The organism is Shewanella sp. SP2S2-6, assembly GCF_031931965.1.
In the GTDB taxonomy this organism is placed as follows: Bacteria; Pseudomonadota; Gammaproteobacteria; order Enterobacterales; family Shewanellaceae; genus Shewanella; species Shewanella baltica.
Map to the genome: position 1 here is coordinate 1 of NZ_JAUOEQ010000030.1, position 57,671 is coordinate 57,671.

44 protein-coding genes, 3 pseudogenes and 1 riboswitch are annotated in these 57,671 nt (G+C 43.1%); of the genes and pseudogenes, 18 read left to right on the forward strand and 29 right to left on the reverse strand.

What is annotated here, in order from left to right:
- The 3 genes from Q4Q57_RS17020 to Q4Q57_RS17030 all read right to left on the reverse strand — a co-directional run.
- The coding region (locus Q4Q57_RS17020) for a hypothetical protein (protein WP_311891481.1) at positions 1 to 395 on the reverse strand (395 nt) is incomplete at its 3' end.
- Between the two features lie 639 nt (positions 396 to 1,034).
- Entirely contained in the window at positions 1,035 to 4,112 is a 3,078-nt protein-coding gene (locus tag Q4Q57_RS17025; protein ID WP_311891482.1) for a transglycosylase domain-containing protein, read from the reverse strand.
- Positions 4,113 to 4,246: 134 nt separating this feature from the next.
- Positions 4,247 to 4,825, reverse strand: coding sequence for a thymidine kinase (locus Q4Q57_RS17030; RefSeq protein WP_012089650.1), 579 nt, complete (start codon positions 4,823 to 4,825; stop codon positions 4,247 to 4,249).
- 541 nt (positions 4,826 to 5,366) lie between these two features.
- Here Q4Q57_RS17030 and Q4Q57_RS17035 point away from each other — a divergent pair.
- Positions 5,367 to 7,472 (forward strand): multiheme c-type cytochrome, encoded by a 2,106-nt coding sequence (locus Q4Q57_RS17035; protein WP_311891483.1) that lies wholly within the window; start codon positions 5,367 to 5,369, stop codon positions 7,470 to 7,472.
- A 203-nt stretch (positions 7,473 to 7,675) separates the two neighbouring features.
- Entirely contained in the window at positions 7,676 to 9,826 is a 2,151-nt protein-coding gene (locus Q4Q57_RS17040) for a M3 family metallopeptidase (protein WP_311891484.1), read from the forward strand.
- A gap of 286 nt (positions 9,827 to 10,112) precedes the next feature.
- Here Q4Q57_RS17040 and Q4Q57_RS17045 read toward each other — a convergent pair whose 3' ends face one another.
- The 4 genes from Q4Q57_RS17045 to Q4Q57_RS17060 all read right to left on the reverse strand — a co-directional run bounded on the left by Q4Q57_RS17045 (position 10,113) and on the right by Q4Q57_RS17060 (position 15,027).
- Positions 10,113 to 11,252, reverse strand: coding sequence for a GGDEF domain-containing protein (locus Q4Q57_RS17045; RefSeq protein ID WP_311891485.1), 1,140 nt, complete (start codon positions 11,250 to 11,252; stop codon positions 10,113 to 10,115).
- Positions 11,253 to 11,416: 164 nt separating this feature from the next.
- Positions 11,417 to 12,979: a Na+/H+ antiporter NhaC family protein gene (locus Q4Q57_RS17050; protein ID WP_106651010.1), complete on the reverse strand. Its 1,563-nt coding sequence runs from the start codon at positions 12,977 to 12,979 to the stop codon at positions 11,417 to 11,419.
- Positions 12,980 to 13,058: 79 nt separating this feature from the next.
- A riboswitch (Lysine riboswitch) is annotated at positions 13,059 to 13,255 on the reverse strand.
- Between the two features lie 95 nt (positions 13,256 to 13,350).
- Positions 13,351 to 14,277: an electron transfer flavoprotein subunit alpha/FixB family protein gene (locus Q4Q57_RS17055; protein WP_063884896.1), complete on the reverse strand. Its 927-nt coding sequence runs from the start codon at positions 14,275 to 14,277 to the stop codon at positions 13,351 to 13,353.
- Entirely contained in the window at positions 14,278 to 15,027 is a 750-nt protein-coding gene (locus tag Q4Q57_RS17060; protein WP_006082338.1) for an electron transfer flavoprotein subunit beta/FixA family protein, read from the reverse strand.
- A 311-nt stretch (positions 15,028 to 15,338) separates the two neighbouring features.
- Here Q4Q57_RS17060 and Q4Q57_RS17065 point away from each other — a divergent pair, with 311 nt between their 5' ends.
- The 7 genes from Q4Q57_RS17065 (at position 15,339) to Q4Q57_RS17095 (ending at position 24,312) form a co-directional block, all read left to right on the forward strand.
- Positions 15,339 to 15,731 carry an H-NS family nucleoid-associated regulatory protein gene (locus Q4Q57_RS17065; RefSeq protein WP_106651013.1) on the forward strand — a complete coding sequence of 131 codons (393 nt, stop codon included), beginning with the start codon at positions 15,339 to 15,341 and terminating at the stop codon, positions 15,729 to 15,731.
- Between the two features lie 214 nt (positions 15,732 to 15,945).
- Positions 15,946 to 19,035 carry an amidohydrolase family protein gene (locus Q4Q57_RS17070; RefSeq protein ID WP_311891486.1) on the forward strand — a complete coding sequence of 1,030 codons (3,090 nt, stop codon included), beginning with the start codon at positions 15,946 to 15,948 and terminating at the stop codon, positions 19,033 to 19,035.
- Positions 19,035 to 20,378, forward strand: a complete 1,344-nt coding sequence (locus Q4Q57_RS17075) for an amidohydrolase family protein (RefSeq protein ID WP_311891487.1) — start codon at positions 19,035 to 19,037, stop codon at positions 20,376 to 20,378. Before Q4Q57_RS17070 ends, Q4Q57_RS17075 begins: the two co-directional genes overlap by 1 nt.
- Positions 20,379 to 20,456: 78 nt before the next feature.
- Positions 20,457 to 20,837, forward strand: a complete 381-nt coding sequence (gene rcsF / locus Q4Q57_RS17080) for an Rcs stress response system protein RcsF (RefSeq protein WP_311891488.1) — start codon at positions 20,457 to 20,459, stop codon at positions 20,835 to 20,837.
- Between the two features lie 183 nt (positions 20,838 to 21,020).
- Positions 21,021 to 21,755, forward strand: coding sequence for a tRNA (N6-threonylcarbamoyladenosine(37)-N6)-methyltransferase TrmO (gene tsaA / locus Q4Q57_RS17085; protein WP_311891489.1), 735 nt, complete (start codon positions 21,021 to 21,023; stop codon positions 21,753 to 21,755).
- On the forward strand, positions 21,756 to 22,397 hold the full coding sequence (locus Q4Q57_RS17090; RefSeq protein ID WP_311891490.1) for an acyltransferase: 642 nt from the start codon (positions 21,756 to 21,758) through the stop codon (positions 22,395 to 22,397).
- A 199-nt stretch (positions 22,398 to 22,596) separates the two neighbouring features.
- Entirely contained in the window at positions 22,597 to 24,312 is a 1,716-nt protein-coding gene (locus Q4Q57_RS17095) for a proline--tRNA ligase (RefSeq protein WP_311891491.1), read from the forward strand.
- 172 nt (positions 24,313 to 24,484) lie between these two features.
- Here Q4Q57_RS17095 and Q4Q57_RS17100 read toward each other — a convergent pair whose 3' ends face one another.
- On the reverse strand, positions 24,485 to 25,375 hold the full coding sequence (locus Q4Q57_RS17100; protein ID WP_311891492.1) for a helix-turn-helix transcriptional regulator: 891 nt from the start codon (positions 25,373 to 25,375) through the stop codon (positions 24,485 to 24,487).
- A 187-nt stretch (positions 25,376 to 25,562) separates the two neighbouring features.
- On the opposite strand from Q4Q57_RS17100, the gene panB reads away from it, so the two are divergent.
- From panB to Q4Q57_RS17130, 6 genes are all read left to right on the forward strand, one after another.
- On the forward strand, positions 25,563 to 26,405 hold the full coding sequence (gene panB / locus Q4Q57_RS17105; protein ID WP_311891493.1) for a 3-methyl-2-oxobutanoate hydroxymethyltransferase: 843 nt from the start codon (positions 25,563 to 25,565) through the stop codon (positions 26,403 to 26,405).
- A 136-nt stretch (positions 26,406 to 26,541) separates the two neighbouring features.
- Positions 26,542 to 27,693 carry a patatin-like phospholipase family protein gene (locus Q4Q57_RS17110; RefSeq protein ID WP_311891494.1) on the forward strand — a complete coding sequence of 384 codons (1,152 nt, stop codon included), beginning with the start codon at positions 26,542 to 26,544 and terminating at the stop codon, positions 27,691 to 27,693.
- A gap of 244 nt (positions 27,694 to 27,937) precedes the next feature.
- Positions 27,938 to 28,177: a hypothetical protein gene (locus Q4Q57_RS17115; protein ID WP_311891495.1), complete on the forward strand. Its 240-nt coding sequence runs from the start codon at positions 27,938 to 27,940 to the stop codon at positions 28,175 to 28,177.
- Between the two features lie 147 nt (positions 28,178 to 28,324).
- A complete protein-coding gene (locus tag Q4Q57_RS17120; RefSeq protein ID WP_311891496.1) occupies positions 28,325 to 29,032 on the forward strand; it encodes a YjbF family lipoprotein in 708 nt (235 codons plus the stop codon).
- A 10-nt stretch (positions 29,033 to 29,042) separates the two neighbouring features.
- The gene (locus Q4Q57_RS17125) at positions 29,043 to 29,828 is read left to right on the forward strand and encodes a capsule biosynthesis GfcC family protein (RefSeq protein WP_311891497.1); all 786 of its coding nucleotides are present in this window, start codon (positions 29,043 to 29,045) and stop codon (positions 29,826 to 29,828) included.
- Positions 29,828 to 32,191 carry a YjbH domain-containing protein gene (locus tag Q4Q57_RS17130; RefSeq protein WP_311891498.1) on the forward strand — a complete coding sequence of 788 codons (2,364 nt, stop codon included), beginning with the start codon at positions 29,828 to 29,830 and terminating at the stop codon, positions 32,189 to 32,191. Before Q4Q57_RS17125 ends, Q4Q57_RS17130 begins: the two co-directional genes overlap by 1 nt.
- Positions 32,192 to 32,310: 119 nt before the next feature.
- Here the strand turns inward: Q4Q57_RS17130 and Q4Q57_RS17135 are convergent.
- The 5 genes and pseudogenes from Q4Q57_RS17135 to Q4Q57_RS17155 form a co-directional block, all read right to left on the reverse strand.
- Positions 32,311 to 32,743 (reverse strand): annotated as a pseudogene (locus tag Q4Q57_RS17135) (tRNA-dihydrouridine synthase); the annotation flags it as partial.
- Between the two features lie 32 nt (positions 32,744 to 32,775).
- Entirely contained in the window at positions 32,776 to 33,315 is a 540-nt protein-coding gene (gene rfbC, locus Q4Q57_RS17140) for a dTDP-4-dehydrorhamnose 3,5-epimerase (RefSeq protein ID WP_311891499.1), read from the reverse strand.
- A gap of 16 nt (positions 33,316 to 33,331) precedes the next feature.
- Positions 33,332 to 33,529: pseudogene (locus tag Q4Q57_RS17145) on the reverse strand (sugar phosphate nucleotidyltransferase); the annotation flags it as partial.
- A gap of 238 nt (positions 33,530 to 33,767) precedes the next feature.
- The gene (locus tag Q4Q57_RS17150) at positions 33,768 to 35,129 is read right to left on the reverse strand and encodes a GAF domain-containing sensor histidine kinase (RefSeq protein WP_311891500.1); all 1,362 of its coding nucleotides are present in this window, start codon (positions 35,127 to 35,129) and stop codon (positions 33,768 to 33,770) included.
- Positions 35,126 to 36,667 (reverse strand): DUF3369 domain-containing protein, encoded by a 1,542-nt coding sequence (locus tag Q4Q57_RS17155; protein WP_311891501.1) that lies wholly within the window; start codon positions 36,665 to 36,667, stop codon positions 35,126 to 35,128. The genes Q4Q57_RS17150 and Q4Q57_RS17155 overlap by 4 nt, the downstream gene beginning before the upstream one ends.
- Positions 36,668 to 36,926: 259 nt before the next feature.
- On the opposite strand from Q4Q57_RS17155, the gene Q4Q57_RS17160 reads away from it, so the two are divergent.
- Both Q4Q57_RS17160 and Q4Q57_RS17165 read left to right on the forward strand, forming a co-directional pair.
- Positions 36,927 to 37,376, forward strand: a complete 450-nt coding sequence (locus Q4Q57_RS17160; RefSeq protein ID WP_311891502.1) for a copper resistance protein NlpE — start codon at positions 36,927 to 36,929, stop codon at positions 37,374 to 37,376.
- 164 nt (positions 37,377 to 37,540) lie between these two features.
- On the forward strand, positions 37,541 to 38,260 hold the full coding sequence (locus tag Q4Q57_RS17165; protein ID WP_311891516.1) for a HutD family protein: 720 nt from the start codon (positions 37,541 to 37,543) through the stop codon (positions 38,258 to 38,260).
- A gap of 492 nt (positions 38,261 to 38,752) precedes the next feature.
- Here Q4Q57_RS17165 and glmM read toward each other — a convergent pair whose 3' ends face one another.
- The 14 genes and pseudogenes from glmM to rfaH all read right to left on the reverse strand — a co-directional run bounded on the left by glmM (position 38,753) and on the right by rfaH (position 53,491).
- Positions 38,753 to 40,111: a phosphoglucosamine mutase gene (gene glmM / locus Q4Q57_RS17170; RefSeq protein ID WP_311891503.1), complete on the reverse strand. Its 1,359-nt coding sequence runs from the start codon at positions 40,109 to 40,111 to the stop codon at positions 38,753 to 38,755.
- Between the two features lie 72 nt (positions 40,112 to 40,183).
- Positions 40,184 to 40,924: a glycosyltransferase family 2 protein gene (locus Q4Q57_RS17175; RefSeq protein ID WP_311891504.1), complete on the reverse strand. Its 741-nt coding sequence runs from the start codon at positions 40,922 to 40,924 to the stop codon at positions 40,184 to 40,186.
- A 40-nt stretch (positions 40,925 to 40,964) separates the two neighbouring features.
- Positions 40,965 to 42,038 carry an EpsG family protein gene (locus Q4Q57_RS17180; protein ID WP_311891505.1) on the reverse strand — a complete coding sequence of 358 codons (1,074 nt, stop codon included), beginning with the start codon at positions 42,036 to 42,038 and terminating at the stop codon, positions 40,965 to 40,967.
- 25 nt (positions 42,039 to 42,063) lie between these two features.
- On the reverse strand, positions 42,064 to 42,741 hold the full coding sequence (locus tag Q4Q57_RS17185; protein WP_311891506.1) for a glycosyltransferase family 25 protein: 678 nt from the start codon (positions 42,739 to 42,741) through the stop codon (positions 42,064 to 42,066).
- A 20-nt stretch (positions 42,742 to 42,761) separates the two neighbouring features.
- Entirely contained in the window at positions 42,762 to 43,580 is an 819-nt protein-coding gene (locus Q4Q57_RS17190; protein ID WP_311891507.1) for a glycosyltransferase family A protein, read from the reverse strand.
- 46 nt (positions 43,581 to 43,626) lie between these two features.
- Entirely contained in the window at positions 43,627 to 44,568 is a 942-nt protein-coding gene (locus Q4Q57_RS17195; RefSeq protein ID WP_311891508.1) for a polysaccharide pyruvyl transferase family protein, read from the reverse strand.
- Positions 44,569 to 44,600: 32 nt separating this feature from the next.
- Positions 44,601 to 45,866 carry a hypothetical protein gene (locus tag Q4Q57_RS17200; RefSeq protein ID WP_311891509.1) on the reverse strand — a complete coding sequence of 422 codons (1,266 nt, stop codon included), beginning with the start codon at positions 45,864 to 45,866 and terminating at the stop codon, positions 44,601 to 44,603.
- A 62-nt stretch (positions 45,867 to 45,928) separates the two neighbouring features.
- Positions 45,929 to 46,918, reverse strand: a complete 990-nt coding sequence (locus Q4Q57_RS17205) for an exopolysaccharide biosynthesis polyprenyl glycosylphosphotransferase (RefSeq protein WP_311891510.1) — start codon at positions 46,916 to 46,918, stop codon at positions 45,929 to 45,931.
- 115 nt (positions 46,919 to 47,033) lie between these two features.
- Positions 47,034 to 48,005, reverse strand: coding sequence for a Wzz/FepE/Etk N-terminal domain-containing protein (locus tag Q4Q57_RS17210; RefSeq protein ID WP_311891511.1), 972 nt, complete (start codon positions 48,003 to 48,005; stop codon positions 47,034 to 47,036).
- A 216-nt stretch (positions 48,006 to 48,221) separates the two neighbouring features.
- A pseudogene (locus tag Q4Q57_RS22120) lies at positions 48,222 to 48,678 on the reverse strand (four helix bundle protein).
- A gap of 80 nt (positions 48,679 to 48,758) precedes the next feature.
- On the reverse strand, positions 48,759 to 49,196 hold the full coding sequence (gene hepT / locus Q4Q57_RS17225) for a type VII toxin-antitoxin system HepT family RNase toxin (protein WP_220777718.1): 438 nt from the start codon (positions 49,194 to 49,196) through the stop codon (positions 48,759 to 48,761).
- 3 nt (positions 49,197 to 49,199) lie between these two features.
- Positions 49,200 to 49,613 carry a type VII toxin-antitoxin system MntA family adenylyltransferase antitoxin gene (gene mntA / locus Q4Q57_RS17230; protein WP_311891513.1) on the reverse strand — a complete coding sequence of 138 codons (414 nt, stop codon included), beginning with the start codon at positions 49,611 to 49,613 and terminating at the stop codon, positions 49,200 to 49,202.
- 114 nt (positions 49,614 to 49,727) lie between these two features.
- Positions 49,728 to 52,214, reverse strand: a complete 2,487-nt coding sequence (locus tag Q4Q57_RS17235) for an SLBB domain-containing protein (RefSeq protein ID WP_311891514.1) — start codon at positions 52,212 to 52,214, stop codon at positions 49,728 to 49,730.
- A gap of 770 nt (positions 52,215 to 52,984) precedes the next feature.
- Positions 52,985 to 53,491 (reverse strand): transcription/translation regulatory transformer protein RfaH, encoded by a 507-nt coding sequence (rfaH, locus tag Q4Q57_RS17240; RefSeq protein ID WP_115334226.1) that lies wholly within the window; start codon positions 53,489 to 53,491, stop codon positions 52,985 to 52,987.
- Positions 53,492 to 53,967: 476 nt separating this feature from the next.
- Here rfaH and Q4Q57_RS17245 point away from each other — a divergent pair, with 476 nt between their 5' ends.
- The gene (locus Q4Q57_RS17245; RefSeq protein ID WP_311891515.1) at positions 53,968 to 55,470 is read left to right on the forward strand and encodes a peptide MFS transporter; all 1,503 of its coding nucleotides are present in this window, start codon (positions 53,968 to 53,970) and stop codon (positions 55,468 to 55,470) included.
- 95 nt (positions 55,471 to 55,565) lie between these two features.
- Here Q4Q57_RS17245 and Q4Q57_RS17250 read toward each other — a convergent pair whose 3' ends face one another.
- Both Q4Q57_RS17250 and Q4Q57_RS17255 read right to left on the reverse strand, forming a co-directional pair.
- Positions 55,566 to 56,669: a response regulator gene (locus tag Q4Q57_RS17250; RefSeq protein ID WP_106651056.1), complete on the reverse strand. Its 1,104-nt coding sequence runs from the start codon at positions 56,667 to 56,669 to the stop codon at positions 55,566 to 55,568.
- A gap of 120 nt (positions 56,670 to 56,789) precedes the next feature.
- The gene (locus Q4Q57_RS17255) at positions 56,790 to 57,575 is read right to left on the reverse strand and encodes a VacJ family lipoprotein (protein WP_106651057.1); all 786 of its coding nucleotides are present in this window, start codon (positions 57,573 to 57,575) and stop codon (positions 56,790 to 56,792) included.
- Between the last annotated feature and the right edge of the window lie 96 nt (positions 57,576 to 57,671).

Sequence of the window (57,671 nt, forward strand, 5' to 3'; positions counted from 1 at the left end):
TTGGGGGACATTCGCATTATATTTGTCTCATTGTGTGCCCCACAAACTGTTAAATTTTTATCTATAAAAAAGTTACATGTACCGGCAAAGTCGGGCACCCGATAGTGCCATAGGTCACCTCTGATTTTTTGATAGAAAAAACCTAAATCGGAATTAAAGGACTGAAGTTTACCGTACTTGGCGTCATACCAGTCATTCAGCCATACGCAAAGTTGATTGCCTAAGTCATTATCAGGGAGAAGTGATTTTGGTGATAATGGTATTGAAGCATTTCCAAAGTATTTGCTAACCTCGCCGACGGCTTGCATATAACGGAGTGTAATGGGTAAACCTTGCTCAATAAGACGTTGATCTATCTCTTCGAAAACTTCATTAATGATCACTTTTTTACGCAACTAAGACCTCCAAGATATAACGCTTTCTATAGGGCTTGTAGCCATTCCTCATCCTCCTATGATGCAACCTTTCGATCAGCAGTTCAATTAACAAATCAATAAGTTAATAAAACAACGGGATATTAGATTTCCAAATGGCGCATAATGTTAGAAAAGCTTACTTCCAAACTCTTTCAGATAACTTTACATAGGGCAAATCTAGTGAATGAAGAGTGGATGGGGTCTTTGTTCCAAATTGGAATGGGGCAATAGCTTTTTAGCTAAACGAGCAGCAAGAGGGTTAGTAAAATTGGCATTGTTGCACCAGTGACCTTCTAAAACATGGATGTTTTAGTAGAGCCCTCAGGGACGAGTTTATGGCGAGTCACTGGGGAAACAATGACAATTAATGCTGCGTCTTTGGGGCATTTTCGAGTCAAAAAATGCCGTTAATCGGCCCAAATCACTGCTATTTAGGCGGACAATTTAATTATTCATAATAAATCTTTATCGTTTGGTATGAGACGTTATAACTCTCCTACAAGAATCGGTAGATAATTAAAGAGATAAAACGACAAAGAGTGTTCATCAGGAACACTCTTTGTCGTTAGTGGGCAGTTGCTAGATTGCAATTGCTAGCACGGCTCTAAACTCCTGTCTTTATTCGTTTACCACGCACATACCCTGCTCGGTTTTCACATAGGGAGACAGAATAGGCATCATGCCTTTCATCACTTGTAATGGCAGCGCCGAAGTAAAACTAAAATCATCGGATTTACTGCCGGGCACGAAGGCCGTTAAAGTGCCGAAGTATTTATCCCCAAGATAAAACACGAAGGTCGCGGTGCGGTTCATCGCCGTAGTCGCCACTTTTTTACCTTGCTGCATCTGAGTCACGATACGGTTATCACCGGTGCCGGTTTTCCCGCCTATGGCTAACATCTCGCCTTTTTCATCGGTAAAAATGCCCTTCAAACGACGGGCAGTACCGTTTTGCACTACGTTCGCCAGCGCCGCTTTTAAGGCTTGTGCCACTTCATGGCGCATCACTCGCTCACCTTGGGTGTTCTGATTCTCCAGCGTCACTTCATAGGGCGTATCGGCGGCGAAATGCAGCTGATTGATACGCACGGTAGGCAAACGATAGCCATCATTCTGAATAATGCCCATGAGTTCGGCCAAGGCCGCAGGTCTATCTCCCGAGCTGCCGAGCGCCGAACCTAAGGATGGCACCATAGCATCAAAGGGGTAACCTAAACGGGCCCAACGCTGATGTATGTCGAGGAAGGCTTCCACTTCAAGCATCACTTGCACTCGAACGTCACGGGCGTTTTTATGTCGCGTCCTAAATAACCAACGATAAACCTCTTGGCGTTGTGCTTCACTCGCCTGTTTCACATCGTTCAAATTGGCATCGGGATTGTGATTAAGATAATCCAGCACCCACAATTCCAACGGATGCACCCGTGCGATATAGCCTTGATCTGGCAAGTTATATTTATCAGGACCGTACTTGTTATATAAGCTCTTAATACGACCATCGGTATAGCTCACCAGCGGCAATCTTTGCTGCAGAAAAGCCTTAAATGCCGACAGAGGTTCATCGGGCAAGAGGTAGCGATACGCCGACGTTAATTGTTGCTCCGACTGGGATAAACCGTCGAAGAACATCCCAAAACGCTCATTCGCAGCCACTTTTTTATACTTGCGATAAAACTTAGTGACGAAGGTATTACCCTCTCTATCGGCAAATACTCGCAAGTATTCGTCGCGGCGCGGATCTTTATCATTACGCAGCAATTGGGCCATATTGCCCTCGTTTTGCATACTGCTACTGTAATTGACTATGTCGCGCATGAGGCGCACAAACGGCAAATTAATCGAATCCTGCAAAGCTTGATAAAGTGTCGGTGTCTTAACATCTTCCGATTTTTTAAAGTTATTAAACACATGCAAACCACCACCGGTAAAAAACTGCTCACTGGTTGAGGCAGAATATTCCCGCTGTAACGCCGCATCTAACATGCGATCTAAACGTCTGTCAGGATTTACAATCAAGTAATCAATCGCCCAACGGGTTAAGTGATCCCTAGGCTCGATAATGATAGATTCAAGTTCAATACCATGTTTTTTCGAATATTTTTCGTGGATCTCGGCGATGATTTCTAAATAGGTCGCCATCACCCGCAATTTAGCGGTTGAACCCAGTTCCAACTTACTGCCTTCGTTAATATCAAAGGGTTGGTCGGTACTGTCGGTCTGCACACGAACTCGGTTAGCAGTGTCGGTACGCTCGTAAAGCGTAAAGCTATACAGCACGTTTTGCAGTTGGCTTGGCTCAAGTAAACGCTCGCCCAATAAACCCACTTGCTCTGCGGTCGACGCTTGCGCCAGGCTGCGCAAGTAGTGACTCACTTGCTGCTGTAAATCACTGTGTAAGCTACTGTTGACCGTTAAGTCGAGCCTGTCTAAATCGTACAGCCCCACATTTAACATGCCCGCGGTACGAATACGCACTGTATTCACGCCCTTATCTGCGCCCGATTGCGTATTTCGTTGCGGCTTAGTGACCCTAAACTGCAATTTCTGTGCGAGTGCGGCATCGCGCAGACCACGATCAATCAAATAATATTGGCCGAGTAAGCGGATATGACTATCGACTAAGTTTTCAAGATCTTCATGACCTTGCAATAAATAGTATGAAGGGCGACGCTGGGCAATCATCAAGGCGACCACTTGGCGGAATACTTGTCCGCGCTTGGCGGCATTACCCTTGATTTGTGGCGATGCTAACAGCTTGTTTGCAGTATCGAAATCGGTGCCAAACCAGGCCCACAGCCCGTCACCAATACCATGCACTTCACCATGATTGGGCGCCGAGGATAATGGCACAGTGTTTAAATAATCTTGGACGATACGCTTACGAGCGGGTTCAGTATTCTCACCTTGCTGGTACACGCGCACACTGGCCGAGCCAATTTGCAGTAACTTATCCTTGATGCTTAAGGTTAAGCCTTGGGAAGAATGGCGGAATTTTTCAATCTGAGTCGCCAGCGTACTGCCACCGGCGGTGGACACATTCATGCCGACCATCTCTGCAATTTGGCTCATCCCCGCCACCACAAAGCGTGGCCAGTCGATCACCGGATTGAGTTTATCTTCCGTGGTCCATAACTCGCGGTTTTCAATAAACAATAAGGTATTAACGATTTCATTGGGGATCTTATCGTCGTCCTGATAAACCCGTTTGGGATAGGCGAACTCGTACAAATCGGTATTGCGACAATCGAGCAGCGTTAAGCCAGATTGCGCCTTTTCGTGATAAGGCGGGAAAAATCCCAGCTGCGCGTATTCCAGCAAGGCAGGCGAAAACGCCACTTGCTGCGTCACCTGAAAATTCCGTTGCAGTAACCTGTCAATATACTGAGGTAACTTGCTATAGCCATGGCGCTCATCGAAAGGGCCATAACTTGGATAAATCACCGCTGTGCTCGGTAAGTTTTCTAATTCATAGGTGAGCGTCTTAGCATATTGATTGATGTATTTGGCTTGATAAAACGAGGTTTTAACTTCAAGACCAATCAATAGTGCGATACAGCAAATTAAGATAAAAAATAAGAACCAGACCCTGCCCTTAGATCTGGCTTTACGCGGAGTCTTAACCTTCACCTTAGGTTCGGGTTGTGGTGGACGAGGACGATAATTTTCGAACTTCATCTGTGACGGGGAATTAGGCAAAACAGCTCCAAAAAAACACTAAAATAAATATCTTTCATGCAACTCAGCAAATCCGTTGCCACTCAGTAAAACAAGACATCAACTCATTAAGCCACACAAAAAACTCACCGCCAACAACACCCAGCTAGCAAAGACTAATCCCAGATGAACTCACGAAAATGTTTACGGCAAACGGACTCGTAGCTTTCATTTCCACCAATCGCCACTTGCTCACCCTCGCGCATCACTTTACCCTCGCCGTCGAGGCGCACCACCATGTTGGCTTTACGGCCACAATGGCAAATGGTTTTCAGCTCAACCAACTTATCGGCCCAAGCTAATAAATAATGACTGCCGCTAAAGAGTTCGCCCTGGAAATCCGTTCTTAAACCATAACAGAGTACAGGAATATCAATATTATCGACCACATGCGTCAGCTGCTTAACCTGTTCTTTACTCAAAAACTGGCACTCATCTACCAGCACACAGCTTAATGGTGTGGCTTGATGCACATCGCTAATCATCTGAGTCAGATCATCTTGGCTGCTAAAAACCTGTGCATCCGTTTCAATGCCGATGCGCGAGGCCACTTTACCTTTGCCATATCTGTCATCTATGGAGGCTGTCATCACTAAGGTATTCATACCGCGTTCGCGGTAGTTATAGGATGACTGTAATAAGGAAGTGGATTTACCAGCGTTCATCGCCGAATAATAAAAATACAATTGAGCCAAGACTTATACCCTTTAAAAAACGTTAGCGCTTACGCGTCTGCCATCGGAGCCAAATTGGCCGCTAGTCTAACATTGCGCTTCACATCAGAACACTAGCAGCGACTAAGCTTTTATCATGAATTACTGCAACTGCGCTGACTTATCCAGCGTTTTACTCTCCCATCGTCGAGTTAACCAACTCCAGCTCACTTTATTTAATCCTTAGCACGATAAAAGCCATCACCAGTAGCCAAATGATTAAATTTTGTTAACACAAACTTAATTTAACCTTAAATACTGTTTTATAAGGAAATAGTAAATAAAGCTAAATTTCAAAAGTGAGATCTACCTCCAAAGTATTAAGTGTTAATGGGCTTGCGCTCAAAAACAAACATCCTGTTAACAGTAATATTTCATTCGAGACAAATCGTGCTCATTTTAAAAAAAGAAAGTATTCGATAGCTTGCAAATTAAAGCTAACGGTCAAAGCACTAACCTACCCTGCAAACTTTAGTGCTCCACTCCGTCCTTTATGCGCATATTGGATCAAATGGAGATAATGATGAGAATTTTCACCTCTAGAAAACTGGCATACTTAGTGGCTCTAGCACTAACTGGTGCTCTTGTTGGTTGTGGCGATGATGGCAAAGATGGTGTCGATGGGGCTCCAGGCACGCCCGGTATTCCGGGAACACCTGGCACGCCAGGCACCCCTGGAGAACCTGGAACACCACCGCCAGTCACCAGCTCAACGCTGACGAAAGTCAAAGTGATCAGCTACAGCTTTGGCGAAGGCAGTATCAGTTACGAATTTGAAATTACCGATGAGAATAATAATTTAATCAACGGCCTGCAAAACGCAGAGGCAAAAGTCGCGGCGTTAACCGATAAGGGATTCATTAATAACCGTACCGAAAATGATCTTAATGGCGTTGCAGACAATGTGCATATTGGTGGCGCGGCAACTCAAGCGACTGAAGGTGCCACACTGACCTCTTTAGGCGACGGTCACTACACTTTTGTGGCCCCAATGTTAGGCGTCAATCCTAGTACTGAAGGCATTGTGTGGTTACGCGTTGGCGGCAATAGCGCAACAGGTATCGCACGTTCGGCCCCCTTAGTGGTCAATAAACCCGAAGGCACTCATTCCACCACAACCGATAGTTGCTATTCCTGTCACGTCGATTACGCCACAAGTCCTCGTCGCCATGCAAGCTATGTTGCAACCGGTATGGACGGTGAAGTCACCTTCGTAGAAGGCTGCTTAGTGTGTCACGGCTCAGTAAGTCGCGCAGTGGTCAATGCGGAAGGTTTCTCTGTGGGTGGCTATACGACAAACACCTTATCTAAAATTGGCCATATCAATCACCAAGATTTTACTAAAGACTTTTCAGTACAAAACTGTTCATCCTGTCACGTTGAAGCCCCAACTAACATTAACCTAGCAGGACCCGGTTGTATCGATTGCCATGATAGTGGTGGTGTACCAGGCGTTACTATCCCAAGTAATGGTGCCGATGTCCGTACTATGCATGAAGGCAAGTCTGGCATTACTGAACGCCAAGCTATACGCGCTAAATACAAGGTCACATTAGCAGCCCCAGTGAAAGTCGATGATATTTCAACGAAAACAGATCACTATGCACCAACAGGTGCAGCAGCGGCAGTCACAGCCCTAGGCTGGTGTACAACCCTCACAGTAAAAGATGTCGATGGCAATATCTTTAGTATCAAAGATAACTTCAACTACTCAGATCCGCTGGTATTTGATGCCAAGAAACCGCTGGTATATGCCGGAGCCTATCTACATGCCTATGAAAATGGCAGTTTAGTGGGCCGCCCAGGTAATCGTACTAACTATTACTATGGTTACAACACCGACGGCACTAAGAACATCTGTCACTTACTGACGGATATCAGCGCAGTGAATGCTAACTATATTTACTCTGCCCGCGTGACATTCAGTACCGCAGGTTGGATGGAATATGATGGCAATCAACGTTATCAAAGTAATGGTAGCCTAAGAGCGACAGGTTATGACGGCTCCATGGGCGTATCCTTTACCGCCTACTCAGACGTCGTTAACCCTGTCACGGCTCAAAAAGTCTCTGGCTTCGAACGTCGTGAGATAGTGAGCGCTAACAGCTGTACCACTTGCCATAACGATGCCACTGCATTCCACAAAAATGGGGCCTTCGATGACGGCGGTAATGGCTGTATTGCCTGTCACGATAACGGTATGGCACGCACATCAGCCGCTTTAGGCGCAGGTTTTGGCCCTATGGTTCACAGCTGGCACTGGGGTAATGGCGCTAAAGTTGGTGAAATGAAAGCGGATGGAACTCAAGCGAATGCGGCTAACGGTGCAGGGGCGATCAATCCTGTCACCAGTTGTGTTGCCTGCCATGATAAAGCGATTGATTTAGATAACATTCCTAATCAATACATTTTGGAACCCGGCAGCAAGATGACCAGCCCTGTATCTGCGAACTGCTATGCCTGCCATACGATTGATTCTGCGAAAGCGCATATGGTGAGCAACGGTGGTGAGATCAGCGTTCCGAGCGTGGCAGATTGGTTTAAACAACCAACGACTGAATCCTGTGCAGTATGTCATAACTCAGGTAGAAGCTCTGGTATTGATAAATACCACAAGTTTACTCGCTAATTAATCATCTCATCATCGCGTGCTTAAATAGTCAGTAAAAAGCGGTACCGATTTTCCCTGCAAGGAAATCGCCAAAGGAGTCTCATCAAAACGGGACTCCTTTTTATTTAGCCACAGCCCGATAACAAGCCATTTTCAGTCCCATTTAAGTTACTAACGTTACAGTCCTAAAAAAACAACAATTCAAAGGAAGTCACTCAATTATGCGTAAACGTTTTATTGCCATCGCCATCGGCGCCACACTCACCGCCGGATTTATGGCAGGTTGTAGCAACACAGAAAGCAAAGCCCCTAACGCCATGTCGGTACAAGCCCAAAACCCCTTGTTTCAAGTCAGTCGCCTACAATATCAAGCGCCCGACTTTAGTATCATCAAGAATGAGCACTTTACACCTGCACTAGAGCAAGGCATGGCCGAGCACTATCAAGAAATCCTCGCGATTGCGAATAATCCCGCAGCGGCCAGTTTCGATAATACTATTGTCTCGATGGAAAAAAGTGGCGCCCTGCTCAGCCGCGCATCGAGTGTGTTTTATAATTTAGCGGGTTCTAACAGCAATCCAGAACTGCGTAAAATCCAAGGTGAAATGGCGCCCCAAATGGCGGCCCACTCGGACAATATCAACTTAAATCCAGCGCTATTTGCCCGCATCGAAGCCATTTATAACGATCGCGCTAACCTAGGGTTAACCCCAGAAGCTGTGCGTTTGGTTGAGGTCTATCATCAACGCTTTATCATGGCGGGCGCTAAACTCACCGACGAGCAGAAAGTGAAGATCCGTGCTCTTAACGAAGAACAGTCAACACTGACCAACGAGTTCTCCCAACGTTTACTGCGCTTAACCAAAGAAATCGCCGTGGTCGTGGAGTCTAAGGATGAGCTTGCAGGATTAACTGACAGCGAAATCACTTCGGCCGCAAACGATGCTAAAGCGGCGGGTCACGATGGCAAGTATCTGATCAACATCACCAACACCACTCGCCAGCCCGTATTAGCGTCACTGGAAAACCGTGAACTGCGCCAACGCATTTGGGAAGCCTCTGCTAACCGTGGCTTAAGTGGTGAAAACGAGACGGCATCTTTAGTGTCTCGCTTAGCGCAACTGCGCGCTGAGCGCGCCGCGCTATTAGGCTATGAAAACTGGGCCAGTTATCGTCTAGCGCCGCAAATGGCCAAAACACCAGAAGCGGTTTACAGCATGTTTGGCTCTATGGTGCCAGCCGTGGTTGCCAATACCGAGAAAGAAGCGGCCGATATCCAAGCTATGATCGACAAGACTGGCGGCAAGTTTGAACTGGCGCCATGGGACTGGGAATTCTACGCCGAGAAAGTCCGCCAAGAAAAGTACGCCCTCGATGGTAATAGTATTCGCCCTTACTTTGAATTTAACCGCGTCCTCGAAGATGGCGTGTTCTACACACTCAAAGAACTTTATGGCGTCACCCTAAAACCTCGCCCAGATTTACCGGTTTACCATCCCGATGTGAAAGCCTACGAAATGTTTGATGCCGATGGCTCAAGCATGGCCATTTTCTACGCCGACTATTTTGCCCGTGAAGGTAAACGTGGTGGCGCTTGGATGAGTTCGTTTGTCGGTCAATCCTTCCTCGAAGGCACTAAACCTGTGGTCGTCAACGTGATGAACATAAAGAAAGCGCCCGAAGGTGAACCCACATTCGTCAGCTATAACGAAGTCACCACTATGTTCCATGAAATGGGTCACGGCACCCACGGCATGTTCTCTAAAGTGACTTATCCAAGTCTGGCGGGCACCTCGGTTTCACGCGACTTTGTCGAATTCCCATCGACGTTTGAAGAAGATTGGGCCGCCCATCCAAAAGTGTTAGCGAACTACGCGAAACACTACGAAACGGGCAAACCCATTCCCGATGAACTGCTGCAAAAACTGCTGAAATCTGGCAGCTTCAACCAAGGCTTTGACACTCTGGAATACATGGCCGCCGCATTAGTAGACATGGAATGGCATTCATTAAGCCCAGATACGCCGTTGCAAGATGTACCAACCTTTGAAGCCAATGCCTTGAAAAAGCACGGCTTAAACATTAGTGCCGTACCTCCGCGTTATAAGTCGACCTATTTTGCCCACGCCTTCCCCGGCGGTTACTCAGCAAGTTATTACGCGTATATGTGGAGTGAGATTTTAGCGGCGGATGCCTTTGCCTATGTGCAAACCCAAGGTGGTCTAAACCGTGAAATCGGCATGAAATACCGCAAAACTATTCGTGAAGTGGGCAACAGTATTGCACCAATGGAAGCCTACAAAAATTTCCGTGGACAAGAACCAACCACGCAAGGATTACTTAAACGCCGTGGGCTAGATAGCAATATTTAAATTGATGCTAACAAGCTAATTTCACTCAATTGAATGCCTTTAGGCGATAAATCTTCAGCCAACAATTTGTTGGCTGAAGATTTAGTTCTTCTTATCACCGCTATATTTAAGACCAATCACCTTAAGTATCTAACCAATTCAGAGCATCAGTGACATTTGAATCCAAGACGCACTGACTTAAATAGCCATATCCTTTTAAGTCAATGCAACACGTAAAGAGTGTGCCTGCAAGGCAAATAAAGAGCGGATTAAAAGCGATTTATACCTTTAATAATCAGATAGATAATCAACATTTTTGATATAGCACAACCCGATTACGTCCCGCTGCTTTGGCAGCATACATAGCCTCATCTGCAAATTGAAATAACCGCTGTGCATCCGTTCTCTGCTGTGGATAAATGACGGCCACCCCAACGCTAACAGTGATCGTAAACTCACGCTCTGTAAAACGAAAAACACTCGCAGACAAGTTTTGGCGAACCGTTTCAGCTAACGCCAACGCTTTTTCCTCAGTTGCATTAGGCAATAGAATCACAAACTCTTCACCGCCATAGCGTGCAACCTTTATATTATCCTCGATTAATCTATTTAAAATGAGACCAATTTGGCTTAAACAATGATCACCAGTCAAATGTCCATAAGAGTCATTGATCATTTTAAAATGGTCAATATCGACAAGAAGTAAGCCATAGCTTTGACGAGACTCTACTGCCTGCTGGATCTCTTGTTCAAAAATCTGATTGAAACTACGCTGATTCATTAAACCCGTTAAGTCATCGGTACGAGCCAATTCGGCGAGCTTAGCCGAGTAGTTTTTTAACAAATATGCCTGATGAAACAAAGACCAATATTCCCTATGGTGCATCATAGCGATCCTATAAACAGGTACTGTAGAGGCCCATAGCAAACAGGCAATATACACATTATCACTCCCCTGTTTGGCAAAATAAGCAATCGAAATGGGCAAAATATAGCTAATGAGGTAAATGCGTAATTGCACTTTATCGATACAGAGACTCAGGCTAATAAAGGCATATAAAATGCCAAAAATAACCATAATGAAATGACCCATAGACTCAAACTCTGGATGGTAGACAATAAAAGCAGTCACTCCACTCCAAGTGGCACTATTGGCTAACAATCCCACATAAAGCCCTAAACGATTGGTATGCGGATCTTTCTTAGATTTCACATAAAAATCATATACAAAACTCAAACGAATTACGCCAGATGACGCCAAGAATGCAAAGCATACCCACATCAATTCCCAAGGAATAATATTGCCTAATAGCACATTGTAAGGAATAACAATACAGCTCCAGCAGGCAACATAAATGAGGGCACCAGTAAACATGCGCCAAGTGATATCCCGATTGAACTCAATAAGTGCATCCTGCTGGTAGTCATCATGATTTTTAGGTCGCACACTTATCCTTTACTAATCATAACCCGTTTCATTATAGATGAAAAAAGGCACAAACCTTAGCTTGTGCCTTAATGCTTATGCATTCGCAATGTTACAAAACTCTAGATTCAAAATACTGGTATTGCGCCTACATGTTTAAAATAAAAATAGTCGTAACTTACGTGTTAAACACTTTTAGACTTAATTTTCAGCACAATAACACTGAGCACAAATACTAGCGCACACGCGACTAAACCCGCAGAGACTGATTCAGTAAATCCAAGTACAACATAACCCGTTAAGCTAATAAACGCCGCAATCAGTGCATAGGGTAACTGAGTGACCACATGGTCGATATGGTGACAACTCGCGCCCGTAGACGACAAAATCGTAGTATCGGAAATCGGTGAACAGTGATCGCCAAATACCGCGCCAGCCAGCACAGAGGCAAGCATAGGCAACATCATGCCAGTGTGACTTCCCATCGCCATATCCGCAGCAATCGGTAACATAATACCGAACGTGCCCCAACTAGTACCAGTTGAGAACGCAGTAATACCCGCTAACACAAACATAAGCGCTGGCAAAAAGGCGAACGGAATATTACCCGTCGCGAGACTCGCCATAAACTTGCCGGTTTCGAGTTGACCAATCACGCCAGCGATGGTCCAAGCAAATAACAAAATATAAATAGCTGGCAGCATAGAACGGGCGCCCTGCACTATGCCTTTGACTATCAGGGATTTCTCAACGCCTTGGACTAAATTCAATATCAGCGAAATCGCTAAACCGATTAATGCACCAAAGAAAAGGGATGAACTGACATCGGTTTTCTCAAACGCTGAAATAATATTAAATTCAATCCCTTCAGCGGCAAGTACTTGAGCGCCACTGTTAATCATAAAATACAGGGTCGCAAATACCAACACAGTAATCGGCAGGAATAATCCTAAGATCTTACCGGTTTCGGCCTCAGGTAAATCCGCATTCGCCCCTGGCGGTAATCCTTTTGACTCATCGTATAAATTACCACGTTGGGCATTGAGTTCATGCTCGCGCATTGGCCCAACATCTAATCCCATAAAAACTACGAAAAGTAATAATAACAAAGAGAAGATTGCGTAGAAATTCATTGGGATCATTTGAATAAAAATACTCAAATGACCCGTATCAGCAAAACCATGGGCCGTTAATATTCCACCAATAAGCGCAATAATATAGGCGCCCCAACTTGATACAGGAGAAATAACGCACACAGGAGCGGCAGTCGAATCTAATAAATAAGCTAACTTAGCGCGGGAAATATAATAACGGTCGGTAACAGGTCTAGCGACCGAACCTACGACTAAGCTATTGAAATAGTCGTCAATAAAAACCACACACCCTAAAAACATGGTTAATAGTTTAGCGTCACGTTTATTACGTATATGTAAACGCGCCCAATCGGCAAAAGCCCGCGCGCTGCCACTGACAGTAATTAACGCTGTGATCATTCCCAGTACAATTAAGAAACCGAGAATATATAAGTTCCACGAATTAAGGCCTTCGCCCGTCCAAAAAAGTCCTTTAACGCCATTAAATACAAATTCACCCGTCGCTACAGGTGAAAATTGATTGAGCAATAAAGCACCAATTAAAATCCCTAACCCCAAAGAAAGCAGTACACGGCGAGTTAAGATCGCCAACACAATAGCCACCGCAGGCGGCAGCAAGGAAAGTGCCGAATCGGCATAATTCATAACAGTCATTGATTATTATCTTCGTTAAATACGAATGGAGGGCGACTGAACTGGTGGGGAAAGGCAATAGATACCCAAGGTCACCTGTCCTATCAGTAGCGCTCCATAGTAACTATTTCCAACATCCGTATCGGAAAATACTATGGCAGTGTTACACCTATTAAGTGCAACCCCAGCAGTTGATCGTGATAAATCGAACCACTTCGGCACCAAATCCTTTCGCAATCGATCAACGGAATCACCCTACTGATCACTACTAATATTTGGCGCGCCTCTACTTCTAAGAACGCCCGTACGCGGGCGTGAGGCACATAAAAACATAAGCGGCTTAGCAGATGCCACCGCAAAGCCACTTAATGTGACCTAGATCACAGATTAAATCAACCGAGACTTGTGATCAGCTCAGGAACCGCCTCAAATAAATCGGCAACTAAGCCATAATCGGCAACTTGGAAAATAGGCGCTTCCGCGTCTTTGTTAATAGCAACGATGACTTTCGCGTCTTTCATGCCCGCTAAATGTTGAATCGCGCCAGAAATCCCCACGGCAATATACAAGTTAGGCGCAACGATTTTACCAGTTTGGCCCACTTGTAAATCGTTAGGCACAAAGCCTGCGTCAACTGCCGCGCGTGATGCGCCAACCGCAGCACCGAGCTTGTCAGCAAGCTGCTCTAACATGCCGAAGTTTTCACCACTGCCCATACCACGGCCGCCAGAAACGATAATGCCAGCATTACCTAATTCTGGACGGGCTGATACCGTCAAGGATTGAGAAACAAACTGAGTTCTCGCTTCAAACACTTTATCGAGTGTCGTCACAGCCGCGCTGTTACCTTCTGGCGCAGCATCAAAGGCACTGGCGCGTACTGTCATCACTTTGATGGCATCATGGCTTTGCACTGTCGCTAAGGCGTTACCCGCATACACAGGGCGCACAAAGGTGTCCGCACTGACGACGGTAATGACTTCAGAGATTTGCGCAACATCTAATAATGCTGCCACACGCGGAAGCGTGTCCTTACCTAAGCTCGAAGCAGAAGCCAGAATGTGGCCATAGTTTGGCGCTAAGTCCACCAGCAATTTGGCAAAATTTTCCGCTAAATGCGCTTCATACACGCTGGCATCGGCAACGAGCACTTGGCTAACGCCTTGTAGCGCTTGTGCAGCTTGGACAACCGCACCACATTGGTGACCCGCAACCAATACGTGCACTTCATCGCCAATGGCGCGGGCGGCAGTGACGATTTTTGCCGTATCGAGTTTCAGTGCGGCATTATCATGTTCAGCTAATACTAAAATGGCCATTTAGATCACCTTCGCTTCATTTTTTAACTTTTCAACTAGCTCAGCTACCGACGCTACCATGATGCCTGCTTTACGTTCTGCTGGCGGAGTGACCTTCACAACCGTTTGGTGACTTTTTAACGTCACGCCCAAATCAGCCACGGTAAAAACTTCTAATGGCTTACGCTTGGCTTTCATAATGTTAGGCAGTGAAGCATAACGAGGTTCGTTCAAACGTAGATCGGCAGTCACAACTGCAGGTAACGGCATAAGTAAGGTTTGCATACCACCGTCAACTTCACGAGCAACTTGCACAGATTGACCTTCTAATTTGATTTCAGAAGCAAAGGTCGCCTGTGGCATATCCATCAGCGCCGCGAACATTTGACCGGTTTGATTGTTATCGCCATCGATAGATTGCTTACCAAAAATCACCAGTTCAGCTTGTTCTTTGTCTTGTACCGCTTTGAGCAATTTGGCAATAGATACTGGCACCAGTTCTTCTTCAGTATCGATATGAATCGCACGGTCTGCGCCTAATGCGAGCGCGGTACGTAATTGTTCTTGCACGGCTTTATTACCAATACTGACAACAACCACTTCAGTAGCGCTACCCGCTTCTTTTAAACGAACCGCTTCTTCTACTGCGATTTCACAAAAAGGGTTCAACGCCATTTTTAGGTTTGCAGTGTCAACACTTGTATTGTCAGCTTTGACCCTGACCTTCACATTGGCATCAACAACGCGCTTAACGGGCACCAATACTTTCATAGGGTTTCCTTCCTACACTTTCATGTACATGGACAAAACATTGGTTAATACCAATGCAGGATAGAGCAACTTTACGTCCTGTTAACGTTAACGTCAACCAAAGTCAAACGCCTGTTTGCATTTTTTAATCCTCAGCAACGGCTACTTTTTTGAACACTTATTTGAGGAAATAAGAAAAGTTCAAAATATAAATAATATTTAATTTACTTAAAACGCATAATTTTATTTGATTCGAGCTATATTAGTTTCTATCATTTAGCTGTTGTTCACCATTATCCTGTATTAAAAATTAGAGTGGGACGAAAATAGATATGAGCGAATTTTTAGAGATATTAACTCACGGCCGTCGTTTTAAAGCAGCAGTTAAAGAACTTAGCGTTGAAGAGTTACGTGATTTAGCCGACAAATTAGATAAAATTTTAGTAGAACGCGAGTCTATGGCTGAGGAAGAAGAACAAGCCATGGCAGCTCGTAATGCTAAGATTGAAGAAATCCGTCAACAAATGGAAGCCGTTGGTTTATCCATTGATGACTTAGGTGGCGTAGCTGTTAAAGCAACCGCGAAAAAACGCGCTCCTCGTCCAGCTAAATACCAAATCGAAGTTAACGGTGAAATGGTTCAGTGGACTGGCCAAGGCCGTATGCCAACCGTATTTAAGAACGAGATCAACAAAGGTCGTTCTATGGAAGATTTCTTAATCTAATCCAATTCGGTGTGGCGGTTCGAGTAACCAACACCTATTTGCATAAAAGCTCGCATTCATTGCGGGCTTTTTTATATCCATTATTGGTTGCAATCTAAAACAACAAGCGTTAATCCACGCCTCATTCCCGCTCAAATTGCGTTACAATTCAACCTTAGTATTTACATCTGCTTTCAGTTACTCTTTATTCACCCTCACCCGATTGAATAAAATAATGCAGATAAACAATAAGATAATTATAAGCTGCAGCATGATCGCTAGCTTAGTCTCACAGACCACATATGCCCAAATCAATACAGGGACAACCTCCAATAAACTCACGGCTTTTACCCATGCTGAATTAATCATTGCGCCGGGTAAGCGTTTAAGCGATGCCACTTTATTGGTTGAAAATAATCGAATTAAAGCCATTATTGAGCACGGTGACATTCCCGCTGGCGCATTTAAAATCGATTTGAGTGGTTATACTATTTACCCCGGATTTATCGATCCTTTCACCGATTATGGGATTGAGTTCGAATATCCAAAACTTGGGCTCACTCGTCCTGTCTACGATATTAAACGTATCGGCGGTAATGCAGACAATGGTGCAATTCATTCTGAAAAAGAATGGTTTAATTACGTTTATCCCAATAAAGAACGCGCTAAAGAGTGGATCAATAATGGCTTTACGAGTGTGCAAAGTAGCAAACTCGACGGAATTTTCCGAGGGACGGCTGTCAGTCTGTCATTAGCAGACAAAACCGCCAACGAAGTGATTTATCGTGCCCGCAGTCAACCTTTTATGGCATTTGATAAAGGCTCATCTGAACAAGATTATCCGTCATCATTAATGGGCAGTATTGCGCTTATTAGACAAACCTTTGCCGACGCCAATTGGTATAACCAAAATAAAAACAAATCGGCCAATGGCGCAATAAACAATCAAGTCGAATTTAATATCGCCTTTGAGCGCTTAGATAATTTAGCCGATAAGCAAATTATCTTTGAAACCAAAAATCTCAACGATCAATTGCGTGCCGCCCATTTACTCAAAGAACATAAATTGCCAGCCAACCTGCTCGGTAATGGTCAAGAATACTCGCGCATCAATGAGTTAAAGGCGCTGAACTACCCGTTAATCTTACCTTTAAACTATCCACAGGCGCCCGATGTCGGGACAGATGATGCCGATCGCGAAGTATCCCTGGCGGATTTAAGACAGTGGGAACGTGCGCCAACCAATCCAGCAGAAGTTGCCAAAGCAGGTATTCCTTTCGCACTAACACAATTTGGTATTAAGACCGATGCTTTTTGGCCGCGACTGCGCCAAGCCATTGTCCAAGGTTTGAGTGAAGATCAAGCCTTAGCTGCACTGACCACCCAAGCCGCCGAGATGACAGGCACCGCAGATTTTACCGGCAAACTCGCACCCGGTTACATGGCAGACTTTGTTATCACTAAAGGCAATATCTTTAAAGATGGCCAGATCTACAGTGTTTGGTTGCAAGGTCAGCAGCAAAGTCTTCGCTCACTGCCCCAAGCAAGATTACTGGGGGATTACCAATTAAGCCTCAATAACCTCACGCTGGATTTATCGCTGCAAGATGCGAGCAAAGGTGATAAACCCAAAATCCAAGGCAGCTTAAGCAGTGGCGAGCAAAGTATCGCACTCAGCCAACTTAAATTAGATGACGACGGTCGATTAAGCTTTACTGCCGATTTGAGCGCCGCGGGCATCAATGGTCTTAGCCGCTTTACGCTGTGGATGGCCGATGACGGCATTCAAGGTCGTATGGTCGATGCCAAGAGTCGCACCACAAATGTTGCCGGTATTGCGATAGCGCAAACTGCAGCGGTTGATAATGCCACTCAAGATGACCATCAAGCACCCAAGGATAAAGCCAACACTAGCCTAGTGAGTCACCTCACCTTCCCTAACGTTGCTTATGGACTGAGCGAAGCACCTAAGGTCGAGAAGCTGCACATCAAAAATGCCACCCTGTGGACCTCGGATAAGCAAGGCATTCTCGAACATGCAGATCTCTTGATGGCCAATGGCCGCATCGAAAAAATTGGCCAGCAACTCAGTACGCCTTCTGGTTATCAAGTCCTCGATGCAACAGGTAAACATCTTACTGCGGGCATTATTGATGAACACTCACATATCGCCATTAATGGTGGCACCAACGAAGGCACGGATGCTGTGACCTCTGAGGTACGCATTGGCGATATTATTAATCCCGACGATATTTCAATCTATCGGGCCTTAGCGGGCGGCGTCACCAGCGCGCAATTACTCCACGGCAGCGCCAATCCAATTGGCGGCCAATCGCAACTGATCAAAATGAAATGGGGTGAGCCAGCCGAACAACTCAAATTTGCTAACGCGCCCGCCAGTATCAAGTTTGCTTTAGGTGAAAACGTCAAACAGAGTAATTGGGGCGAGAAATTTGTGCAGCGCTTCCCGCAAACGCGTATGGGAGTCAAAGCCTTATTTGAAGAGACCTTCGATGCCGCCATCGCCTATGAAAATGCGTTAAAAGCCTATGATAATCTGCGCTCCAGTGATAAGAAAAAAACCGTTGCACCGCGCCCAAGTTACCGTCTGCAAGCAGTGGCCGAAGTATTAAATCAGCAGCGTGATGTGCACATTCACTCCTATGTGCAGTCAGAAATCCTGATGTTTATCCGCTTAGCTGAGGCTTATCACTTTAAAGTGCAAACCTTTACCCATGTGCTCGAAGGTTACAAAGTGGCGAGTGAACTGGCCGCCCATGGCGCTGGCGCTTCGACCTTTGCCGATTGGTGGGCCTATAAGTTTGAGGTGTACGACGCGATTCCACAAAATGCGTGTTTGATGCAAAACAAAGGCGTGACCACCAGCATAAACTCAGACGACTATGAAATGCAGCGCAGACTCAACCAAGAAGCGGCTAAGTCTATGATGTATTGCAATATGTCGAAGGAAGATGCTTGGAAAATGGTCACTATTAATCCAGCCAAGCAATTAAGAGTCGATGAATTTGTGGGTTCACTCACACCTGGGAAAATGGCCGATATCGTGCTGTGGAACGCAGAGCCACTGTCGATTTACGCCAAAGTGACACAGGCATGGGTTGAAGGAAAACGCTACTTTGACCGCGACCAAGACCAAATTGCCCAGCAAGCAGTCGTCAACGAGCGCGCCGCACTTATCCAAAAAATTCTCAGCAGTGATGATCAAGCCAAAGCGGGTGAAAAAGTCACGCCACTTAACGAGCCACAGTGGCACTGCGACACCCACTATCAAGCATGGGGCCACACTCATGAGGGAGCCAAATAATGCAACATTCATCTAAACCGGTTTTGTTTGCCGCGCTACTGGGCGCGATTTGCACCACGCTGGCCCCAGCGATGGCAAACGATATCGTGCCTACTCCTAAACAAAGCCGCAGCGTACTGATAAAAAACGCCACAGTGCACACAGTCAGTCAAGGCGTGCTCAGCAATACTGATGTCTTGATTGAAAATGGCAAGATCACGGCCGTTGGGCCTCAACTCACCAGCCAAGCCAACAGTGCAACCGCAGAAACCAGTGACACTCAAGTCGTCGATGCTAGCGGTAAACACTTGTATCCGGGCTTAATTGCCCTCGATACCAGCTTAGGCTTAGTTGAAATTGAAATGAGCCGCCCCACGGTCGATAACGCCGAGGTGGGTTATATCAATCCGCAGATCAGCACAGCCACAGCTTACAATGCGGATTCGGAGCTCATCCCGACCATACGGTTCAACGGCATTACCCACGCGCAAATCGTCCCGAGCGGCGATGGTATTGCTGGGCAATCGGTACTAGTGGATCTCGATGCGTGGACGATTGAGGATGCACTGACACCCAGTGCAGGACAGTTCCATGTCTACTGGCCGCAAATTAAACGCATGCCAGAAGATGAAAAAAAGAAAGCCAAAGCCATCGAGAAAAATCAGCAAGCAATCGACCAGCTCAATATCGCCTTTGAGGATGGCTATCGCTATTTCTTAAGTGATAAGGCCAGCGGTAAAGACAACAAGAATGAAGATCCACAGTCTGCAACCAACAACCTGCGCTGGCAGGCCATGTTGCCGCTATACCAAGGTAAAGCGACACTGTTTGCCCATGCCGACAGTGTTGGTCAAATTGAGCAAGTGATTGCCCTGACAAAAAAATACCAATTCAAATTGGTGATTGTCGGCGGATACGATGCATGGCGTTTGGCCTCAAGCCTGAGGGAAGTTAAGGCGGGGGTTATTTATCCTCATACCTTGAGTCTGCCTAAGCGTAAAGATGAACCAGTGGATTTGCCCTTTAAAATCCCCTCCTTGCTCGCTAATGCCGGAATTCCCTTCGCCCTAGGGTTTTCATCGGATTGGAACAGCCGTAACTTACCCTATGCAGCAGGTTATAGCGCCGCCTATGGTTTAACGCCTGAGCAAGCGCTTAAGTCCATCACCTTAGATGCCGCAAAACTGTTAGGTGTCGAGGATTTAGGGGTGATTGCAGTGGGATACCAAGGCAGTGTTGTATTGTCCGAGGGAGACATTCTCGACCCTATGACCAATAAGATTCAGGCTATCTGGATTGAAGGACGGCAGATAGATCTGAATAATCGCCATCAGCAGCTTTATCAAAAGTACCTTAAGCGGTAGAATTTACTCAGATAATAATATCGCATCGGCGCAGCCTACTAGGGCTGCGCAGTTTTCTCCTCAATCTCAGGTCAAACCATGAAAATTATCCTCTCAAGTGCATTAGTGCTACTGCTCAGTGCCTGTGCAAGCGACTACAGTTTTAACAGTAATTTGGACGGTGAGGCGATCAATGACTATTTCAAGGCATCCGATGTCACCCTCTATGAAGGCGATACCTTGCCAAAAGGTCATTACGAATTAAAAGGTTTGGTCCAAGGGGAATCCTGTCAGCCCGATGTCAACAGCGTACCTGCGTCATTAGCCGATGCCAGAACCGAAGCCCGCCGTAACGCCGCAGATAAAGGTGCTAACGGCATTATCATCAAACAATGTGTGATGTTAGATGAAGCCGCCCAAGGTTGTATCAGCCGCGCCCTGTGCGTCGGCCAAGCAGTTAAAACGGCTACCGCAGAGTAAATCCCACGCGAGCAACACACTGCTCGCGATTCGATGATCTGAGATTGCCCGTATCAACCGCTTAATGGCTAATGTTTCATGACCAACGCTTCATGGCTAACGCTGCATAATTAGCGCTCAAAGATGGGCCTTAATGATGAGCTTAGGCGGTTGTTATACTTACCCTTTTAGGTAATTTTTTGCATGACATTTACCAACCAAATTGTCGCAGTAGCGACATGCCGCACCCCCTATAAACAAAAGTTTGGCATTCCAAGACAACCCGGACTCGTTGAGGCTCGCGGCTATGTCGAACTCGAACCCCATGTCAATCATATCGATGCGGTGCGTGGCATAGAGCAATATTCCCATCTCTGGTTGCTATTTTGCTTCCATGAAAATCTTGCCCAAGGTTGGAAAACCACAGTACGGCCACCGCGATTAGGCGGCAATGAAAAACTCGGCGTATTCGCCACTCGCTCCACTTTTCGCCCCAATGGCATTGGTCAGTCTGTGGTGAAACTGCACGGCGTAGTGCAGCGCAAGGGCAAAGTTTGCCTCGAAATTTCCGGTATGGATCTGGTCGATGGCACGCCGATTATTGATATTAAGCCTTACATTCCTTTCTCGGATTCGATTACCGATGCAGTCGGCGGCATTGCTCAAGACGCCCCAAAACTGATTTCAGTGGTGTATTCCGATAATGCCAAGGCACAGATTGAACGTTACGCCCAGCAGGAAACCTACACAGATTTAGCCGTACTTATCCGCGGAGTCTTGGGTCAAGATCCGCGCCCCGCCTATAAAAAAGCCAAAGATGATCCTAAGTTATATCAAGTCGCGCTCTATGATTTAGATGTGTTCTGGCACATGGCGGTCGATGATAATGACCAAGAATACATCTTGGTACTGGAACTTAAACCAGGGAAATGTGGCTAAATGTCTGCGCCAACGCCTAGATCAGAGCCGGCATCTTTGCCTGATTATCAAAGCCAGCATAAAAAGCGTCTCTCTTGGATGCCGTGGCTGTATTTTTCTTTAAAAGAGAAACATTTAGTCTGGGCAAAACCTTGGCAGGATGATATTCAAGCAAGACTTTGTTCCCTCGAAACAGTAAACATCGGCGAGCATTGTTTTATCGCCCCCGAAGCGCAATTATTTGCCGAACCCAATCGCGATATCCGCATGGGTAATCGCTGCATGATCGCCGCCGACTGTTTTTTACACGGGCCCATCACACTAGGGGATGAAGTCGCGATTAATCATGGTTGCTCCTTCGATGGTGGCAGGGTCGGTATTCAGATTGGCAGCCAGACTCGCATCGCTAATAATGTCACTATTTATGCCTTCAACCATGGCATGGCGCCAGATACGCCCATATATCAACAAGCTGCCAACTCCAAAGGCATTGTTATTGGTAAAGATGTGTGGATTGGCGCTCAGGCAGGCATAGTCGATGGTGTGACCATTGGCGATCACGCTGTGGTGGGTATGGGCAGCATAGTGACGAAAGATGTGCCCGACTGGGCGATAGTGGCAGGCAACCCCGCCAAAATAATTGGCGATAGGCGGGATAAGTAAGCAGTAAGGTTAATCTTGATACTAGCAGTGACGAAGTCACGCTCTAACAGCACAGCGCTCTTCCTTGCGTTATCCGTTATCAAACATCAAAAAATGCTATTTATCTCCCAGCTAGTTGAATTTAACCTAAATACGTAGGTGACATCATCAAAGCAGGTGATAAAATGGCGACCATTCAACTCAAATTTGGACATCGGTAATGCGCGTCAGCAAGTACCTGCTATCAACACAGAAAGAAACTCCTGCCAACGCAGAAGTCATTAGTCATCAATTAATGTTACGTGCGGGTATGATCCGTCGTAATGCGTCGGGCCTTTATAGCTATCTCCCCACGGGCTTACGTGTACTGCGTAAAGTCGAAGCCATTGTTCGTGAAGAAATGAACAAAGCCGGTGCAATTGAAATTCTAATGCCTATGGTGCAACCGGCAGACTTGTGGGTAGAAACAGGTCGTTGGGAAAAGTTTGGTCCTGAGCTGCTGCGCTTTAAAGATCGTCATAACCGCGACTTCGTACTGGGTCCAACCCACGAAGAAGTGATCACCGATCTTATTCGTAAAGAAGTCAGCTCATACAAGCAGTTACCGCTGAACCTTTACCAAATCCAAACCAAATTCCGTGACGAAGTTCGCCCACGTTTTGGCATGATGCGCTCACGCGAATTCTTGATGAAAGACGCCTACTCTTTCCACCTTGACGTCGATACCATGAATGAAACCTATGAGGCCATGTACAACGCCTATAGCAACATTCTAACGCGCATGGGCTTAGCCTTCCGTCCAGTATTAGCTGACACAGGTTCTATCGGTGGCAGCATGTCACACGAGTTCCACGTTCTGGCGCAAAGCGGTGAAGATTTAATTGCTTACTCAACGGGCAGCGATTACGCGGCTAACATTGAGAAAGCTGAATCACCAGTACCCACTGAGCCTCGCGGCGCAGCCACTGAAGAATTGCGTTTAGTCGATACCCCAAATGCGAAGACCATTGCTGAATTGGTTGAGCAGTTTGATCTGGATATCACTAAAACCGTCAAAACCTTGATCGTCGTAGGCGCATCAGAAGCGACGCCGTTAGTGGCACTGATTGTTCGCGGTGACCATGAACTCAATGAAGTCAAAGCCGACAAGTTAGACTTAGTGGCATCACCAGTAGAAATGGCGCCAGAAGCGCTGATCCGTGACGCCATTGGCGCTGGTCCTGGGTCACTTGGCCCTATCGGTCTTAACATCCCTATCGTTATCGATCACAGCGTTAGCGTGATGAGCGATTTTGCTGCTGGTGCGAATGTGGATGACAAACATTATTTTGGTATCAACTGGGAACGCGATCTGCCATTAGCGCAAGTTGCCGATATCCGTAACGTAGTCGAAGGCGAGCCAACACCTGATGGTTCAGGCACTTATGCTATGGCACGCGGTATCGAAGTGGGCCATATTTTCCAACTGGGCACTAACTATTCTAAATCGATGAACGCGACTGTACTTGACGAAAATGGCAAGTCACAGGTGCTACTGATGGGTTGTTACGGCGTCGGCGTAAGCCGTATTGTGGCCGCAGCCATCGAGCAAAACTTCGATGACCGTGGCATCATTTGGCCAGAAGCGATTGCACCATTTAGCGTGGGCATTATGCCAATGAACATGCACAAGTCGCACCGCGTCACCGATATCGCCGAGCAGTTATACAAAGACTTAAGCGAAGCGGGTATTGACGTATTACTGGACGACCGTAAAGAGCGCCCAGGCGTTATGTTCGCCGATATGGAACTGATTGGTATTCCACACACAGTGGTGATTGGCGATCGCAATATCGACGCTGGGGTATTTGAATACAAAAACCGCCGCACCGGTGAAAAGCAAGATATCCCATTTGATCAACTGCTCGACTTCCTTAAAAACGCAGTGAAAGGCTAAGCCTCAACGCGAAATGTAGAAAAGTAGAAAAGTAGAAAAGTAGAAAAGTAGAAAAGTTTAACGATCAAAACGAAACGCACTTAAGCCCCGCTTAAGTGCGTTTTTTCTTGGCTTTTTATTGGACTTTTAATGACCTTCGTCGATCACTCGCGACAATACTTTTTATCTGTGGCTATTTATCTTTGTATTTTTGGCACTGTACTTTTGGCAAGGTACTTTGCACTAACAAATATTGACTCGGAGCAACACCCATTAACTGTCTGAACATATACCCAAAGGCTGAACCCGAGGCATAACCTAAGGATAACGCTGTGGTGAGCACAGATTCACCTCGGCTGAGCATTTGAATCGCTACCTGCAACCTAAGCCTTTGCAGCCATTGGCTATAAGTCAGCCCTGTTTGCTGTTTAAATAATCTCGCTAACGTGCGAGCCGAGGCGCCGACCTCCCGCTGCCAATCCACTAAAGTGCGCTGTTCGCTCGGATCCGCCAGCAAAGCCTCGGTAATGCGCAGTAATTTTTTATCCCTTGGATAAGGTAAATCCAAGGCGACCTTTGGCGCGAGCACCATAAAGTCACGGATCACCATCAAGAGGCGCATAACGCTATCCTTAAAATCAGGATCAATCAGCCCAGCCTCACTCTTCACTAAGGCATTAGCCTCTTGCAGTAGCAACTGCAAAACAGGCTTCACACTCAGACAAGTGCAGTCGGGTGGAAACCCGCCTATCTGGGTGTCATCCAAATACAGACTGCTCAATTGCACCTGACTTAGCGCGATAACCTCATGTTCGACAAAGGGAGGCACCCACACCGCTTGTTCAGGCGGCACTATGTAACGCCCCGCAGGCGTAATCACACTCAACACACCTTGGCTGGCATAAATGACCTGTCCCCAAGAATGACTATGGCGCTGCACATGTTCAAACGGCTTGAGCGCTCGCTTAAGCAACATGATGGACGCGCTTAGCCCTGCGGCGGCTAAACGTGATGGCGCCACTTGAGTGATGTGCTGCTGAGATAAAGGAGTGTCAGTTACTTGATTCAAGGTGTTATCGCCCAAGGTGATTTTTATATCGAAGCTTCTTTTCGTACTATCAAGCCTCTTCCGTATAGAAGCGCCTCTTCATATAAAAGCACTTCTATGTGTAGAAGTGTCTTTTTATCTAGACATTAAGTCAATCTATCGAGCTAACGCCAAAGCGGCAAGCGCTAACATGCCCTCTCAGATTTAACAAATTGGAGATGACATGAGCATCCACATGAATAAAAACCGGGTTACGCCCGTCACCTTACAAAAAATGAAAGGTAAAACGCCAATAGTCGCCCTCACCGCCTATGAAAAACCGATGGCGGAACTTATCGATCCTCATGTGGATATGATTATCGTCGGCGACTCCGTCGGCATGGTGGTTTATGGGCAAGACTCCACACTTGGGGTTACCTTAGAAATGATGATTAACCATGGTCTGGCTGTCACTCGCGGCGCAGCACATGCCTGCGTGATTATCGATATGCCCTTTGGGAGTTATCAAGAATCGCCTCAGCAAACCTTTAGACATGCCAGCCAAGTATTAATACGTACTGGCGCGCAGGCGGTAAAACTCGAAGGGGGCGCAGAGATGCTAGCCACTACTCGCTTTTTAACCCAGCGAGGGATCCCTGTGATGCCACACATAGGGTTAATGCCGCAGCACGTCAATCAATTAGGTGGATTTAAAACCCAAGCAAGGGATGCAACAGCAATCGAAGCCCTCGTTCGTTTAGCGAAAGACTTCGAGCAAGCTGGTGCTTTTAGCATACTGATAGAAGGCACGTCCGAACTCGCGGCGCGCACAGTAACGGCAGAAGTCTCAATCCCCGTAATCGGCATTGGCGCCTCACCCGCCTGCGATGGCCAAGTGCTCGTGACTGAGGATATTTTAGGCTTATTTTCTGACTACACGCCTAAATTTGCCAAACGCTATATCGACTTAGGCCCCTTAATCACTCACGCCTGCGCCGAATACGCCAGAGAAGTGAGAACCGCTGAGTTTCCAACAACGGAGCACTGCTTTGGCCTCAGCCAAACAACCAAGATTACAGCGGATTAATTGTTTAAAGCGAAATATTGCAGCAATCGAATAGACTATAAATCGAAATTTGCAACTAATTGAGTCTATCGACTTGCTTTTTATAGGGGGGCGTTGCTTTAATAAAACTATTAAAACAATAAATTGAGTCTGAAGATTGCCTACATCAACTGCATTAGTATTAGGTGGCGGCGGCGCAAGAGCCGCCTATCAAGTCGGCGTGCTAAAAGCACTGGTTCAGCTTTATCCGCGTAATCATGGCATTCCCTTTAAAATCATTTGTGGCACCTCGGCAGGCGCCATCAATGGCACCTCCATAGCCACCCATGCTTCCTGTTTTCATCTTGGCGTCAAAAAGCTCGAATGGGTGTGGCGCCATTTTGAGACTCGCAAAGTGTATCGCGCATCCATCACTGGCGTGCTTGGCCACCTTGGTAAAATGGCACTCAAAGGCATGCAGGACGATAAGGTTAATACCGATGCAGGCAGTCTGCTCGATAACGATCCACTCCGAAAACTGCTCAATGAATTAATCGATTTTAAACGTATCGACCGTAATATTCGCAGCGGCGCACTCACCGCACTCAGCGTCGATGCCTCTTGCTATAACAACTCACGTTCGGTGAGTTTTTTCCAAGCTTCACGGGATATCGAAAACTGGACCCGCGCTAGACGCAGCGGCGAACGTATGATGCTCAACACTGAGCACCTACTCGCCAGTTCGGCTATCCCTATGGTGTTCCCCTCGATTAAACTCAACCAAGCCTATTATGGCGATGGCTCGGTCCACCAGCTGGCACCGCTCTCAAGTCCTATCCATTTAGGCGCTGAAAAACTCTTAGTCATTAACTTAGAGAGTCCACACAAACACTTCCCAATGGAACTGGAGTATCACCCTAAAACCGCATCCATAGCGGGCCATCTGCTCGATACTATCTTCTCAGATACCTTAAACAGTGACCTTGAGCGGCTCGAAAGGATCAATAACACCTTAAGCCTGATCCCCGAGTCAAGCCGTAACAAGCTCGCCTTACATCCGATTAAAACCTTAGTCATCAAGCCCAGCGAAGACCTCAGTAAAATTGCCGCCCGCTTCTACGATGACATGCCATGGGCAGTAAAAACCTTACTCGGTTTTATTGGTATTGATAGACAATCCGACTCGAGTATCGTGTCCTACCTATTATTCGAAAAAACCTACACCAGCGCGTTGATCGACCTAGGCTACAAAGATGCCATGGAGCAAATCGACGAACTTAAAGCCTTTTTTGGTTTAAAATCAGAAAATAGCGCAGAACCTTATCGCTAACAGCTATGATGCAGCACTCATTGACTAAAGCAGATTTATAAAGGTGAGTTTGTTTAGCTGTTCAAGTCTAAGATGAATGATACAACTCATTAAAATAAAGGGGCTTAGTTTATAGCTAAGCAAAATTTCAATCGAAAGCCTGAATCCTCTTTAGGATTTAAGATTGATCATTTAGCTAGTATCCCCTATCATGTTTTACTAGATTAGCTAAAATCACTTAAATTTTTTCTAAAAGGGAATCACGATGAAAAAAACTTCACTAGCACTAATCGCTGCTATCGCTGCATTCAGTTCTGTCGCTGCTAATGCAGTCGATGGTCAACCAGCTGGCAACAATGCTGCTGCAAACAGCACAGGTACAATCGTTGCTGGTACTGTAGCTGGTGCAGCTGTAATTGCTGGCGCTGTTGTAATATCTAACAGCTCTGATGGTAACCCTATCACTGGTACAGGTACTACCACTACCACTGGTACTGGCAATTAATCAGTTATTAATGACTCTTAAACAACCGCCTATTGGCGGTTGTTTTTTTTGCTCGTTTAGAGAAAGTGAGAATCACTTCATTTATTGAAATATGTCTCAGATATCTCTACATTAGATATTTATTACTATTGAGAATAAGCAACTCGGATGCGTATAAATAAAAAACTACTCTTACTCACAGCCTCAATTGCATTAATGGGAATGACTGGCTGTAGTCAACGAATTAGCGCCCTCAACGATACGATGAAATTGGCTTTTATTGGAGAGAATGATATTAAGCTCACCACCGAGCAAATAGAAGCCAATCCCTACGCTAGCATCTATGTCAAGATAGAAGATATACCTCAAGCATTTGTTGTTTTAGCCTTTGCAGAACCGAAACAAACCCTCACCACTGTCAGACCAGCGCCAGAAGCAATGGAGCTAAAATGGCTCTCTGCAGATAAAGCAATGTTAGTGACGGTGAACGGGCGTTTAGTGAGAACTCATAATCTGCTCAAAGGCAATTTAACCGCTATTAAAAGTTCAGAACCCGATCCTATTCTCCTAGGTCTACATCTAAATAGCACGCCTAAGACTTGGACTCGCACGCTTGACTGGCAGCCCGGCTACCATTATGGGTATAAACTTAATTCACAGTTTGATTTTATCGCTGAGGAAAAGATACTCATAAATGATACTCCCACTCAAGCATTGCATTACAGCGAGTTAGTATCTGTTGAAGGTCTTGATATTCAATATTTAAATGAGTTTTGGTTAAAACCGGATAATGGGCACGTCATTAAAAGCCGCCAGAAGATAGCACCCAATCTGCCTTTTATCGATATAACTTTACTTAAGCCATTTGCATCTTAGTGGAACCATTATGAGATATTACATCGCGCCATTGGCACTTGTACTTAGTTCAGCACTAACGGCAACCGTTCATGCTGAAACCCAGTTATTCATCAGTACATCTACGAATCAGGATGCTCAGGTTCAACTAAACTATCCGACAGCAGTGCGTATAGAACAAATAGTACAAGACGGATTACAGCAACTCCCAGCATATAATAAAACCACGAATAAAGAGGTTGTTCCAATTTATTGGTTAGGTGCGGCATTACTCGATATTCAGAATACCGCCGCATTAGAAACGAAACGTCAGCAAGTCTTAAGCCAGTTAGCTAAAATGGGCCAAGTAAAAGACGACAGTGCTTACATCGCAAAACTGGCTAAGCTCGCACAACTTATTCGCAGTCTACAACTTGGGCAGCGCGTAATGCAGCCTATGGATATTGACCTTATTCGTATCAATGATTCATACAATTCGCTAATTGATGGTCGTTTCCTATTAGTCTTACCGCCTCGTCCAAGCACTGTCACAGTGCTTGGTGCAGTAGCTCAAACAGGGGATTTGGCATGGCAAGGCCAAAAGACTAGCAAAGATTACCTCAAACAAGCAGGGTTACTCGATAATGCTGAAACAAGTTTTGTGTGGATTATTCAACCAGATGGCAAAGCGATAAAACAACCCATCGCTTATTGGAATCATCAAGAGCAAGATATTGCTCCTGGAGCAAGTCTCTACGTTGAGTTTTCAAGTCTATTTGATGACTACACTCAACTGAATGAAAACATTGTTGAATTACTCAGGAATCGGGCTCTGTAATGAAAAAGTCTAGCCACACAATCCATACCTTAGGCCGATTATCTGCACTGTCTTTGGCATTATTACCATTACTCCAGGTAACTGCAGATGAGTTTTCTTATCCAACACTGTTAGCCTCGCAATCAGATTTTGGTGGTGTTGGTTTGATGCAAATGCCAACAGGCCGAATGGCGCCTGAAGGCGAGTTTAATTTTGCGACTAGCTATAACGACGACTACCAGCACTTCACAGCCTCAGTACAACTGTTTCCTTGGTTTGAGACCACTGTTCGTTATACGCAGGTACAGGATTTACTCTATAGCAGCGATCCCAGTTTCAGTGGTAACACTAAATACACAGATAAAGGTATTGACTTTAAAGTTCGGTTGCTTGAAGAAACAAACTGGCTCCCAGAAACATCTTTCGGTGTGCGCGACTTTGGCGGAACAGGCTTGTTCGATGGCGAGTTTATTGCGGCGACCAAACGGGTTGGCCCACTAGACTTCACCTTAGGTATTGGCTGGGGCTATATCGGTAATAGCGGTAATCTGACCTCGGATAAGAAAGACCTTAATTATAATTGTGATAGAGATACATCCGTCGGTGGCAAAGGCGGCACAGTCGATTACCAACGCTGGTTTAAGGGCTGTGCGGCACTCTTCGGTGGTGTTGAATACCAAACCCCATGGGATCCACTGCGTCTAAAGCTTGAATATGACGGCAACGATTATCAATCCGATTTCCCTGTCGTGCGTGGCCGCGATAGGAATGCTATGCCACAGGACAGCAAATTCAACTATGGTTTACTGTATCGATTTGGTGACTGGGGCGATCTGCATTTAAGTTATGAACGTGGTAATACTTGGACGCTCGGTTTTAGTTTGCAAACGAATTTCAATACCTTAACTCAGATAAAGCGCGATCCTGCTGCGGCTAAATATAAGCCAATACCAGCGGCACCGTTAACGCATGTACAAACAGCCAATATTCCTTTAGATAGTGTTAGCCCTTCAGAAAATATCATTGCGACGGCTGACACCAGCCTATACATCAAAGCAGAAATAGCTGACACTCATTTAATCGTTCAGCCTAAAGAAGCAATGTTAAAAACAACAATTGACTGGAATAAGGTATCTCAAGAACTGCAAACTATTGCTGGTTATAACAATGCCAAGATTTATCTCGATACCGGCAGTATTACTGTCGTTGGTGAGCAAACTAAATATCGTGATAGAAATGAAGCCCACCAAAGGGCTGCCACTATACTTGCCAATAATAGCGATCTGACTCAAATTAAAGAGTATCGCTTAATCGAGACCCATTATAGCCAGCCGATTACAGAAACGCGTATTGATGCAGAAAAATTTGCCCAAGTAGCCAGCTTTGCTTACCTCAATGCTAAGGTTACTGATGCGAGTCAAGTTGCAGTCCCACGCTTACCCCAAGGTGAGTTAGTAACGCGTACTGATAAAGATTGGCTGGATAAATTAGGCTTCGATGTTGCTCCCACTATGGTGCAATCCTTCGGAGGCTCAGAAGGCTTCTACATGTTCAATATCGGTATTACTGGGAGTGCAAACTATAAGTTTACCGATAATTTCGAATTTGGCGGTTCTCTTTATCTCAACTTATACGATAACTACGATAAGTTTTTATATGACGTACCACCAGACGGTACCGACTTGAAACGAGTAAGAACGTTAATACGCCAATACGTTCATGATAACCCGGTGAGGGTTAATAACCTCCAATTGACATGGATGGATAATCTTAGTGATAACATTTCCTACCAAGCCTATGGTGGTTATTTGGAGATGATGTATGGCGGTGTGGGGACTGAGTTTCTCTATCGTCCACTCAATAGCCAATGGGCATTTGGTTTTGATATTAACTATGCGAAACAGCGAGATCCCGACAGTATGTTCGGTTTCTTTAGTGACGAAAACCAATATGATCCGCAAACTAATCAAGCATACAGAGTACAAACAGGGGTAGTGACTGGGCATGCAACGGCTTATTACCAGCCGGAGTGGTTCCCCAATACTTTACTTAGAATAAGCGCAGGGCAGTATCTTACCGAAGATAAAGGCGTGACGGTTGACTTCTCTAAGCAGTTTGATAGCGGTGTTATTGTCGGTGCATTTGCGACTAAAACCAATTTATCAGCAGAAGAATACGGCGAAGGCAGCTTTACCAAGGGCTTCTATATTTCCATCCCATTCGATCTTATGACCATAAAATCGACTCAAAGTCGTGCTTTCTTGTCTTGGATGCCACTGACCCGTGACGGTGGTCAAATGCTCGGACGTAAGTACAACTTATTTGATGTCACAGATGCGCGAGCACCTTGGTATACCAGACCGAGTGTTGAACCAGCGAAATAGTGAGTGCGTAGTTAAAACTAAAAATGGGCAAGATAATTCTTGCCCGTTTTGTTTCTGCCCATAAAAACTGATTACAAATTTAGGACTTAATGCCACCAATAAATAGCAAGTTAAGCGCTCTACTCTATTGGCGACTTAATCCCATGTGGCGATGAGCGTAAATACTGTGGCGGCGCTTTCACAGTTGCACCGAGTGTTGCGGCTGCATGCCAAGGCCAATGTGGGTCATAGAGCATAGTGCGAGCAAGCGCGATAGCATCGGCCTGCCCTTGCACCAAAATCGTTTCCGCTTTATTAGCATCTGTGATTAATCCCACGGCAATCACAGGTATGTTTACCTCAGCTTTAATGGCTTCGGCAAAAGGTACTTGAAAGTGCTCAGCGACAGGGATTTGTTGCAGCGGACTTAGTCCACCAGTACTCACATGAATAAAATCACAACCTCTGATCTCTAATGCTTTTGCCAACACTAGGCTTTGGGATAAATCCCAACCACCAATCGGTTGCCGAAATCCGCACACCAAGTGCCATTTTAAGCGATATCACAGCCTTGTCCTTCCTTTTAATACAAGACGAGGCTGGCTTTATGATGCTGCACTGGCGAGACTATCTCGCGCGGATAAAATCGGTGTGGTAATTAACGGCCAATCAATGGCAAATTCTGCACTGTTCCAAGCGATAACACTTTCATCTTCAGGATCATAATATTGGGTACATTGATAAATAACTTCAGCATAATCGCTGAGAACATAAAAACCGTGAGCAAAGCCCGGTGGGATCCACATTTGCAGATGATTCTCTGCCGATAGCACTCGCCCAACCCATTTCCCATAGGTGGCTGAGTCGGCCCTTATATCGACGGCCACATCAAAAATGCTCCCTGCACAGACCCGCACTAACTTACCCTGCGGTTTACGCCGTTGAAAATGCAAGCCTCGCAGGACATTACGTTGCGATCGGCTGTGATTCTCCTGCACGAACACACATGACTCGAATCCCCGCTGTGCAAAGCAGGCATCAAAATAGGATTGCCTAAACGTCTCCATAAAGAAACCGCGTTCATCCCCAAAGACTTGCGGTTCAAACACCAACACTTCGGCTAACTCAGTTGCGCTACATTTCATCAAATACCTGCTTATCGAGTAATGCCTTAAATAGCGGCAAATCGTGGGGAGTGCAAATGATCAAGATGTCTCGAATATCAGCCTGCATCAGGGTGACAAGTGGATAATAAATCATAGGTTTATCGTAAATGGGCAGTAATTGCTTACAGACAACCTGCGTCATAGGATAAAGACGCGAGCCAGTACCGCCCGCCAGTAAAATGCCTTTTCTCATTGAAATATTTAAGATTGATAAGCTAGGTGAAGTGTCCAGATTGTAGCATATAAAAGACGACGAGCCGGAAGAACGGATGACAGGAGATGAGTCAGTCAATTAACGAAAATAATGGCGCAATAGCCGTTTGCATTCCAAGCACTAAAAGCCATTCAGCTTCAGTAAGATGAATGGATCCTCTATTCAATTAAGACAAAGCGCACATGCTGAACCTAACTCTCACCGATATACGCCCTTGCTACTGCTCGGGGATAAATATCTCAATACGTAACCCCTGATTAGGCGCAGAGAAGAGTGAAACATTACCATTAAGCTTTTGGGTGACCAGATTATAAATAATCGACATCCCTAACCCTGTGCCACCACTTTGGCGCGCAGTGGTGAAAAATGGCTCGAATGCTTTGGCTTTCACTTCATCGGACATGCCGATGCCATTGTCTTGATACGTCATCTTGATTCGTGATCCCTCCTTTTCAACCACAATATCAATTTGTTTATCTGCGGCGAAGTCATCGGGGAAAGCATGGCGAAAACTGTTAGCAACTAAATTGGTAAAGATCTGAGCGATCGCTCCTGGGTAAGAATCAATGAAAATATTGTCATCGAGTTCCACTTTTAAGGTGATGTTTTTCTTACGCATTAAAGGCTTTAACGAACTAAAAATTTGGAAAATATAATTCTTTAAATTAAAGTGCTCACGTTCCAATATCGATTGATCTGCGGCAGTACGTTTAAAGTTATGCACCAGTTCAGCAGCGCGGGAAAGATTACGCTCGATTAAACATAAACCGTCCTGCATTGTATTGATAAAGCTGACAAACTTATCTTCATCGAGATCGTTTTTCTCGAATGATCCTTTTAGTAGCGACAGCTCATCCAAGCAATGGGTCACGGATGTCACCGCGATACCCAGCGGCGTATTGACCTCATGGGCCACACCGGCGACTAAACTGCCTAAGGCGGCCATTTTTTCATTCTCAATTAAGTGCTTTTGGGTCGATTTTAGGGTTGATAAGGCCGTCTCGAGCTCCGTTGTTCGCAGTTCAACTTGATGCTCTAAATCGGCATTAATGAGTTTGAGCTGTTGCTGGTATTCGAGGATCTCTTTAGCACTCATGGCTCGGCCGAACAGATCGGCTAGTGCCGAAGCAAACGCCTTTTCATCCCGCGTCCATTCCCTCGCCTCACCTTGATGCTCAGAACAAATAATCCCCACCATTTTGCCGTGGTGACGAATGGGGCTATCTAGCATAGAGGTGATCTGATTCGGTTTCAGATAGGTTTCAACAAACTCTTTGGTGGCGGGATCGGTTTGGGCATTATTGGCGACAATAGTGCGCTCATTGTCGAGTAGGCTGAAATAATGGGGAAACTGCGCACGAGTGAGCACTAACGCCTCTTGCGGCTGTTGGTGGTCGAGTAAATAATAACAAGCGATAGTCTGATTATCCTGACCAAACAACCAAATGCCCGCCCGCGAGATATGTAATCCCTTACAGATTGAACTCACAATAAGTTGCGAGGCTTGAATGAGATCGCCCTCATCAATAACCTGAGATTTACTAACATCAAATAGGATTCGATCAAGCATTCGGGTCATAGCGGTTCATCCGGAATATGGATATGTAGGGAGGCAAACGCATCTAACAGTTTTAGGCTAGCTTCACACAATACGGGGTCAAACTGCTTACCCGATTGCGCCAAAATATACTCTCGCACCGCATCGACTGACCACGCCTCTTTGTAACTGCGCTTGGAAAGCAAGGCATCAATTACATCGACAATCGCCATGAGTCGGCCTTCAATGGGAATATCTTCCTTAGCAATTCCACGGGGATAACCTTGCCCATCCCAACGCTCATGGTGGGTATAAGCGATTCGGGCACCCATTTTGGCAATAATACGATTTGAGCCTGCGAGCAAGTTATAGCCTTTCTCAGCATGGGTTTGCATGATCGCCCATTCCTCGGCATCAAGCTTGCCTGGCTTATGTAAGATACTCTCAGGGATACCTATTTTACCTACATCGTGCAAAGGCGCGGCGTAACGAATCGTTTCGATAAAGTCGGCGTGCATGCCGATGGCAATCGCGAGCATTTCAGTCATGCGCGCAACCCGGCGTACATGGGCTCCGGTCTCTTTACTGCGCTGCTCAATGGCATCGCCTATGATTAAAATCAGCTCCCTTTGTGTTTGCTGTACATTTTCACGGCCCGACAAATTCTCGAAGGTTAAGCTCACATTCGCCGCAAATAACTCAAGAATACTGACTTGAAAATCCGTTAACTTAGTGTCGTGTTGCAAATATAAAATACTGGTGACATGGCCACTTAGCTCATAAAATCCAACGTAAATATTGTCACGAACGAGCGAAGTTCTTAGCGCAATGGCCTCAATAATATACTCACGTACATCCCCTGGTAGCGTCTCAACGCTGCCACCTTCGCAGTAACTGACCATATCGCCCGTGGCGGCCAGTAGGTTCATTTGGGTATCGAGGTAAAGGTCTTGATGGTAACTCGTGAGATACAGGGCTGAGCTTTCAAGATTGAGTAACTGCAGGGTCTGTTCGAGCACCGCACTGCCAAAATTATGCAATGTATGGCTTTTAAGCACAGAGGTAGAGGCGGCAATGACTTTCTCCATCCCCTTTTGGCTTTGCTCGATAATTTTAATATCGCGATAGGAACGCAGCGAAGTGTAGACACAAGACTTAAGCCGAGCCGCGGTAAGTTCTGTTTTGGCCTTGTAATCATTGATATCAAAATCCCGAATTACTTGTTCTTCTGGTGCCTGTCCCGGCTGACCTGTGCGTAAAATGATGCGGGTGCTGTGATTATTTAATTCAGTACGGATTTTTTGAACCAGTTCTAATCCGGCATGGTCGGTTTCCATGACCACATCAATAAAAGCCAATGCGATATCTGTTTCGGTTTGAAGTAACGCTAAGCCTTCCGCAGCGCTGTAACAGGAATAAAACTGTAATACCCGATTATCTAAGGTCAGATTTTTCAGAGCAAATCGAGTCACCTCATGGATCCCAGGCTCATCATCAATAATGGCAACTTTCCAAATGCCTTGTTTAGGCTTATGGGATGTATCCTCGATAACATCAGCACTTTTCTTAAATAACGCCACAGAACCACCGTCTACGATGAATAGTTAAGCTTTAGTATAGATTCAATCTCGAAAGTGACTAGTTTCAAAGGATAAATTATCATCTTATTGGTTACAGACTTTAGGCTAATCACTAACACTCTCGCCACGTGGAATACAAATACACAAAACTTAACCTATTGTTATAAATTAGGAATAGTCAAAGTTAGGCTCTGCCAACCTTGACGGGTATGATGAATACACTTAATCCATAACACCCTGAAATGCTATTGGAGCCACTATGAACAAATCACTATGTTACATCGCACTGCTGGCCTTATTTACCACGGCTTGCTCTGAAGCCCCAAAAGAAGAAACCGCAGTCGATACGACCCAGGTTCAAACAGAAGCCGCTAAAACCGTCCCTGTAGGCGATACCAGCCAAAATTCACTCGATTGGGCAGGCAGCTATGAAGGTGTGTTGCCATGCGCCAGTTGCGAAGGTATTCAAACCCTGATCACAATACAATCTGATAATAGCTTTGTTCAAGAAACGGTCTATTTGGGTAAAGATGAGAAGATTTTAAAACTGATGGGCAAAGCAGCGTGGGATGAGAAAGGCCAAAAAATCACTTTGGAAGATGGCACACAGTATCTGGTCGGTGAAAATCAGCTGATCATGTTAGATACTGAAGGCCAAAGAATTACTGGCGATCTGGCCGCTAATTATGTATTGAAAAAGAAACAATAGCAGAGTGTTTGTTTGAAGAGAGGCATCGCTATGCGATTATAAAATCGTGCAGTAACCCTCTAAAGATCAAATGTACTCCGCCAAATCAAGGAACGAATAGAAGGCTCAAGGATGAGCAAACGACATTGTTATTAAGCCACAGCGGAAAATACACAGACGAAGAAATGACTTTAGATAAACAAGCGCAACTGATCCGCTATCAAGATTGCCCATCAACGCCATGGAAAAATGGCGGTGGGAGCACAAAACAGCTACTTATTTCCCCCATCAATGCCGAACTTACTGAATTCGATTATCGGATCAGCATAGCAAGCATTAGCAGTAACGGACCCTTTTCATTATTTAATGGCATAGACAGACAACTGATCATCCTAGAAGGCGATGGTGTTGAACTCAGCATCGATAGCCATGAAGGGAAAAAACAGATAAATGACCTTGGTGCAGATGAAAGGATAGAGGGAGACACAGATACAACTAAGTATAAACAACTCACGCCTATAGACAGTGCATTCTGCTTTGCAGGCGAAACCTCAATAACAAGCAAATTATTAGGCAGTAATGTTATTGATTTCAATATTATGACCAAACGCGGTGCATTTAAAGCACATACTCAAAGGCTTAACTTTAATGGCATATTTATAGAAGAACATGCTGCAATTACAAACAACAATAAAAGTGAACACCACAACACAGCAGACGCTCCTATAGTCGACCTACTCTGCTGCTTAGATACAATGACATGGGAGCATAATGGAAAAGTTATCAAAATCATGCCCTATGACATGCTTATCACTAAACCAGGCGAAGATATAAAGTTAGCAACGACAACGCCAAGTCGATTACTTAGAGTCACCATTACGGACTGTAAACCATCAAGCAAATAAGTGGGCACTAACTTCCTCTAGTAAAGCACAAGTTCATTGTTCGACCCCAAGATTGCTCTGCTCATTAGTGTCTCCAATATTATAAATCCCGCCCACTTAGCCTTTAATTAAAAAGTAAAACAAACATAATCAGAATTACATCCGTGCACTGGCTAATCATTGCTATCCAGAGGTAAGTAATTCCCAAAAAATGCGTTAAGCACCATTAACAGGATCAGTTTTTCATAGCTATAAATAGCTTGGCAAGTTAGTCATCACTATCAGCAAGATTGCTGTAATAAAAACTAAATAAATTTATCCGTATATTAAAAAGCAAATGCAGCCCAAAGCTAAACCGATAAACCAGCGCCACATGTAATGAGTGTTCGGCGAATCTGTAAGCAAAGAGCAGAAAACAAAAAGCCAGAAAGTATACAACTTTCTGGCTTAAAAACTCAGAATATCAATCCCTGAATGGACACTAAGAGCCGTTAGGCTTCACAGAGTCAAGAACTAAGCAGCTCGGACCGCATCCGCAATATATTCTGCTTGAGTCTGCGTCATTATAGTATCAGTAGATTCGACCATGACCCGAATAAGCGGCTCTGTACCCGATTTACGCAACAGCACTCGCCCTTGGTCACCTAAGATCCCTTCGGCTTTAATCACGGCTTGCTGAACACTAGTCGTCGCTAAAATGCTATCAGCATCAGCATCAGCCGTGGCTAAACGCACATTAATTAACACTTGAGGAAGTTTAGTCATGCCAGCTTTAATCTCAGACAAACTCTTCTGGGACTCTAATACAGCCTTAAGTACCTGTAAGGATGCAACTATGCCATCACCAGTAGAGGCATGATTTAAACTCAAAATATGCCCTGAACCTTCACCGCCCAGTTGCCAACCCGTTTCTTTAAGCTGCTCGACAACATAGCGGTCGCCCACTTTAGCGCGAACAAAAGGGATATCCATCTGCTTAAGCGCAAGCTCTAAGCCAAGATTTGACATTAAGGTACCAACCACGCCACCTGTCATTTCTCCTTTGCTGTGTGCAGCCTGGGCAAGAATAAATAAAATCTCATCACCATCAACCACATGGCCATTGTGATCGACAAACATGACACGGTCAGCATCACCATCAAGCGCAATACCTAAATCAGCCTCATGTACCATAACCGCTGTTTGCAAACTGTCTAAATGCGTTGCCCCACAGTGATCATTAATATTCACGCCATTAGGTCTATCATTGATGCTAATCACTTCAGCACCGAGTTCACGATAAACATTGGGCGCGATATGATATGCGGCGCCATGAGCGCTATCGACAACAATCTTCAATCCCGCTAAAGATAAATGATTAGGGAATGTACCCTTACAGAACTCAATATAACGACCAGCAGCATCATCGATACGGCGCACTTTACCCAGCTTTTTAGAGGCAACACACTGCATTGCATTCTGGTTAAGCGCCTTTTCTAACAAGGCTTCTATTTCAAGTTCTTGGGCATCATTTAACTTAGTGCCAGAATTTGAAAAAAACTTAATCCCATTGTCGTAATAAGGATTGTGGGAGGCACTGATCACCACCCCAGCATCGGCTCGAAACGTCGATGCTAAATACGCCACCGCGGGTGTTGGCATAGGGCCAATCAAAGCTACATTAACTCCAGCCGCCGAAAAGCCCGCCTCCATTGCCGACTCAAGCATATAGCCACTACTGCGAGTATCTTTACCAATCAGTACTTCTTTAGTGCCCGTGGACGCGAGCACAGTACCCGCTGCCCAACCTAACTTCATCGCAAAATCAGGCGTAATTGGAAACTCACCGACCTTTCCACGCACACCGTCAGTACCAAAATACTTCCTAGACATACAAGTTCCTTAAATAAAAATACCGCGTAACTTGTAAAAAAATCAATATTAACAGCTACCATCCGCAATAGCTTATCTATTTTTTCGCGACAAGGAGTTATAAGTATAAAATAAGAAAAAATATAAACTTTTAAAAATTGATAAATTCAAATACTTACGATAAATAAGCCATTGCCAAAAGGCAGCTTTAAGTTTATTACCAGAAAGTGAATTAGGAGATAGTCGATATCGAGCTAGCGGCATTTGAACACAATAAGCGAACCTAGCCTTTGAAATGATTTTCAGCCACATAAAATAATCTTCATGACCAATTTTTTCCTGATAAAACTTCCCAAGATTGAATTGATTATAAATACCAGTCAAATTTCCAACCTTGTTACTTTTAAGCATATCAGATATAGAAATTAACTCAGAAAAAGTGCGAACACCTTTCCCTTTATCAAAGTTATCTTCAAAAATCATATAATTACTACAAACTACATCGTAACCAATTTCCAGAAACTTAATTTGCATCTCAAGCTTTTCAGGCATCCAAATATCATCACTATCAAGAAATGCTAAATATTTTTCATTAGATAACTCTATTCCCACATTACGCGTCATTGCAACGCCTGCATTTTTAGATTGACGCTTATAAATGATTCTTGAGTCTAAAAAAGACAGCACGATTTCACGGGTATTATCAGTGGAGGCATCATCTATGATGTAAAGATTCCAATTACTATGGCTTTGAGCCAAAACAGATTCAATGCTACTTTTTATACAACTTCCAGCATTATAAGCTGGCATAATAATCCCAACACTATTATCCAAAACAACCTCGAAAAATCAACCAAAAATTCACAGCATGACATTAAAAAAGATAAGTATTATAACTAAATTCTGCGATAGGAAAAAAAATCACTTTGATTACATAAGGCAGAATAATAAATCCTGCCCAAAAGGCAAAATAAAACCTATTTCTGCAGAGCCAGAACTTATGTAATACTAAAGAGATAGGAACAAGATAAAAAAATACAAAAAAATAATTTATTCGCGATAAAAAATCAAAACTCAACATCAATAAATATACATTGGAAATTAAACACCACATACCGACTAATACAGATTGAAAATCCGTAAAAATAATGCTGCGCTTCCTCACTAAATAAAATAAAACAAAATGTAATGGTACGTAATATACTTTTGAAAGTATATTTAAAAAACTAACAGATGGAGCACCACCAAAAAAATAAAAGGAGTAATTTGGTGCTATTGTGTCAATCAATAACTTTAATACTAAATCGAGGGGGGCAAAAAAAAATAAAAGAAAAGAAAAAGTATAAACAAAAAAAAGATTTTTAGAAATTAATATATAAAAACGCCTCGGTAACAATAAGAACACCAAAACAATTAATGCAGATGCATGAAACAAAGATGCTAGAAGACAAATACATACCCCTAAGATTTGCTTTTTATCCGCATAAAAGATAAATGATATTGCAAATAAATACATAGCAAATGAAGCTCTAATCAAATTCATTTGAGTATGCATCAAATTTGTAACACAGAAAAATGTTAAAAAAAGGATTGAAAAAGATGCCAGACCTTTTTTTTTCAAATAATAAATAGTGAAAAAAATTAATACAGACTGAATAAAAACAATAATCATTATATATGTTTCAAAACTAGCAAATGAGCTCACAAACAACGTAAAATAATAAAAAGCAAATTCATTTTTCTTAAAAATATATAGAAGCTGACTATGATCATAGAATATATTCATGTAACTAAAATAGTCAGTACCAACACCGTACTGAACTGATGGCAAAAAATAAATGCACAATACAAACATAAAGCCAATTAAAATTTTAACTAGGCTAGTGCTTTTCATATCTAATATATAGCAAAAAAACAAAGATATAGAATTAAATAAAATATATAACATTAACTAGCCTATTAAAATTTATAAATCATTTTTGAGATAAGTAATCTCTTTCTAATTCAATTTTACTATAACTAAGATCGACCGGGTGAGAAAACATTTTAGCAAAATAAAAATTTTTAATACCTGTTTTAGAAGAAATATAAGACCAATCATCAGCCATATAAGGAAACTCCTCCATCAACATTAATATTTTTTCAGCTACCTCCTTACTTATTAAATAACAACAGGTACGATACAACCATCTCTTTGTACCAAATCTGACTTTACATACTACATCTGAATAATTTGATAAAACAACCCGAGAGAAACTTTTCAAACCATCCTGACCACCTAAAATAAAAATACCATCTCTAGGCAACAGAGGGACTTGTTCATAAAAATAACTTAAGTCGCCACAAACACTTACATCATCTTCCAAAACCAATAACCATTCATCAGTCGAATTAATAAAATCATAAAGTGCCTTTTTATGACTTAAAAAACATCCTAACTCTGACGGTGAAAGTAATGTTCTTCCAAAAAGTTTAGACGTGTTGCATTTACTAGACATAAAATATTCAATAGCAGTAAGTCTTTTTCCATTAACAGCACTTACAACATTGCAGTTTAATTTATAATTTGAAATTTGAGACACGAGTTTCAAGCATCTCTCTTTATCCTCTTCTAAAGAAATAATTGATATTCTAATTTTACACTCAGACATATGGCAACCTATAAGTCGACTTAACGATAAAAAGATGATAACTTTTTAACAAAAAGTGAAATACTAAAACGAGAGAAAGAAATAATAAAAAAAATCAAACCCAAAATATAATTATTAGGGAGAGTGAATAAATTTTTACTCAACGCCAACACATCTTCGAAACGATATGAAAAACCACGCCCGTAAGATCTTTCTACATATGAAAAACATGGACTTCTTACTGAAATAGACTTAGCAACTAAAGCTAAAGAAACTTTAAGTGGTATATCTTCCGCCCAAGCTAAACTCCAAACTTTGTAGACATTTTTAATGAAAGTCGTTCTGTAAACAGTATTTGACTGATTCCAACCACTACTAGCTCTGATTGATAAAGATAATATTTCAATGCAAGCACGATAAAATGATGAGTTAAAATGTGAAGACTTGATATAATTTGAATCTGAGGTATTAAATAACGTCGGCTCATTCATATCTTCAGGATTCAAAACTGTACTTTTAAAAGTAATTAAATCTATAGTTTTATTCTCTGAAAATAATCTCGCGCAAATTTCAAAAATTTGAGGTGATACAAGATCATCACAATCAACAAACATTGATAATTGAGTTTTAGATAAACATAATCCTTCAAAACGTGCCTTCGATGGACCTGAGTTATCAATAAATTTATAGTGAACCCCAAAATCAGAACATATTTTCTCATTATTTTTGGCATGCACAAAATCAGAACCATCATCTATTACAATTACATTAATTGAGTCACTTTTTGATAAAGAGCATAAAAGTCGACTTAATTTTGACGGTCGATTGTAAGTTGGAATTATTACTGAAAGAAATTTCATTGTTCTACTCAAGTCGACAGTTAAAAACGATAACTAAAAATTGATACTATTTCAAAACAGATATAAATGGATTGGGTTTCAACCAACAATCATAATAAGTTGAATTTTTACCATATGAATTATCATATAAAAAAACTTCTTTACCTAATAAAGAAGCGAATATTACTCCATGCAATCTATCAGTATAAACTATATCATACTGATTAAAAAAACTGGCAGACTTAAAAAAAACGGAGCGACTTAAAGACTCCCAAAGCATATTTGACTTATTTTGAGTAATGAATATAAGTAGATCATAAAGTCGTTTTAATATAAAGTCTTGAACAGTTATGATATCCTGCCAATCAAAAGTTTTTTTGTCTATTTCTCTTTTTATATGTCCGTTACCTTCAATATCAACACGAACAAGGTTTAATTTTTTCTTTGGAAATATATTTGATGGACCAGCCTCTGTTACATCTACAAGAGGATGTAAACTATGTGCCATATCAGGCATCAACTTTACGAAATTAGAAAATTTTTCAGCAATTTTAAAGCTCTTTTTATCTCGTACAAAAAAATGAAAATTTGAATGTTTAGAGAAAATTTTTGCACTCCTTTCTTCTCTTTCCTCGCTGTTAAAATAAATTGTCTGCGGTAAACAAACTATTACTTTATTCTCAAATCGTTGTATAATTTCTTCACGAAGAGATTGATGGCAACCAGAATCATATAGATCACCAAAGTTACCGCCACCGTGCATTAAAATTACGTCAGCATCTTTCAATTTACTCCAGCGAACGTGCTTTGCATCAGACCTATATATGACATTTATTGCATTATTTTTAAAGAACTCTTCAGTTCCTAGATATATCAAAAGATCCCCCACATTAAAATGTATAGGAATATCTACATATGCAACTTTTTTATCAACTAATAAATCAGCTATTACTTGATGGCAATTTTTTAAAGATTGCATTGTGTTGAACCATTGATTATTAAGTTCCATATAAGCCTTCTAACATTTGACAAGATGTGTAATTAAATATATTTCCTAGCTATCTTTCTAGAAAAAAGTAATGATATAAATAAAACAATACAAGATGGATATAGAAGTAAAGAATATCCAAAACTGTTAAAATAATAAAATGTTAAGGGAACCATAATACTATGAAACAATGAAACATAGACAAATGGTTCAACTTTAAAGCATCGAATATAGTTATTGTTTGATGTTAGAAGAAGTAAAATTAGAAAAAAAATAAATATACTTATCATAGAATTGACATCAACTGTTTTATCAAATAAATAAAAACTAGGGAAGTATATGTACACAATAATATAAAATATGTAACCTAAAATAAGAAATAATATTGAAAATAAATAGTAATTTTCATATATTTTCTTTGCTACATTTTTTTCGCCTGTTGCTAATTTATTAGCTATAACTGTTGTTTGAGCCTGCAAAATAGATTCCGCCATTCCAAAACCTGCTCTTGCTAAACTAATTGAAAAAATTAATTTACCGGCAAACTCGGCATCGAATATTTTAAAAGAAACTAAATTAAAGCCATTCCAAAATAAAACTCCACACCCCCACACTATGGCAACTTTTGAAAATAGCGGCCATAGCTGAATAAAAATCTCTTTAAAATTGCTTGTGCCAATAACAGTTTTCATTGAAAAATGAAGCTTAATTAAGTGGGGTAAAATACTTAAAAAAAGAAAAATATTACTTACAAGTAAACTCAAAGCTATTGTAAATAAAGAGAAATCATTTAGCAAAAAAAAACAAATGCAAATGCTATTTACTAATGCTGATAAAGTCTGAGCCCTATAAATTACAATCTGCTTTTGAATTGCTTCCAACACAATTAAAAAAGGCAATTGGAAAGTAGTAAAACTTATAACTATAACTAATAATACCCACGGAAGTTTCCACTCTACAGGTCCAGAATATTGAGCATAAAAATAAAAGCCAAGTGGACCTACAAAAAATAAAACAAACAATGAAACAACGGAGAACCACTTAAGTCCGAAAATAATATAATTTTTTATTTCTAACTTTGATTTATCACTCCAAGAACCTTCATTTTCATGGTATGCATGCGCAATAAACTGCTTTAATGTATGCCCTAGACCTAGTTCGGCCAGTTGCTGTATAGAAATCAGACTAAAAAAAGTATAATAAAAACCTATCTCTTCTGATGATAAGTATTTAGAAATAAAAAGCAAAGTAACTGGCCCAGAAAGTAACTTAACTCCTCTGGAAGCGGCCGCATAAAATGAAATCTCTTTAAAGCTCATCGTATTTTAAAATACCTAAACGTAAATTACACTTACTAAAAATATTGATATTTGCAATCACATTACCTTCCCATTCCAAATAAAACAACTTTAACAGTCTTAAGCAGAATTTTTATATCTAATAAAGTACTGTGATGTTTAATATAGTAAATATCATATTTATGTTTCCATACCGCATCCTCAACCGAGGCGCCATAGGGATAACTGACTTGTGCTAACCCTGTAACTCCTGGTTTAACCGCATGGCGGAAACGATAATAGGGAATTTCTTTTTCTAACTCAGCGATAAAGACTTCACGCTCGGGTCTTGGACCGACAATCGACATTTCGCCTTTTAGAATGTTAATAATTTGCGGTAATTCATCGATACGGGTTTTACGTATAAAGTTACCCACTTTTGTTACACGCGCATCATTCTGACTTGCCCATTGCGCACCTGATTTTTCTGCATCGTTACGCATGGAACGAAATTTTATCACTTCAAATTCATCATTATATTGACCAGTACGGCGCTGCTTATAAAAAACCGGACCTGGACTCTCAAGTTTTATTGCCAGTGCAGTTAATAATCCTAACGGTATTGCAATAATACAAAGCAAAAGAGCGGCAAAAAGATCAATAATTCTCTTAGCGAGCTGCGTACGCTTTGTCGATAGAATAGAAAATGCTTTTTGATGTAAAAAATAACCACTATGGAGTAAACGCACTTCAGTGTAGCCTAGTCTTTCATCTAAATAACTGACCAGAGGTTCAACCCAAGCGCCAAGCTCAGTAGCCTTAACCAAAAACTGTCGTTGTTCTTTAGTTAAACGCGCACTTTCAAAGTGGCAAATTACTTTACAACTTAGATCAGTAATGCTGTAGTCATTAACGACCATATCAAATGAATAGTCATCAATAATTTCACCGATTTCTAATTCCCTATCTTTAGGGCAATAGACATAAATAACTTCCTGAGTGAGTACCTGTCGTTTTGACTTAAAACGTTTAATTACTGTTTTAATTGGTTGAAACTCTTCAGTATCTACCGTTTCATTTACACGTATATTCATACAATAAACCAATTGTTAGTAGGTTCTAGGTTCTAGGTTCTAGGTTCTAGGTTCTAGGTTCTAGGTTCTAGGTTCTAGTAGACTGAAAGCCATTCTAGTACCACACAATAAAATCCTAATCTTCTTTTCTTATAAAATGCCTTACCAATACAAACATCACACCTAACATCCCCCCAAAAATGGTGCCTAGTACACATATTAACGCGCGTTTAGGTTTAGCCTTTTCTTCGGGTGCAAATGCAGGGTCTATGGTTTTAAACACATATTCATCGCGTACTTCGGCAAACATTATAGTTTTGGCTTGCTCTTCGACTAGCTTATAAAGAATTGTCTTAATATCGGCAACATTGGTTAAGGCGATTTGTTTATTTAAAAACTCACTGCTGCGATTAGCTTCAGCTACATCGCGCTCTTTCATCACTTTATTAATATCTTCAATTAACCAAGTGACCCATTGCTCTGCAACCGTTGGGGATAAATGTTCTACGGATAGCGTCACCATTCCCGTTTCTTTATCACTATTTGCAGAAAAGATTTTGCTAAATTCTTTATAAGCTTCCTGCATTGAGGGCTCAGGTTTAAATGGTGGTTCTACATCGCGTACCCAAGTATTCGTCTCTGATATATATGTATCTTCATCATAGAGAACTTTATCTTGATCTCTATCCCACTTTTTGGCAGCCATTAAGACGGCGAGAATATTATGTTTTTGAATAAAATCACTGGTAAATTGACGGGATTTTAATACTTCAATAGCAAGTTGGGTTTTATCCGTCCCCCCTTTACCACCTAAATTCACTCCAGCAAGACTGGCTAAACCGCCAAATTGAGAGGCTAAGGCACTCAAGCCTCCACCTTGCTGTTCTGATGCAGGAGCTAGTAATGCCTCAGACTTATAGATATTGGGTTGCATTATAGCAAACACCACAGAACCAATGGCAAAAACGGCAGTAATGGCAATGATGAGCCATTTGCCTTGCCAGATGACGGAGAACAATTCGCGAAGATCGATTTCGTCGTCTTGCACTTGAGGAAATCTTGCGTCGGATTGGTATGTGTTTGGGTTTTGAGTAATTTGTGTGTTCATTGGTTCTTCAGGTTCTAGGCCCTAGGTGCTAGGCCCTAGGAAAGCTTAAAGATATTTAAAGAAAGTGTTAGGAAAAGCAGAGCGCTGCGCTTCTAGGGGCTAGCGCCGAGAGCGAAGCGTCCTAAGTGCTAGGTGCTAGGGCCTAGAGCGAGCTTGCGAACGTTCTAGCAGCAACGCTTTTTGCTGCGTCCTAGAGGCCGAAGGCCGTCCTAGTTTTTAAGTACTTTCATAATCTGCGGACTCTTCTCGGACACTGCCTTTTCGTATTTTTATCAAAGAAGCAATCATTGCTGAAATTTCTTTAGCCTCTTTGATAAGAGTCATTCCGTTTTGCTTGTCTATCACGCCAATTTCTATCGCAATATATATCTGAGTAATCAGTTCCCCAGATGAGCCTTTTGCAAAATAAAAAAATCTTGCGGACTCTGCATTCGACTCACGTTCCTCGCCTTATTCGATACATCCATGTACCTCACCTCTACGAGGCCGATGAAAAATCACATCGTTCAAAAGTTGCTCCTGCACTTTTGTCAGCAATGTTTGAGGGAATAGAAACTGCCGCTCTGGTCATCTGATCTCTGAGCCCATAATCTCGGCAATTTTTAAGTTCCTTATAAACATCACATGAAAGGCGACAAGCGCGTTTCCAAACATCCAGTTGTTCGAATCGCATTGAGGCGCCTTAAAAGCAGAAACTAGGACGCTGCACTTCTAGGGCCTAGGGCCCAAATCCTAGAGCCATGCAGTGGCGTACTAGCAGGCCGAAGGCCGTTCTAGCGCCGCTAATCCTTGATAGCAAAAATCAAAAATTACCGCGTATAACTGCTGGCGGATGACAACTTCTAGCAATGGTTCGTCCAGATTCAAATAATCATGCACCAACACATTACGCATGCCAATTATCTGACGCCAAGGCGCATTGCCTTTAAGTAAGCCTGCATTATTTAAAATATCAAAAGCTTGATAGGCCTCCAATATTGGACGTTGGTTTACTTGTTGCGCCCAATGTTTGGCAATACCAATTGCTGACTCAATGCTTATTTGCATTAAACGTTGTAAAGCCAAACGCTGATATTTATCAAGTGGTGCCTGCAAAAAGTGGTTACGCAGTTCTTCTAAATCACTTTGGCACTGCTGCACATGGACACGCATTGCCGCTAAATACCCGTCATGTTTTATGTTATCGCTCATGTATCACTCGATGCTGTAGTCTTTTACCTGCTGTAGATAGTCGGTTTCATATCGCGACATGATTTTACCCACACCTTGCAGCATTAAACCTCGCTCGCGGCAATACCAAAGGGTATTGGCTTGTAGGACTTCGATACCAAGCAGTATGGGTGCTTGCATAAGGTCAATCACCGACAATTGACCATCACGTAGCTGTAAACTTTGCTGCCAATCCAGTAAAAGCATCTCGGGGCGCATACGCCGAGCAAAAATATCTGGCTCAAAGGAGGTAAACTGCACAGCTAAATCTAAATCACTGTGCTCATGAGCCAATCCCTTAGCGTGCGAACCGTATAGCCAAAGCGCGTTTATTTGCTTATCTGCATCAGCCAATTTCAACAACTGCATCTTGCAACGGTTAAATTCTTGCTCAGTCATGGTACCTCCGTGGAAAAGCAGAGCGATTGCGAGAAGCAAGGGCGCTTCGCTGCCAGCAGCAGCGTTTTGTGCTGCGCGCTAGAAGTTGCGAAGCAACACCCTTACATCTTCGTTTTACAGCCCTGAGATTACCGATACAGCAATTGCAGTATTATAAATAATGCCGGTTATCTGTGACCATAAGGTTAGGTTATCTTTATATTCAGTATCTAGTGGTACAACTATGGTATCGCCTGGTTCCATGGCACTACCGCCATTAAACCAAAAAGATGATTCAGGCATTTGGACTGAGCCATCAGCTTTCAGTACATAAGAGCGTGATTCATCGGCACGTTTACGGGCGCCACCAGATAATGCTAAATATTGATCGAATGTTAGACCTTGTTTATATCTATGTGTGCTTGGGTGCTGTACTTGGCCCATGACTGACACGGTTTGATTAGTCGCAGGAATGTACAACGCATCCTCATCTTCAAGAATTAGGTTAGCACTATCGATACCCAGTTGGATTGCATTGATATCAACAACTAATCGACCCACCGTTTTGACATTCTCGAGCTCATTGAGCATTTGCTGTGAATCGTTATAGCCAATAGTTGGGGTATCTTTGGTCAACGCTTTCGCGGCAATCTCTCGGCGTAATTCATCAGCGAGTTTTGATAACTCAAGTTGCTCTTTATCTTTTACTGATTTACGTAAAAATACCGCACTGCGAGGAGCGGCATCACTCGTTAAGCCGCCTGCACGAGCAAGAACATCCTTTAAGCTTTCACCGCGTTGAATGCTATAGGTACCGGGGAACTTGACTTCCCCTTTAATGGTTACCCAACGAGTATCTTGCCAATCTGGAAGGGTGCGAACAGTTAGAATGTCGCGGCTTTGTAGCTTAATATTTGCAGATGGATCATTTTGCATTACGCGGTCTAAGCTTAGCTGCACATGCTCAACTGACACCCCATTTTGCTCAGAAACCTGTTGGCGTGTTAATTCCGCAGAGAGTGTATAAGCACCTTCCTCTAAACCACCGGCAGCGATAAGTAGCTCTTTAACATCTGCATTAATGGTGATGGGATATTGACCTGGGAAACGCACATTTCCATTAATACTGACCAACTTAGCAGCGTCGCCAAAACGGCTTTGTTCTCTAAGTTTTTGAATTATTGGCTTTAGCAACGCTTCGCGGTCTGCATAATCAAACACTATGATTGAATCACGCGGATTTAATTGAGGATTGTAGTGTGATTTAGGCTCACCTATTGCGCGTCCGAGGGCAATACGCTCAACTTGAATATCACCGCGCTGATTTATCTCACGTACTAGTAAGGCATAATCCAAATCAGCTGAAATAGTGAGGTCACCCCAAATTGAAGGAAGTAAATCCGCAACGGTCAGACCTTTCGTCCATTGATACTTACCAGGTCGAACGACAGCACCAGCGACAGTAATCGCATTATCGATACGACTTGAGGCCGATCTTACATTTAAAAGGTCACCATTTTTAACTAAGGTGTTTAAACCCGCATTTTCGGTTAAATCTACACTGATTACGGTTTTAACTGATTCGTTACTGAAACGTTCAACCGTACTCGCTTTAGGATAAGCGCCTGGGTTTAGACCACTCGCCATGCGAATAACATCGGCCATTGTTTCATTATTTTTGAGTTCATAAATAGCGGGACGACGAACCTCCCCCATCACACTCACCGAACCACCTGAAGATGGAATGAATACGACATCACCAGATTGTAAACGAATATCCCCAGAGGCATCCCCGCGAAGCAGAAGATCATATAAGTCTAAGTGGCCTACCGTTTTACCAGCACGCTTAATTTGAATATTGCGTAAACTACCAATTTGGTTCACGCCACCAGAGATAAATAGGGCTTGAGTAATTGTCGATAAACTTGAAACTGTGTAAGAGCCTGGTTGGAAAGCATCACCTGCAACGAAAATGCGGATTGAGCGTAATTCGCCCATAGTGATATTTGATTCAATGCCGATCATGCTTTGGCTAATCTTTTGCTGTAATAATTCGCGCACCTCAGCAAAACTCAAACCAACTAGCGATATAGGCCCTAAATTAGGAAACTGAATGGCACCATCACGGCCCACTGTTAATGTGTATTGGTTATTTTCTTTACCGAACAACTGAACATTCAGACTATCACCAGGACCAATCATATACTCAGCAGGTACAGGTACATCGCTAACTGGCGCAAATGTACTTGGTGAACCCGCAAAGAGATCGTAGCCAAAACGTTTGAGTTGATTTTCTTTCTTGTCTTCAATTGCCTCAACCGTAGATTCTGACTTAGTCGCTTGATTTAACTGATCGCTCTCTGATTGATCAACCACATTATTTTTCGCCGCGCGCGGAGTCACTACTGTAGGATTTTCAACAACTGTCGCTGTAGCACCAGCCCCAGTTATGATTGAAGGGTCAACACCATATTGGCGTGCTAATCTTTCTTGTTCAGACTTAGGTAATGCTTTGAACTGCTCGATCATCTGCGGAGATGGCGTAATGGCATTAGCCTGCGCGCCCATCAAAATCGCGGCACTTATGCCTAGTATGATGAATTTTTTGACTTGTCGTAGCACCAGATATCTCCGTTTATAAAAATTGGGGCAAAACTTATTTTTTAGAATTTAGATGTAGCACAATTTGTTCTACGTTTGAGCAGTAAACAGCTTGATGTCTTTACATAAACTGAAATACATAATGCCTTTCTGGCACGCTACCGATCCGCGTGGCGGCCGGAGGCCTTCGGAGTTCGCTTAACGAATGAAACTATTCATTCGATGCCCTTCAGGCACGCTACCGCCCATAGATTGCGGCTTCTATATTGCCCTTCGCGTCGCGAAAATTCATATTTTTCAAGCAATAAAGCTATAACATTCTTTGATATAAAGAATCGCATGGCTCTAATCCTTTAGTATTCCTAGCGAGTAACATCATCAAACTTGTGAGAAAACACGCCGAGCAATTTCTACTTTGGGTAAGCAAAAACAAATAGCTTAACTAGGCTAATTGTCGTCTTTGCCTCAATATCCACATTTAACACTTAGCTAGCCTCCACGATGGGCGACCAGATTATTAAAACATTATCACAACATTGAGTTTTACAAGTCTACTGTAAACTTTCAGTTTTAGCTGGTTAATTAACAAGCAAACACAAGGTGTTTGTTCAAATTTTGAACAACAATTTATTGCCAAACCAACCAACTATTTCAGACAACCTGTAACTCATTGATTTATAGATTTTTCAATGATTTTTATTTATTGTAGGCAAAAAGCAATAATCACTAAAATAGCTAATGTCTTACAAAAACTTCATCTTAAGTCTGACAATGAAGTGTGATCCAACTCGCTAAATACTAACCCGCTCAACAGTTTGTTCTGGCACTGTAACTGTCTTTATTTGTCCCATTATGTTGAATAGAACGTGACAACGCTTGTTCGGGCATTTTTCTTGGAAAATACCTTCTAAATCAACAAATGGTCCATCAGTAAAACGAATTTTTTCCCCAGTTTTTAGCTCTGGTACTTCGGCTAATACCGTTTGGGAAGGCGTTAATTCTTTCATGCGAATGGCATGGATAATTCTGTCGTCAATGGGCGTCATTTTTTCTTGACAATTAACGATTCGATTCACACCACGAGTAGAGTGGACCTGCCTAACACTTGTTTGGCTTGGGTCGAAATTGATGAATAAATAATTAGGGAATAATGGTACACGACAGACTTGTTTCCGCCCGCGTTGAGATTTCTCTTCAGAGACCATAGGTAAATACGTCTCTAAATTTTGAAGTGCTAAGTTCTGTTGTGCTCTCGCTTCACTACGAGGCTTACAATACAAAAGGTACCATGCCTTCATACGCTAATCTCACTACCCTATTTTAAGTGACGTCCATTCACGGGCGGCAATCATAGCAAAGATGCTTAAGTCGATGGAAGCAGTTTTTCGCCGTTCTCTGACATCTCGCTCGGTATACATACAATGCGCACTTAGATTAGCGAATTCACATCTAAAAGCACGGTAATACTACATTGCTGATAATGTCACCACTTGGTTTACCAAAATTGACTTTGGTTGCTTTTAAGGGGTATATAAGGTGGGATTTTAGCGAAAATACTCATTTCACAGCTAAAAATATTACTTTTATTATAAAAACGTAACAATAACCCATACGTAACTAGCGGTTATTCAACAATTAATGAATGCATTTGTATGAATTGATTGCTGATTAAACCTGCAGGCGATATGGGGACGAGCAACAACCATTTTTCTGTGGTGACATCATCCTGTTTCAGGGGCCCACAGGCAATCACGAGCTTAAGGTGGAATACTTCATGAGCGTAGCAAAACCACAAGGAACGATGCTTGGGCATCCTAAGGGATTGTTCCTGCTGTTTACAACAGAACTTTGGGAACGTTTTAGTTATTATGCAATGCGCGCCATTTTGGTGTTTTATTTAACAGATCAAGTAGCCAATCAAGGTGGAGGGTTAGGTTGGACATCCGCAGATGCTCTTCGACTATACGCATGGTTTACAGGACTTGTTTACCTCACGCCTCTTCTTGGCGGTTGGCTAGCAGATAACTTTTTAGGCCAACGCAAAGCTATTTACATTGGTGGTACCATGATGGCTGCTGGCCAGTTTTTGCTGGCAACTCCACATGCATGGATTTTAGGATTCGAGACAACTGTCTTCTACTGTGGTTTGGCAAGCTTGATATTAGGCAACGGCCTATTTAAACCTAATATATCTACAATGGTAGGTGACTTATATAATGAAGGAGACCACAGACGAGATGGTGCCTTTACTGTTTTTTATATGGGGATAAACGTTGGTGCAGCGCTTGCCGGTATTTTAGTCGCAGAAGCTTATGAAGGTTTTGGTAGTATTCAGCTATTAGACGGAAAAGAGGTCTTTGTCAAAAACTGGCAAGCAGGATTTGTGTGCGCTGGTATAGGTATGCTTCTTTCATTGGTTATTCAATTCTTTTTAGCACAGAAACTATTAGGTGATATTGGTAAAGAGCCAGCGGCAAAATTGGAACGTGAGTTAAACCAGCGACGGGGGCAAGTAAGAAGTGAGCCTCTTACCAAGGTCGAGCGAGATCGCATCAAAGTTATTATGATCATGGGCCTATTTACAATTATTTTCTGGGCTGGTTTTGAGCAAGCAGGTGGCCTAATGAACTTGTTCACAAACGAGTTTACAGACCGTATGATTGGTAGTTGGGAAGTGCCAACGACATATTTTCAGTCGCTCAATGCAATATTCATTGTGTTATTTGCCCCAGTTGTGGCTTCGATCTGGATAAGATTAGGTAATAATGAACCAAATTCGCCAGTAAAATTTGCGCTCGGTCTAGTTTTATTGGGAACAGGCTTCCTATTTATGATTGGTGCAGTCCTCGAGATGGGCGGTGATGCATCAGCCAAATCAAGTATGTGGTGGTTAGTGGGCGCTTATTTCTTCCATACTATGGGTGAACTTTGCTTATCCCCAATTGGCTTATCTATGGTGACTAAACTGGCTCCACTGAGAATGATCTCACTCTTAATGGGCGCTTGGTTTACATTCATTTTTATTGCAAATTTAACGGCTGGGTACATAGGTTCATTCATCGGCCATGGCGGAGAAAAAGAAGAACAACTGGCCAATGCAATGGCGATTTTCTCTGGTATTGCCATCACAGCAGCTCTCTCAGGCATTATTCTGTATTTTATGGCTGATAAATTAGTGGATTGGATGCATGGCGCTGAAACTAAGCATCATACTGAAGCCGAAGCCTTAGAAGACGAAATAGCCGTTACCGCTGAGCATGAAGCAATAAAACGCTAATAAGCTCTGCGACTGTAAAAAAAAGCCTTACTAGCATTAGTAAGGCGTTTTTTTATGTCGAATTTGGACTGAATACTGATTTCATTTAAGACGAACTAGAGGCTCAACTGTAGGAAGCCACCTTCGGGGATTGTGGCATCGTAAACCAACCCCTTAAATTTATTATCAAGCAAAGCCTGTTTATGTTCAGGCTCACTGGTCGCAATACACAACTGCTCTTGCGGTAAAATACTGCGGAACTGAATGCTCGGCTTACCCCAATCTAATACGCCCAGCTGTAGGCTCTCTGAAAGCGCTAGCGGGCTTAATCCCTCGTCATTACGCAGATAACAACGCAGTCCCTTCCCAGCCTGTGCGATAGCAGCACGGTACTTAGTTAGCTCAATGGAGACATAAATCATATCCGCTTTGATATCGAGTCCCGATTTAACTAGACGCTCGTTCAAATAGCTCATCATATTGAATGGTTCAATAATGCTTTGGCTTTGGCCATTTCGAAAATCTTTAAGCTTCTGATTAACAAAACTTCTCAGCAGAACACAGGCAAAAGCGGCTCTATTATCTTCGGGATATAAATGCGCCATATACATGATCAAGTGATCAGTGCCGACCATTGCTGAATCAATAAAGTAACTGCTAATGTCACTGTTTTTATACAAACTGTAGTCAACTTTGGCGGCAGGGTAACTGATGTTTGAAGCGGGGAATAATTGTTGCTGCACTTGCTTGGCTGCGGCAACACTTTGCTCGAGCAAAGCGAGGTTGTCGCTTAACTCTTGATGAGATAGGGCTTCAAAATCCGCGGCTTGGGTATCATCAATGTAGGAATTATGTAGGCTTTGCTTAATGGCTTGTTCGATGATGAATAAATCGGATACTGGCTTAACGAGATAATCACTGGCGCCAATCCTTAGGGCTTCAACAACGTCAGCCATGACATTATTACCTGAGATCACAACTGAAGGAACCAGTGGCGCTAACCTTGTCATTTCCTTAAGCATATCAAGCCCACCAAGCTTAGGCATGCTTAAGTCTGCAAGAACAACATCAAAGTGCTGCGATTTGAAAAATGATAATCCTTCTTCACCGTCACAGGCTTGTGTAACTTGCGCGCCTCTACTATCAAGAAAGCTTGCAACAATCTGCCTAAACACAGGATCATCTTCAACTAAAAGAACCGCAACACCATTTAACGCCATAAAAGTTCCTGAATAGAATTCATCGCATTGCCATTACTCAAGTGAACATACCGATAACGTTATTCGATAAGGCGAACACTTGCATACTAAAGACAAATGCTGTCAAGTACGGCCTATTGGTTACTCTAGTTCTTGCATATACTGTTCGAGTAACTCATCATCATCTTGTTTTTGAGGAACATTACCATCATAGACTTTATAGTCCATGTGTTGTAAATACGCATCTTTGACAAAGGCATAGGGATCGAGTGCATTATCAACGAGTCGCTCTTGATCGATCGCAGATGCTCTGGAGTGAAGATTTTTAAGTCCCCATTTAACAATGGTTTGCCACATTGTTAGCTCAGACAAGGGAAAGTATAGACCATCAACCCAATCAGACGCGAGTTCTCGCACGACATAAGGACCCGCAAACGGTGCCATGAAATAAGGTCCATTGGGTACGCCATAATAACCAAGCACTTCGTTAAACTCATCTTGCTTACGGCTCATGCCCATCATATCTGCGACGTCAATGACACCTAATAGACCAACAGTTGTGTTAATCGTAAAGCGTCCACCCGCATTCGCCGCCCAGCCCCACTTTCCCTGCAGCACGTTGTTTACTAAGCTACTCGGTTCTTCTAAATTCTGTACAAAATTATTGATGCCCGTTTTAGCAGGCATAGGAACGTAATCGTTGTAACCATGGGCAACTGGGCGATATAAATATCTATCTAAATAGAGATAGTTAAAATCCCACATCGCACGGTTAAAGCCTTCGAACGGATCTCGGGGATCATCATAGGTGATTTGTACCTTAGCAGGTGTTTCCTGCTGAATGGTATCTGATACGGGTACTTCAGCCGCTTGCACTTTAGGCAACAGCAATAACCCCAAAGATAATCCCATCCATTTTAACTTCATATCGCTCTCTTAATATAAATGTACAGCTTAGGCAGCAAGTTTTCGCTAAAGTGACAATACAAAAATGACGATATATAGATAATTCGTCTTAGTGGC

What these genes read in the sequence shown, in the direction of transcription:
- Q4Q57_RS17180 (WP_311891505.1), bottom strand. Translation starts at nt 42,038, where the DNA reads ATGTTATATATTTTATTTAATTCTATATCTTTGTTTTTTTGCTATATA.
- rcsF (WP_311891488.1), top strand. Translation starts at nt 20,457, where the DNA reads ATGAAAATTATCCTCTCAAGTGCATTAGTGCTACTGCTCAGTGCCTGT.
- Q4Q57_RS17165 (WP_311891516.1), top strand. Translation starts at nt 37,541, where the DNA reads ATGACTTTAGATAAACAAGCGCAACTGATCCGCTATCAAGATTGCCCA.
- Q4Q57_RS17200 (WP_311891509.1), bottom strand. Translation starts at nt 45,866, where the DNA reads ATGAGCTTTAAAGAGATTTCATTTTATGCGGCCGCTTCCAGAGGAGTT.
- hepT (WP_220777718.1), bottom strand. Translation starts at nt 49,196, where the DNA reads ATGAGCGATAACATAAAACATGACGGGTATTTAGCGGCAATGCGTGTC.
- Q4Q57_RS17035 (WP_311891483.1), top strand. Translation starts at nt 5,367, where the DNA reads ATGAGAATTTTCACCTCTAGAAAACTGGCATACTTAGTGGCTCTAGCA.
- Q4Q57_RS17050 (WP_106651010.1), bottom strand. Translation starts at nt 12,979, where the DNA reads ATGACTGTTATGAATTATGCCGATTCGGCACTTTCCTTGCTGCCGCCT.
- Q4Q57_RS17125 (WP_311891497.1), top strand. Translation starts at nt 29,043, where the DNA reads ATGAGATATTACATCGCGCCATTGGCACTTGTACTTAGTTCAGCACTA.
- Q4Q57_RS17095 (WP_311891491.1), top strand. Translation starts at nt 22,597, where the DNA reads ATGCGCGTCAGCAAGTACCTGCTATCAACACAGAAAGAAACTCCTGCC.
- Q4Q57_RS17055 (WP_063884896.1), bottom strand. Translation starts at nt 14,277, where the DNA reads ATGGCCATTTTAGTATTAGCTGAACATGATAATGCCGCACTGAAACTC.
- glmM (WP_311891503.1), bottom strand. Translation starts at nt 40,111, where the DNA reads ATGTCTAGGAAGTATTTTGGTACTGACGGTGTGCGTGGAAAGGTCGGT.
- Q4Q57_RS17040 (WP_311891484.1), top strand. Translation starts at nt 7,676, where the DNA reads ATGCGTAAACGTTTTATTGCCATCGCCATCGGCGCCACACTCACCGCC.
- Q4Q57_RS17070 (WP_311891486.1), top strand. Translation starts at nt 15,946, where the DNA reads ATGCAGATAAACAATAAGATAATTATAAGCTGCAGCATGATCGCTAGC.
- Q4Q57_RS17120 (WP_311891496.1), top strand. Translation starts at nt 28,325, where the DNA reads ATGCGTATAAATAAAAAACTACTCTTACTCACAGCCTCAATTGCATTA.
- Q4Q57_RS17060 (WP_006082338.1), bottom strand. Translation starts at nt 15,027, where the DNA reads ATGAAAGTATTGGTGCCCGTTAAGCGCGTTGTTGATGCCAATGTGAAG.
- tsaA (WP_311891489.1), top strand. Translation starts at nt 21,021, where the DNA reads ATGACATTTACCAACCAAATTGTCGCAGTAGCGACATGCCGCACCCCC.
- Q4Q57_RS17250 (WP_106651056.1), bottom strand. Translation starts at nt 56,669, where the DNA reads ATGGCGTTAAATGGTGTTGCGGTTCTTTTAGTTGAAGATGATCCTGTG.
- Q4Q57_RS17185 (WP_311891506.1), bottom strand. Translation starts at nt 42,741, where the DNA reads ATGTCTGAGTGTAAAATTAGAATATCAATTATTTCTTTAGAAGAGGAT.
- rfaH (WP_115334226.1), bottom strand. Translation starts at nt 53,491, where the DNA reads ATGAAGGCATGGTACCTTTTGTATTGTAAGCCTCGTAGTGAAGCGAGA.
- Q4Q57_RS17090 (WP_311891490.1), top strand. Translation starts at nt 21,756, where the DNA reads ATGTCTGCGCCAACGCCTAGATCAGAGCCGGCATCTTTGCCTGATTAT.
- Q4Q57_RS17190 (WP_311891507.1), bottom strand. Translation starts at nt 43,580, where the DNA reads ATGAAATTTCTTTCAGTAATAATTCCAACTTACAATCGACCGTCAAAA.
- Q4Q57_RS17205 (WP_311891510.1), bottom strand. Translation starts at nt 46,918, where the DNA reads ATGAATATACGTGTAAATGAAACGGTAGATACTGAAGAGTTTCAACCA.
- Q4Q57_RS17160 (WP_311891502.1), top strand. Translation starts at nt 36,927, where the DNA reads ATGAACAAATCACTATGTTACATCGCACTGCTGGCCTTATTTACCACG.
- Q4Q57_RS17065 (WP_106651013.1), top strand. Translation starts at nt 15,339, where the DNA reads ATGAGCGAATTTTTAGAGATATTAACTCACGGCCGTCGTTTTAAAGCA.
- Q4Q57_RS17210 (WP_311891511.1), bottom strand. Translation starts at nt 48,005, where the DNA reads ATGAACACACAAATTACTCAAAACCCAAACACATACCAATCCGACGCA.
- Q4Q57_RS17150 (WP_311891500.1), bottom strand. Translation starts at nt 35,129, where the DNA reads ATGACCCGAATGCTTGATCGAATCCTATTTGATGTTAGTAAATCTCAG.
- Q4Q57_RS17115 (WP_311891495.1), top strand. Translation starts at nt 27,938, where the DNA reads ATGAAAAAAACTTCACTAGCACTAATCGCTGCTATCGCTGCATTCAGT.
- Q4Q57_RS17195 (WP_311891508.1), bottom strand. Translation starts at nt 44,568, where the DNA reads ATGGAACTTAATAATCAATGGTTCAACACAATGCAATCTTTAAAAAAT.
- panB (WP_311891493.1), top strand. Translation starts at nt 25,563, where the DNA reads ATGAGCATCCACATGAATAAAAACCGGGTTACGCCCGTCACCTTACAA.
- Q4Q57_RS17130 (WP_311891498.1), top strand. Translation starts at nt 29,828, where the DNA reads ATGAAAAAGTCTAGCCACACAATCCATACCTTAGGCCGATTATCTGCA.
- rfbC (WP_311891499.1), bottom strand. Translation starts at nt 33,315, where the DNA reads ATGAAATGTAGCGCAACTGAGTTAGCCGAAGTGTTGGTGTTTGAACCG.
- Q4Q57_RS17245 (WP_311891515.1), top strand. Translation starts at nt 53,968, where the DNA reads ATGAGCGTAGCAAAACCACAAGGAACGATGCTTGGGCATCCTAAGGGA.
- Q4Q57_RS17255 (WP_106651057.1), bottom strand. Translation starts at nt 57,575, where the DNA reads ATGAAGTTAAAATGGATGGGATTATCTTTGGGGTTATTGCTGTTGCCT.
- Q4Q57_RS17075 (WP_311891487.1), top strand. Translation starts at nt 19,035, where the DNA reads ATGCAACATTCATCTAAACCGGTTTTGTTTGCCGCGCTACTGGGCGCG.
- mntA (WP_311891513.1), bottom strand. Translation starts at nt 49,613, where the DNA reads ATGACTGAGCAAGAATTTAACCGTTGCAAGATGCAGTTGTTGAAATTG.